The sequence below is a fragment of the Fusibacter sp. genome (genome assembly GCF_057447755.1).
In genome coordinates, this window is sequence record NZ_JBVBZF010000001.1 from 115,343 (window position 1) to 165,465 (window position 50,123).

Consider the following 50,123-nt stretch of genomic DNA (forward strand, 5'->3'; position numbering starts at 1 on the left):
ATGTTGCACGAGATTATGCCGTGTCCTCAGCAGTCATTTACTTTAAAGATCTTGGAGATAGAATAATTTACGAGCCTGACGTTTGGGCGGTAAAAATTTCCAAGACGTTTGGTTGGGTAACTTTTGATTGGGAAAAATAAATGGAAGATAAAATTGTAGCAATTGCGAATATGGTAATGATTATTTTCTTACTCATTGCATTATATCCTGCTGGGCAAACATTTAAAGGAATTGGTTTGGTATTATTTTCAATTAGTATGGGAATGATTATACAAAAATTTCTTATTTGGAGGAAGAACAATGGGTGAATTTAATTTTGATTATTGGAAAGAATTGTACGAAAAAGATCCAGAAGAGTTTAACAAGCAACGTTTAGCGATGTTACGTCAAGTTGCTGAACAATCAGGACGATCTGAAGATGAAATTAATCAGATGATGGCTCGTATTAATGGTCAAGATATGAGACTTGATCGAATAAAAAACCCGCTTGCAAGATTGGCAAAATTAGAGGAGAATTTTTACAATCAGTTTTTTCAATTTAATGAAGTATTAAAGGGTTTCAGGAGCACTATTAAATGAGTTTTGACTTGGATTACGTTAAACAACGTGAACAGGATTTATTATTTGCTGCAAGTACACTAAAAGGTGAGTTCTATGGATTAGACTCAATTATTGATCGTGTAATTGCATCAGTAACAGCTTGGTACACATTTCCACAATTAATAACACGACCTGTTATTGTAAATCTTTGGGGACTAACAGGTGTTGGTAAAACAGCATTGGTTCGTCGTTTAGTTGAATTACTAAACTTTAAAGATAAATTTGTTGAAATACAAATGGATGGTGTTTCAAGTTCATCCTCTTATTATAGTGTAGGTTCTATTTCAGGGGTTCTATTAGATTCAGGTATTCAACAAGGTGAACCAGGAATTATTCTTCTTGATGAATATCAAAGATATCGTACTATTGCTCAAGATGGTTCAGATGTTAAAGTTGAACGTTTTGCTGATGTTTGGATGTTATTAAGTGATGGTCACTTTGCAGCCAATTCTTCTGTTTATCAAGAAATTGAAATGATGATTGCAATGTCTGCTTATGACGATGATTATCGTACTTCAAGAGAAAGTGATTCTGACGATAAAAATCAGAAAAAACGAAAATTTAAAATTTATCCTTACGAAGCAAAAAGTATCAAGAAAAGATTAAACCTTCCAAATTCTTTAAAAGAAATCATGGAATGGTCACCAGAAGAATTAGCAGAAAATATTGAAGTTGCTCTTGAAAATTCAGTTGGTAATCAAATTGATTATACGAAGTGTTTAATTTTCGTATCGGGTAACTTAGATGAAGTTTTTCGGGCTGCATCCAATATTAATGATTGTGATACAGATGCAAATGTCTTTCATGAACGGACTAAAAAAATTAGTGTCATGAATGTTAAGGCAGCATTAAAACAACGTTTCAAACCAGAGCAAATTGCACGATTGGGTAACACCCATATCATCTATCCTTCTATAAGCAAAGAAGCCTATCAACAAATTATCCACAATGCTGTTACATCTTATGTAGATATTATGGCAGAAGTATCTGGATTGGAGTTTAAGTGGGATTCTCATACAGAAGAAGTCATTTACAAAAACGGTGTATATCCAACACAAGGCACACGTCCTGTATTTTCGTCAATTCATTCCATACTAGGAACTGGGTTGGTTCAAATGGCTGCTTGGGCTATTAAGAAAAATGTTAATCAGATTGATCTAACTATTGATACTGACAAATCAGTATTGATTGGTAAATCAGCATCTGGTTTAGAAGAAATGGAATTTCCAGTGGTACTTGATGTACATGCAGAGAAGAAAAAAGCATCTGAAGACTTTCTTTTGACTGTTGCAGTTCATGAAGCAGGTCATGCAATTTTACATGCTGTATTAACTCATACAGCACCTCAAGAAGTTAAAATCAATACTGCTTCATTTGCAGGTGGATATATGCTTCCTGAAGAAGAAGGTCAGATTGTGAGTAAAGAAGATTTTCGAAATAAACTTACTACTTTGTATGGTGGAAGAATGGCTGAGGAAATTGTGTTCGGAGCCGATTTTATTTCGACAGGTGCATCATCAGATATTGATAAAGCGACCAGACTTGCATCTCATTATGTTCGTTGTTATGCATTTGATTTACTTCCTGGTGTTGAATTTCAACCCTCAGGACGGGAAACACCAGATGGTTTGAATCCTTCGGACGAAGCATCAAAAGCAGTTGAACAATTGTTGACTGATGAACGTGAAAGAGCTAAAGTACTGCTTCTTGAAAATAAACACTATTTGATTCGGTTGGTGGAACATCTAATTGAAAAAATTGAGATGAATCAAGCAGAATTTACTGCTCTATTCCCCGAATTAGTGTATAGTGTTGAATCTGAACGAATAAAAGCTTGGGATTCCTTTAAAGGTTAATAAATAATCTCCAAGTTAGGAGATTATTGTGAAAGTCAAAATCAACAATTGGGTTGCTAAACATGCTCAACAATCAGGAGCAGGACAACATCGAGATAAAAGAGGTCAACGGGCGTCTCGAATTCGTCAAAAAAGACGATGGAAAAACCAAGTCAGAAAAGAGTTGGGTTTCGACGTTCGTGAGCGCCATATCTGAAGGATTCTCGTCTATTGGACGAGGTCTTGCTTCGTTCTTTGATTCTGAACCCTACCATCCACCTGGAACTCGAGCCCGTAATGAAGCAATGTATCTCCGATACTGTGAAGAACATAAAGATGCTTTAAATGCAATTCGTCGCCGAATTAAACATAACCAACAAGTAAAAACATTCAACAATAATGCTCGAGCTTTACAGATACGAGCAAAACAGATTGAACGTGATCTTGAACGTGATATAAGAGAAGTAGAAGAAGATGTTCGTAAAGTCATGAGAGGCGTGGATAATATTTTTACAGATATTGATCCTTTTTAGTGTTGACCTTTCACGCAAAGGTTGTATAATATTATTAGGTTATTATTAGGAGAGAAAAATGGGATGGTGGAGTAAAACAGTAATGGGTGGAGACACTCCAATGGATTACGAATGTGATTTTTTGATTGATCATTGTGGTTATTCAGATTTTTATGATGAAGATCCAGAAACAATACGTACTGCTTTGAACCAAAATTTTTGGCCATGTTACCACCATGCTTTACACTGTGTAAATCAGGATGGTGATGGAATTGCACTTCAGGTACTTGGAGCAATCGTATTACGATATGGAGCTAATTTACCTATAGAAGTACGTAAAGTCATCATTGATGCTGCCTTAAATGATGAATGGGGAGCAGAAGACGAGGAACGTGCAAACCACATGAAAATCTTTGCCTACCAAGTAGAGAATTACACAAATGGAGAACCAGTGGAAATTGCAACCGAAGGTTTGTTTGATGTAATTGCTTCTGCATTGGAAGAAGGTAAGAAAGGACTCGTTAATGTAGTTCCTACAACCAAACATGAAATGGAAGAATGGCTTCCTGAACATGAAGATGAAGAGAATGAGTAAGTAAGGGTTGACTTTGCTTAACGTTTATAGTAATATAGAATATAGTATTTATACACAAGAGGTGAAATGAAATGAGTGATCAAGAAACAATTGTAAATCCAAAATCTGAAAAACCAGCATCAGCTACGAAACCTGCGAAGGTTGCAAAACCTCGTGGTCGTAAAGGTGATAAAGTTATTACTGCGTTCAAGAACGTTCCTACCGACAAAGTAAAGTTAGCTGACTTTGCAAATCAACATGGTGTATCTCAACATGTTCTTCGTCAAGCAAAACGTTTCGATGATTCAGGTATTACTGGTAAGGTCCATTGCAAAAAGGACAAAGAAACTGGTGAATTGATGATTTGGCGTGACACTGCAACTACTGCAACCACCACTACTGCTACAACTACTACCACCAAAAAGTAAGTAGCAATATCACTCATTTTTAATCAAGGGGTGATTAAGGCTTGGATGTTTTCATCCAAGCCTTTTTTTATTATAATAAGAAAAAGGAGTTCTAAATGAAAAAATATAACTACTCAGAAATTTTCCACTCATTTCAAGGTGAGGGTACATATACTGGAGTCCAAACAGCTTGGATTCGTTTCTTCTTGTGTAACTTACAATGTGATGGGTTTGGTCAAAAAGATCCAACAGATCCTTCTACATACATTCTTCCATATACAGATTTTGATGTTAATTCAGTTGAAAAGATTGAAGACCTTCCTGTTTGGGAGTATGGGTGTGATAGTTCCTACACATGGGCAAAGAAATTTAAACACTTAGCAAAATCAGGAGATGCAATTGAGATCTGTGATACAATTACAGATATTTGTCTTCGTAATGAGTTTAATCCTGAAGGTTTGTTTGAACATCCACAAACACAACAGTGGACACACATGGCATTTACGGGTGGAGAACCAATGCTCAACCAAGATGCTATGGTTGCTATTATGGAAGAGTTTCGTAATAGAAACAATGAACCAAAGTTTGTAACTGTTGAAACAAATGGAACTAAAAAATTAAAACAGGACTTAAAAGAATTTTTGTATAAGTACCAGATGTCACATTATAAACAATGGTTTTGGTCAATAAGTCCTAAACTATTTTCAACATCAGGAGAGAAACCAAAGAAAGCAATCTGTCCTGATATTGTTGGTGAATATGCTCAGTACTCACAAAGTGGTCATTTAAAATATGTTGTAAATGGAACACAGCAAAGTTGGGATGAAGTTGAACAATATACACAACAATTCAGAGATGCTGGTTGTAAATTTCCTGTTTATATTATGGCCGTTGGTGCAACCAAAGAAGAGCAAGAAACAAACCAAATTGCCGACATAGCAATGGAAGCAATGAGAAGAGGATATGCTTTTTCAGGTCGCTTACACTGTCACATCTTTGGTAATAAAATTGGTACGTAATATGTGGTTTTGGAAAAAAGCTGTTGTAATAAAAGATTGTGAGGATTGTGTTCATTACTGGCCTCCAATGCATTTTATGTCAGGTTTTATTGAACCTGGATGTTTATGTAACTTAAATCCAGATAAAAAACGTGATCCTGATGAGATTCGATTAAATGAATCTCAGTGTGGACCAACTGCAAAATGGTTTGAGAAAAATGAGTAAAGAAAAATGCTACTACAATCTCATTGCTGAGAAAGAAGGTCAAAAAGTTTATTTTAATTTCGATATTGATCTGGGAATGGATTGGTCACAAAATCCTATGGACTATGGTGATGAAGAGCAGGTTCGTCAAATTCTTGATGATATTTTATATAAAGAACATTACGAGAAATTTCGAGATCAAGTAACAAACATTCAAATTGAAAAATGTATACTCACAATAACATTAGAAATTTTAAAGTGAGAAATTTATGGCTAAAAAGAAAATATATCGAGCAGGAGTAGTACCTTACTTTATAACTGAAGAAGGAGAGATAATGATGCTCTTCATGAAACCATCTAATCCAAAATATGGTGGTAAACGTTTTCAGTTGGCTAAAGGTAAATTTGAAGAAGGTGAAACAGCTGAAGAGGCAGGTTTCAGAGAAGCAAGTGAAGAGTTGGGTTTAGCCGATATTAATATTCTTGACTCGTTTAAGGTTGGAGAATTTTTAGGTCGTACTACTGTATTTGCTGCTAGAATAAGGGATAAAAATGCTTTCACGGAAACAACAGATGAAACTGAAGCTGTTAAGTGGATGACATTAGATGAATTTGTAGAAGAGGGAAGGGAATTGCACAAACCTGTGGTCAAAGCTGTTCATCGACAAGCTACAAAGAAAGAAACAAAGAGGAAAGATGACGATGAAGTTTCTTAAAGGATTTCTCGATCCATCTATGTTACACATAATTATTATTTTAATGATATTCGGTGCAATTAGTTGGGAGTTGTTAACACTTGGCGTTTCAAGTATAATTAACTTGATAAGCTATTTGTGGGGATTAATATGAGTTGGACAATTGATAAACAATTTGATTTTTGTTATGGACATCAAGTATGGGTACAAAAACTTGAAGGTGAGTTTTGTGAAAGTGGTGATGCTAGTTGCAAATGCCGCCACGCTCATGGCCATCAAGGTCATGTACATGTATTCTTGGAAGCTGATCAATTAAATCCTCAATCAATGGTAACTGATTTCAAACATTTGGGTTGGTTAAAAAACTTTCTTGATGATACAATCGATCATAAATTTATTATCGACTTAAATGATCCTGGTTTTCATAATGTAACGAATGGAGTAATTCTACCACTTCAACAACGATTACCAAATGGACTTGCATTGTCATATGAACATCAAATATATGATATGGATTTAGTTCAAGTAAAAGTTCCTGGAACTGATTATATTGCTGGACTTGTATTGGATACATCAAAAGTTGATGAAGAAGATAAAGATTTTTATGATAGTTTCTTTATGGTAAATTTCGTACCAACTTCAGAAAATTTAAGTTATTGGTTATATGAAATTACAACTGCAAAGATGAAGAAACTTGGCATTACTGTTAGTCGCATTGATTGGTTTGAGACTCCTAAGAGTCGTTCAACTTTTATTCCATCAGGTGATGCTTGGACAGTTGACTTTACAGACTAACAGCTGGAAATCTATATAACTTTTTTAACATACAACAGTTTATTTATGCTCGTAACCGAAATTTTATCTTTGGTAAAATTTCGGTTACTTTTTCAATTTTGACCATAAATAATTTTAAATTGATATGGAGATAATATGAAAATTAGAGATTTATTTGAGGCTCAGGTATTAACAAGAAATGAGGTTGATCGTCTTGTTGATATGATCCATGATCATTTAGATCCTGCTGAACATGATAACGTTGATGCCATAATGGATATGGCAGGTCAATATGTGGAAGATATTCCAGGGTTAGAAGATCCAATGCATGCAGAAAAAGCTGTTAGTCTAATCGTGAATGCCTACCAGTCTAAGTATGGTTTTTAAGTTATGATGAAGGAATGGAGTGATGAAACGTTCAAAAATTTCAGTTAATGAAATACAGTTTTATCTTTCGAAGGGTGCCCACTTACATCCTTTACTTTATCGTACATTTTTATCTGACCTTTATGAACTCCAAAACAAACACAAAGTTTGTTTAATACCCATATCAATATTGCAACATTACCACATTAAAAAGCATAAAGTTGCATAACCTGTTGACAACTACCCAATTTATAGTATAATAAATATTATGACTGATTATACCTTACTAAATGATTGCAGTACTGAGGATTATGGTGACTTTGTTAAAGAAGCATCATACAAATTATGTTACTTAGCCAATATGCATATGTCTGAATTGGATCTTGATGATGAATCATCGGACATATCTGATCAAGAAATGGAACAAATTCAGAATAGAGCTGAACAAGTGAATAATCTTGTTCGTGCAACTTTTCAAGAAATTAGTGACCATTTTGAAAAACCATTAGATGATGTTGAAGAAGATATGATGAAAGCCATGTCTGAAGTAGATATGGAAGAGATCTTTGAGATCATCTATATGAGAAACCATGATTTATTACATTAAGTCATGTTTGCTCTTCCACCTGGTTTTGTAACGACAAAATATCCCCAGTATTATTGGGACAATATTAACTTTCGTTTATATTCGACAAAGAAAGGAAATACACTTCGACCATTAAAACGTCAAACTCCAAACAAATGGAATGAATATAAAGAAGGATATACGATATCTGTTGATGGGTGTCGTAAATTTTTATCTATAGATTATTTAAAATCTCTCCCCACAGTTACGGTGGGTAAGTAAAATGGCAAGACCAAGAGTTGATTGGATACCATACGAACAAGTCAAACCATGGGTACACAAACTACGATTAGGAAATTATAAAGAGTGGTTAGAATATGCTACTACACATAAACTTCCCGAAGGTGTTCCTCAAAATCCTCAAATGACTTATCCTGATTATGTTTCAGATGCTGATTTTCTGGGACATACTTCTTATTGGCCCTACCCTGATGCTAAACGTTATGCTCAAAGTCTTAAACTTTCAGCCTATAGTGAATGGTTAACTTGGTATAATAAAAACAAACCAAAATTCATTCCTAAGTATCCTGATCAAGTATCTGGTTATAGAGATGAGTGGGAAGGATGGGGAGAATTCTTGGGAACAGGAACGATAGCCCACGAAGATAGAGAATATCGTTCGTTTGATGAACATGTCAAATATGCACATTCATTGCTAATTAAAACTCAAGATGAATGGCGTTCAATAGATCATCCAGAAGATATTCATCACTTACCACCAAAGTATTTTAAAGAGTGGACAAACTGGGATCATTTTCTTGGTCGTAATATTGCTGAAAGAGCTGCAGTTAAACAGGTTAATACCAGTGTGTTGTATGTTATTCATGAAAGTGGAAATCCTGCTAATGTCTTGACTATTGACATTGAGACGAATGGCAAGGGATCATTACAAATGAGACAACAGCAAGAAAATTTTCGTATTTTAAGAGTGTTTAAATACGAACCAGAATTAGAACAACAGATACAAAATATCATTGCTGCAAATGGTCAGAAGTGGTGGGCTGCTGATAATCAATATTTGATTAATGTTCAACAGGCATTACTTAGTGATTTTTTTCAGTTATTGGAGATTGTGTAGTGAAATGGTGGAATAAAGAGAGTTTTGGTGATCCCGCAAATGGTTGGATAACTGCGATTTTTGATGCTCCAATCTATCAACACAAAACTAACATACATCGTTTCTTGGTACATCCCGAAAAGACATGGCAAGGTGGTTTTAATGTTGTTATGCTTAATTTTGAAAATCTAACTTGGTGTCGAAGACACAGCAACGATGGTAAAATATTTCAACATTATAATAAACTAGAAGGTGATACCTATCGAAATGTTCAGCGTCTAATAAACCTGGCATATTTTGTATGAGCGAAAAAAGAACTTACGATTACGATTCCTCCGAATTGTTAGATCAACACAGTGATCCCCAACCACCTAAAACTTGGTGGTATTCTGGAAGTACATTAAAAGAGTTACGAACAGATATTAAGTTACTTCTAGTTGAGTTTGCAACTAGATTTGAAGATCGAGAAGGTCAGGCAATTTTACAATTAGCCGAACATGGTACTGCAGGTTGTGCTTGGGAGTTTATTATTAAAGAAATTTTAACAAAGTACCCTGACATTGCAAAACGATTAATTATCAAATATGAAATTCCTCCACATATTTTAGAGGAAGTTGATAATGAAACCGTGTTAAGATTACACAACATTAAGTGGAAAGTATAGGAGAGAATATGAACAAAACTTTCAACCGATTTAAACGAAATGGTAGAACATTTCAAGCCCTTGCCTTACCAGGCACAAACTTATTTCAATTTGAAATCGTAAATTTATATGGTTCAAATATTGAACGTGTTGTTAATTCTGTTACAGGTAAAAATTTATACGGAATTGCACATTTCATAGAACACTTAGGTTTTCGTGCTTGTAAAGATTTCACCACAGATGAATTAATGAGACTCCTTAAAACTGAAGGAACGTATAATGCATCTACAGACCACGATCGAATCAATTACTGGTTTAAAACCACAATGCAAAAACTTGACATTGCAATTCGGTTAGTCTGCAATTATGCTTTGAATGATCTTCGGACTATTCCTCAAGAAGAATTTGCAATTGAAAACCAAGTTGTTTTTAATGAAGCAAAACGTTATGCCGATGATGACCAGACAATGTTTTGGTTTAATTCTACAGGTGCTTTGTGTGGGTATGATAATGAGGATAATGTGATTGGTGTTCCTGACACCATTGCAAAGTTTACACATGAAGATGTTGTTCTTGTAAAAGATATTTTCTTAAATGCTGGTACACATGTATTCAACATTACTTATGATCCTGAAGTATTAGATCTAGAACAGATCTTGAATAAGATCAATATTCAATTAGCTCGTTTTTCATTTGGTAACGAGCATAGTTATCAACTAGAAGCCCAAATGCACGATGAACTTTTAGGTGATCCACAAGTTGGTAAGTTTGTTTTACCAAATGAATCTGAACAAGCAATGACAGCTATTTGTGTTGATACGATTTATGATGAAAAAGTTAAATTACATAATACAACTTCAGCAAGAATAGGTAATGCTTGGTTGTCAAGTTTAGCTCCTGATACATCCTTAACTGATATCATTCGTGAAAAGCATGGATTAACGTATGGTATTCATATGTCCGATTCAAATATTTCCTATTCTCCTTATACGATTTTTGGTTGTGATGTTTCTGATGGTACACAACAACAAATGATGGAACTTTTTGTTGATTCTATAAACATAAGTTCAGATGCATTAACTCCTGATGCTTTTGAAAAACTACAAGATACATTGGAACTAAAACGTACAATGAGATTTGTCAACCAAGAAAACTTCAAATCCTTACATTGGTCAGCTCTATGGAATCCTGAATTAATTGGAAAAGCTGAAGTTGAATTTGGAAATAATGTCATAGATGGGTACAATAAATTGGATCAATTATATGGAAATTATGATTCTGTAAAAGAATATGTGGAGCGATTTCGTAATGCTGTGAATAATAAGGATTATGGAATTGTAACCAATTACTAAAAAATGTTGTCATGGTGTTTTCTAATAGGGTATAATATTTAAAATTTATTGGAGAACACTATGACGCACCCGCTTGAAATTACTGAATATGTTATTAAAAACATTAATCGCAAAGGGAACTCCTACAAAGGAGCAACCTTAAAAGTAACTGATTCACACGTCTTTGGTTCCAAAGAAGCTGATGACTGTATCAAACCTGTACAACTAAAGAAACTCCATAAACTAACAGAAACTCATGGTATTCAATGGAAGTACTTTCATGGTCATCAAATTCAACAAGGTAAAACTGCACAAGGACGACCACGTCTTGTATGGGTATATGTTGTTGAAGGTGTAGATGAAGAAGGTTTCATTTTTACCTATCACAAATACGAAGCAAATGCTCCAGGTTTTGGACAAAGCCATGTTTATGTAAACCATCACATTGATGGTATTAAATTATCAGCTTTATTGGATGGTGCTCCAAAAACTAGTATTAAATTCTATTCAGTATCCTTAGCAGATAAATCTGAAGAGAAAGCAATTGAATTAATCCGTGAACATGAATGGATTTATCCAATGATGCAAAACAAAACTTCTAAATTGAAACGTTTACATGACTTAAGGTGGAAATTATAATGAAAATTGAAACTAGTTTTTTGGGATTGCTTATATTAGGAATTTGTATTGGAAATACATATACTGCTATCCATGGATGGGGATTTATCGGATGTGGGTTCATTGCTTTAGGTTTAGTAAATGCAATGCTATCCTATTTGGCTGGAAATTCGAAGAAAAAAGTTGACCCAAACGAGTTCAAGTAGTATTATAACCCTCAACAACTGAGGAGTTTAACAATGATTTTTCAAATACCTGATGAAAATATGGAAGCACTTGAAAAAAGTATTTCCAAGTTGAACAAAAAAGCTGAAAAGTTAGGATGTGCACCTGTTAATTTAAAGGTGGTTCGTTCGTATGTTCAACAGGAAGGAACATTTAATGTTCTTTTTCATGAAGTTGATATTACAGGTCAAGCTCCTGTATTAAATGGTTGGCATTTAGCAGGTCAAATAACTCACGATAAAGGTGGAGTTGCACTTCTACGTACAATTCCTGGTGAGAATATTCCTTCTGAATACAATCATGCTGATCCAGCTAATTGTGATCACTGTCATCGTTATAGAAAACGAAACAACACATTCGTTGTTCGTCACAATGATGGAACTTATAAACAAGTTGGTAAAACTTGTCTACAGGACTTTACTGGTCACAAAAATCCTAATCTCTTAGCAAATTTCTATACAATGCTCCAAACATTTTTTAATACTGCAAAACAGTATAGTGTTATTGGAGCATATGGAAGAACAGCACCCCACTTCTTAATTGAAGATTTTCTTGGTCATACAATTCGTTACTTAAAGGATCATGAGTATGTCAGTAAAGGTCTTGCTTTTGAAGAAAACCTTACTCCTACTTCTGCCTATATACTTGACATTGTGATGCACCAGAATAATTCCATTCCTGACCTTACTCGTGAAGAATATGATGAAGCTGATGAAATAATTGCTTGGGTTAAAGGTTTAGATAAACCCAATAACGATTACTTGATTAATATTCAAAATATTGTTAATGTTGGATATGTAACACACAAAACTTCAGGTTTTGCAACTTCAATGGTTCGTACCTACAGAAAAGCAATGGAAAAACGCAAACCAAAAGTTGGTTTGAATTCTGTTTATTTGGGTAATCCAAAGGATCGTATTGAAGGAACTGTAACTCTTCTTAAAAAGACGATTACACAAGGATATTACGGTCGTATAGAAGTACATAGATTTGTTGATGATAAGGATAACATCTTGGTTTGGTTTGCTAATACTGCAACAGAATTTGCAGAAGGACAAACTTACTCAGTTAAAATGACTGTTAAGAAACATGAAGAATTCAATGGAATCAAACAAACAGTCGTAAATAGGGTAGCAGAAAAATGAGTGATGATTTTAAATCAGGGTGTATATTTATGTTAATCGTAGGAGCGATTGCAATATACACCATCCACCAATTTATATAGGAGGGTGGTATGCACGATCTGGAAACAGCAAAAGAACTACTTGATCGTAGTGTTAAAGATGGTATAAACGAATATTTTGAATTTATTCGTCATAGATTAGAAGATGCTGTAAATGCTCTTGATCATGCTGAAAATACTTTTGAGAAAAATGGTGATTATCATGTTGTTGGTGATCTCGTTCAGTATTTGTCGGTTTTAGATATGGGACATAGTCGTGCTATAAAACTTGTTCATAAAGTATCAATGTTGCATGAAGAAGTATTCATTCTTGAAGAACAAGAGAGGAATAATGATGAAGAAATTTAACCAATTCATGAAAAGCTTATCCTCCTCTCAGCAATTTGAGTTTGCTGGAATTATTGGGATTGTTGGTGTTATTATCTTACTCACCATTATAACGATAGTGGTAAGTGATAATAATTTAATTACCTATTTGATTCCCAAATCGTTTTTTAATCATGTTTAAACTTATTTTCTTTGGTATACTTGCTTTTGTTGTTCTTATCCTTGTACTGGGCGGTGGTAGTAGTCACAATTATCACGATGACACATTACCATGAAATTAGCATTAATACTTAGTTGCCTCCTTCATGCTTTATTGTTTGTTAATTACATTGCATTCAAACCTATATCACTAAAACCAGAATGTGATAGTGAATCAATTGCACAGTTGAATGTACAAGCAAAACCAAAATTTCCTTCGTTGCAAATTACGTTGAGATCTAGTAGTATAGGTCAAATAGACAGTGATCCAAATGAAGAAATGATGGATTTTATTGCTGAAGTGAATTTTGAACAGCTTGTTGAAGAAGCAGAACAGTGTTCTGACGTTCATTTAGAATAAATATATTACCCTTGTAGTTTAGTGGATAAAACGCCACCCTCCTAAGGTGGAGATGAAGGTCCGAATCCTTCCAGGGGTACCATTTTACAAGGAGTTGATTATGAAAATGGAATTCATCAAGAAAATTTTTCCTACTATTATCAAATACACAGAAAAGGTACCTAACAAATTTGCTGGTGTTGCTTTTATGTGTTTCATTAAAATACTTCCAAAGTATCGTTTTGATGTAGGATTGTTAAAGCATGAAATGACGCATGTTTTGCAGTGGTACTTCTGGTTACTAATTAGTATGTTAATTAGCTTAGGATTACATTTTTTCAATCCTGAAATGTTTGATGATACTGTGTTTGGATATGGATTAATTATTGGTGCTTGTTTGCATGGTGCAATGTACACATTAATTCCAAAGTATAAACTATTTGCTGAAGTGATGGCATATAGAGTACAATTACATTATTGCGATAAAGATCGAGTAGATCTATTTGCAAAATTCATTACTGAACGATATAATTTGGATGTTGATATCGAAGAAGTCAAAAAACTCCTTCGAAAATAACAAGTTATAAAACTGTTGACTTTTAATATAAATAGTTAGAAGATTAACTCAACTTATGAAACTTTTTGAGAGATTATTTAAAATGACTACAATCAAAACAAATATTAATAATATGGCGAATGCGACCGATAAAGGATTGCAGGCTGGGTTTTGATCTGAAGACATTAAGATAAGATTTAAAAACCCAGTTTCAAAACTGGGTTTTTTCGTTTCTGGAGCTATAGCTTAATTGGTAAAGCACTTCACTGTCAATGAAGAAGATGCGAGTTCAACTCTCGTTAGTTCCGCCAAATATGGCTCTATAGTTCAATGGTAGAACACTCGGCCGATAACCGGGATACGAAAGTTCGATTCTTTCTGGAGCCACCAAATTTGTTATAAGGGGCAGCCCCTAGACGCACCGTTGGACTCGGAGATGTAACAAATATGCCTTGTAAACATTGCTGGTGATGCCCTCTTTCGTAAAGAGGTTAAAGTTGGTTCGAATCCGACACAAGGCTCTAAGGTAACGCTATGATGTAATTCCTAGACTAAGCGATCATAGACATGCGTAAAGGAAACCTTAAAGAATTATGCTCTTATAGTATAATGGTTATTACACAACTGTGGTATAGTTGAAATCTCAGTTCGATTCTGAGTAGGAGCTCCAATTTGCCTCTGAAGCATTTAGGGATGATGTTCGCACTTGTAATGCGAGGAAGACAGTTCGATTCTGTCCTGAGGCTCCAATTATGTTGAGGAGGTATGTAATGAATCAGCATGAACAAAAATTACTGACGAAGTTAAACTTCTCAGGACAAAGAGTATTACAAATTGTAGGTGACAATGAATATCGTGCTGCAAAAGGACTAGAACAAAGAGGTCTAGTAAAAATGAAATGGAATAGTCGAGCTCAGAGAGGTGAAATAACTCGATTATAGTTTTGGTATTGTCCAATTCCATCTGAGATACAATAGAAAAGCGACTAACTTTTTGAGTATCGATAAAGAGACTATGGACTTAGTAGGATGTAGTGATCCTACTAATTTTGGTGCTAAATGCAAATTGGCGAGCAGATTGCCTCATAAGCAATTGACAGTGAGTTCGAATCTCTCTAGCACCACCAATACTCATGTACAGCCTTGTTTTAACGCGCGCAGGGCTAAGGTTGGATAAAGTAGGTTCGAGTCCTACCATGAGTGCCAATGGAAGTGTAACAAAAATTGGCTTTGTAGCGGTCTTTTAAACCGAAAAATGTGGGTTCGATTCCCACCGCTTCCACCAATGCCTCCTTGGTGTTTAATGGTTTTAGCACACTCGGCTTTTAACCGATGAGGTGAGGGTTCGAATCCTTCAGGGGGTACCAAATTATTTGGGGCTATAGTTCAGTTGAGAGAACGCCTGCCTTGCAAGCAGGAGGTCGAGGGTTTGAGTCCCTCTAGCTCCACTCGGGCCAGACACCCATGAGTTGCAACTCTATTTTCGGTCTGGCACAAGCGTAGGTTCGTGATGACTACGGTGGTAGTGGAATCACAAAAGTTTAATTCCGATGAGCCCATCCTGGTATTGGGGTCGGCCTGTTAAGCCGAACGTTTGGGGGTTCGAGTCCCTCCATCGGAGCCAATTCCAGTGTGGCAGAGTGGTAATGCAGCAGACTGTTAATCTGTGGTCGAAAGACAATCGTAGGTTCGAATCCTACCGCTGGAGCCAAATTTGGGGGTAGTCTAGGGATAGCAGGATGTGTCTTGCAAACACGACCGCTCGGTTCGACTCCGTGTACCTCCACCAAACATTTGGGAGTATCGTATAGTGGCTATTATACTCGGCTCTTAACCGATGAGACGAGGGTTCGAATCCTTCTACTCCTACCAATTCAATAGGTGCTATTATGCTCTGGATAATCCAAAACAACTTATATAATGAAGATGGATATGTTAAATTCATCAATGCATTAGATCGTCTAGGTAGTCAATACCTAACTGTAAAACCTGTTCCTTTTACAAATATCATTCTTCCTGCTGACTTTGATTCAATGACACAAAACGTTGATGATACTCCAGAGCCAGAAATCGATACAAGTCAAAAGATTGTTGTGATGGGAGCAACTTCACTAGTCCGAATTGCTAAGGCAAAAGGTTGGACACCTGGGTCGTTCTTGAATGAAAACTTCACCTATGAGAAATGGAAAGCTGGGTTTGGTCCAGAAAATATCTTAAATCCTGAATCTATTGTTTGTAAGTTTTCAGATGGTTTACCTGACCTATCTCAATTTGATGGGGATCTATTTGTTCGTCCTGTAGAAGACAACAAAGCATTTACAGGTGTTGTAATGTCCCAATATGATTTTCATGATTGGTTTCTTTCTATAGCTCATACAAAAGAAGTTGATTTTCAACCATTGCACGAAAATACAGAAATAGCAATTGCTTCATGTAAACAAATCTATGCTGAATACCGTTTCTTTGTTGTTAGAGGTATTCCAGTTACAGGTAGTATGTACAAACGTGGTAATCAAGTTCATTATGAAGAGTGCTTTGATGCAAACATCTTTCAGTTTGTAAATCATGTTATTGGATGTTTTCAAGGTCTACAGATGAATGTTAGATCACCGTCAGATGCATTTGTTGTTGATATTGCTGAAACACCAGATGGATATAAAGTTATTGAAATGAATAACTTAAATTCTGCAGGGTTTTATGCTTGTGATCCTCAAAAGATAATTTCTTCAATTGAGGAATTAGTCACGTATCACCTTTGATACTTTACAACTTCCATTAGATAATATCCTTTTTAATCGAAGGAGAAATTAATGAATACTTTAGTGGAAAGTGCGAATAATGTTTTACGTCAAACGTACATGTTGTTATCTGCAACCTTACTTTTCAGTGCAGCAATGACTGGGTTGGGTGTATTAATGGAGATTGGTCCAATCACATCAACTGTTGCTTGGTTGCTGGGTTTTGTGTTGATATTTGTTATTCCAAGATATCAAAATTCCCAAGCAGGAATTTACCTTGTCTTTCTCTTCACAGGTTTGATGGGATTTTCGTTAGGTCCTGTTATTCAAGCATATATTGATCTTCCAAACGGTTCAGCCATTATTGGAACTGCTACATTAGGTACAGGTTTAATTTTTGCTGGGTTGTCTGCATATGCCATCAAGACAGGAAAAGATTTTAGTTTTATGGGTGGATTTTTAATCTCTGCTTTGTTAGGTGTGATTATCATTTTGATTGCTAACTTGTTTATGCAAATTGCTTGGCTGCACCTATTAATGTCCTATGTGATCCTGTTGTTAATGAGCGGCTTTATTTTATATGATACTAGTGCAATTTTACATCGTGATGAGACCAATTACATATCTGCAACTGTTGGTTTGTATTTGGATATCATTAATATGTTCCTAGCTTTATTGAATATTGTTCGATCACTAATGGGAGAAAAATAATGTTACGAAATTCAGACATAAGTGTAACTGTCAAAAAAGAAAAGTTACTTGATGCATTACGTCACAATCGTGAAGTCCACGAAACTGACTATAACAAAGCAATTGTGATTTACTACCAAGATCTCACAAAACATTTAGAGGGTTTGCTTGAGTTTGCTAAACATAGTGAAAATCCAACGGATGGCTTTGTAGTTCCTTTTCAAGAGCCTCAGCTAAAGACTGATGAATATGACAAGTACATAACGATGTTGGAAATGTGTGAAGACACTGAATTTACACTATCCACAACAGAGTATGATCAAATTGTCAATGATAATTGGTCTTGGATCACACATGCAAAAATGTTGAATGCAACATATTCTGCGAGAATTTAACATGAATGCAAAAGTAAGCAAAATGTTACGTAAGATGCGCCGAGATTCAAAGGCACATAAAAAGATATGGAATGAACTTGACCATAAAACTCGAGGCAAAGTTCGTAGATTACACAACAGTGATACTAAATTAATGCATACTGATATGCTTAGTATTGTTGCTGGTAAGTAAAAGGAGTTGCCCCCAGAAATGGGGGCAACTTTTCAATGGCAAATGCACAACAAGTATTACAAATGATTCGAAAACGTTTTCAACCTGATGAAGAACAAAACTGGGCTGAAATGTGGGCTATTACTAAACGTAAAAGTGGTGAAGTTATTCGGGATAGTTTCCAAGTACGCATGGTTAAGGAACATCCAGCTGTTCATGATCTTCTATTAAAACCTTGTAAACAAGCTACAAAAATTCACAAATTGAAATGGAAGCTGTGAAAATTCAAGCATATATAAGTATATGTACGATGTATTACACAACATAACCAAACATACAATTAGTCGAGAAATTGACCAATTCATTCAATGTATTCTGAACATTGATGGTCGTTGGTGTCCTGAATTGCAAGAACTAATCCAAAGTCGGTATACTGAAGAAGGATTCAGGGACGCATTGAGGTGTTTTCAATTTACCGAAAAACATATTGAACAATTAGTAACACATTCGTCAGTTGCTTATGAGTACTTAGACAAGAAATATCTTACTCCAAAAATTGAAAGACTACATAAGCTGAAATGGAGCTTATAAAATGATGAATACATATGCTTTAGATTTACTACGAGAACTAAACCAACAACACATTGATAATTTTATTGATGTAATTCTAGTCGTTGATGGACAGTGGCGACCTGAATTAGAGAATCTACTCACAAGTAGATTTAAAGAAGATCAGCTTCGTGAAGCAGTAAAAGCATTTGACTTTTCAGAAGAAACAGTCCAACAGTTAGTTCTAAATTCAGCAATTGCTGTTGATCTATTAGAAGAAAAATATCTTACACCTGAAATTATTGAACTCCACAATACTACATGGGCTAAGTTAATTGCAGAAAATTCACAAACACTAGTTAAACTTAGTGACAAAGCAATTGATCTTATACCTGAAAAACGACAAACCTCTGCAATAAATCGTCTTCATAAACTTAAATGGAAACTGTAGACATCCCCAATTAACTTAATTTATAGTAATTTTTTATTTGGAGGTAAATATGAAAATTGCTATACCCACAGAAACAAAAGTTCATGAGGGTCGAATTGCCCTAACACCTGATGCCGTTGCATCATTAGTACAAGCTGGTCACCAAGTTGCTGTTCAACATAATGGTGGTTTAAAAGCTGGATACACCACAGAAGAATATCTTAATGCTGGAGCTCTGATTTTAGGTATGGCTCGTGAAATTTATCAGTTTGGTGAATTGATTGTTAAAGTTAAAGAACCAGTTGGTCAAGAACTCGATCTATTACAAGCCAATCATACTCTTTTTAGTTACCTCCATCTCGCACCTGAACCTGCTCTTACACAAAGATTGTGTGATATTGGTTTAACAGCAATTGCATTTGAAACCGTTGAAGATGAACAAGGTCGTTTGCCCTTACTTGCACCCATGAGTGATGTTGCAGGACGATTAGCGGTTCAGGCTGCGAGTAACTTATTATTCCACCAGAATGGTGGTCGTGGACTACTATTGGGTGGATTACCTTGTGCTGAAAGAGGTAATGTAGTTATTATTGGTGCAGGAGTTGCAGGTATTAATGCTGCAAGGGTTGCTGCTGGAATGGGTGCAAATGTGACTGTATTTGATATCAATCGTGATAAGTTAGAATTGGCTCGTTCGATTGGACCTAACGTAACTGCCTTATATTCAACACAACAGGCTATCAATCAAGCAGTAGTTTATGCTGATATTGTTATTGGTGCTGTATTAATTACAGGTAAACGAGCACCCCATGTCGTATCGGCTGATGTCGTTTCAATAATGAAACCAGGTAGTATAATTGTTGATATCTCAGTTGATCAGGGTGGTTGTATTGAAACTACTAGACCAACAACTCATGCAGAGCCTACTTATGTACATGATGGTGTTGTTCACTATGCAGTTACCAATATGCCAGGTGCTGTCCCAAGAAGTTCAACTCAAGCATTATCTGCTGCAATTCTTCCATATGTTCATACACTAGCTAATGAACCAGAAAATACGAGTCTAACTAGTACACCTCGTGGATTCCTACCTTATCACTGGGTTCGTAAAAATAACGAACTTGCAAGAGGTTGCAATATCTATAAAGGTGAGTTAAGAATTAATTTTTAAGTTGACATCTTAGTCCAATATTTGTATATTAGTTATAAAATTGTACTAAGGAGAATAATAATGAAACAAACCGTATGGGTTGCTACTTGGTCTACTGAATCGAGTGATCGTGGTGTTGCAGGATATTGGTTAGAAGAACCAACCGACGAACAATTATGTGCATATTTCTATGACTACATGCCTGATGAATTTCACATAGATGAAGAAAATCCTGATAATTCTTATCGTTATGTATTTTGGGAACTTGAAGAGTTAGAACTTGTTACTAGTAAGGAAGAAATGCCTTACGTAGAAAGTATCTAAGGAGTGTCTATGAAAAAAGTAGCTGTTTTAGGTGCAGGAAATATAGGCTCATTAATTGCAACAATGTTAGCCGAATCAGGTGATTATGATGTCAAATTGATTAGTGAACAATTTTTACTATTACACCATGCTTCAAAAGTTACAAAAGTTCAGTTGAATATATCTGATTGGATTAATTTTGAAAAATACTTACAAGATAGTGAAACAGAAATTGTCATTTCTGCATTGCCTTATTCGTTAAATATTAACGTTGCTACAATCGCTGGTAAAAATGGTATTCATTATTTTGACTTAACAGAAGATGTTCGTGTTAAACAAGAAGTATTTGGGCTTGCACAAGCTTATGGATCAACGATTTTTATGCCTCAGTGTGGGTTAGCTCCAGGTTTCATTAACATCTTAGGTGCTCATTTAATGAGAAAGTTTGATGAAGTTCATACTGCAAAACTACGTGTTGGAGCACTTCCTCAAAATATTTCAAATGAATTAAAATATAACCTAACATGGTCCACCAATGGATTAGTAAATGAATATGGTAATCCATGTGAAGCTATTGTTAATGGTGCTTACGTTGATACACTTCGACCTTTAGAGGGATTAGAAAATACTATTCTTGATGGAATTGAGTATGAAGCATTTAATACATCTGGTGGACTAGGAACATTAGCAGATACTTTTGGTTCTAAAGTTAAAAACTTAAATTATAAGACATTACGTTATCCAGGTCATGCCGATCGAATTAAATTTTTGATGTTCGATATGGGTTTAAATGAAAAACGTGATGTTATGGAATCAATTTTAGAAGATGCAATTCCTAAAACAAATCAAGATGTTATTGTTATCTATTCTTCTGTATCTGGTATGATTGATGGTCAATTCCGTGAAGAATCTTGGTTCAAGAAAGTATACCCTGTAGAAATAGCTGGTCAAGAATGGACAGGTATTCAAGTCACAACTGCTGCTGGTGTATGTGCTGCAATGGATATGGTTGTGAATACAGATGCTGCTGGGTTCATTAAACAAGAAGATATTTTATTCAATAGTTTTCTAACCAATCGTTTTGGTTCTTATTATCAATAATGATTATCATAAACATGCAGGGGTTGAATTGCTTTGATAAAGCATTTATTCGACTCCTGCTTGACCGTGCTGTTCAATATGATCAGAAAATTCAAGGGTTAGATGAAGCTCAACAATTATTGCTTGTCCGTATGTTCAGACATGGCTATCATTACTTATTTGAGCCTTGTGAAAAAGCTACCCGATTATTTAAGTTACGTTATGAACTATAATACAATTGATCAAATTTTAATGAGAAAAGTTCTCGAAGCTGTGGATGGAGATGGTGCCATTCATGGTTTAAGTGAAAAGATGCAATGTCGATTAGTTAGGATTGAAAAGGACGCTTTACATCTTATTCACAATCCTTGTGAAGCAGCCATTCGTTTAGATACTCTTCTTCGAAAGTTGTAATCCATTTTTAAAGTGGGTAAAATTGTTTGTATCTGATTATGAGGAATGAACAATGCAAAATGAGAAGTTATATGCGTTTCTTGACAAACTCGCTGATTTAAAAGATCGAATAAAGGAAAAACTTTCATCCTTTAAATTCCATCTTCCAAAATTCTCTCGCAAACCTAAACCCACTATTTCGAAAGCAGAAATGGATGACGTAGTGAATTCAAATACGAAAAAAAGTTCTCGTGTAAAACGATTATTGGTGTGGTGTACACGATCATTAATTGGTGGTGCAATTGTAATGCCATTTATACTCTTAACAATGTTAGGTTTATATTGGAGTCAAGAACCAGATATGTTTGATGTTTCTAAACAAAAACATGAAGTTCCTGGTCAGGTATTTACAGGTACACTAATTAAAGTAGCTGAAACATTACTTGATAAACCAGGTGGTTACATGAGCAATGATAAAATTCCACCTAGTAATTTATTTGGTTTTTATAAGATTTGTGACAACATCCCAAGTTGGGAGTTTGGTGCACTAACAATGGTTCGTGATACATCAAGAACATTACGAAATGATTTTAGTCGTTCACAGTCACAATCCGTTGAAAATCCTTTTATTGCTAAAGCTGAACCACTATTTCACTTTAATAACAATTCTTGGTTATTTCCAAGAACTGAAGGTGAATATAGAGATGGTATAAACTTGATGAAGAATTACTTGGAAGAACTTGGTGATCCACAGAAACGAGATTCTCAGTTCTATACAAGAGCAGACAATTTAGAGGAATTGTTGAAAGTTGTTGAAAAACGATTAGGTGGATTAATTCAACGATTAAATGCTAGTGTTAAAGAAGTACGTGTCAATACAGATTTATCTGGTGATCCTGAGGCTCAACAATCAACTCCAACTCATGAAGTCGTGATTGCAAAAACTCCTTGGTTAGAAATTGACAATGTGTTTTATGAATCGAGAGGATATGTTTGGGCATTGTTACACATCTTAAAAGCTGTTGAAATTGATTTTAACGATGTACTAATGAAGAAGAATGCAAAGGTAGAGTTACAACAAGTAATTCGTTTACTGGAAGAATCTTTGTCGGAAGTATCAAGTCCTATGATTCTGAATGGTTCTCCAATGGGTTGGGTGCCAAATTATTCACGTAGTATGGTGAGTTATATCTCTCCTGCTAACTCTGCAATTATTGATTTACGGAATTTGTTGAACAATGGCTAAGCGTTTTTTTGTAATAACAAAATGGTCGAGATATTCATCTTTTCATAATATTAAGCTAATAGGAGGAACTGGTTATTTCGCAGAACGTAGAATTTCTCTACGAACTTTTAGAGAAAGAATATGGAACCTTATTCAAGTTCATAAAGAAGAGGGAACTCCATTAGGAATTAAATTTAAAAGTTGGAGACGTGCAAACAATCGTTTATTCGAGAAAAAACGGTAGATTAATTGTTGACCTTAAATAGGTTTGCATATATAGTATATGAAACATCAGAGGAGAATTAATACGTTGTAAACAAGCTGTTCCGATATGGTAAGTTGAATCGCATTTATCAACACATAGAGGAGATTTGTTATGTTTTACGGTGATTTTAATTCAGCTGATGATGTTTTTAATAACTTCAATGTTTCTGTTCAGGAACAGCAAGGAGTAAACATATTATTTGCTTGGTATGGATATGGAGATTACGATGGTTCAGCATTCGTGTTGTTCACTCGTGATAACAAATTATATGAAGTAAATGGAGGTCACTGCTCTTGCATGGGATTGGAAGACCAATGGGAACCGGAGGAAACTTCGGTAGAGGCTTTACGTTTTCGAGTTGAAAAAGGACATTTGGGTAAGGAAACTTACTATCATGATGGAATATGGGACGAGGATTTGTTAAAGTGTTTGAAGTTATTTGAGTCTGGAAAATGGAAATTATGGATATTATAAGGCCGATCCGTCTTCGGACGGATCTTCTTGCCCCTATAGTTTAATGGTAAAACAGTAGATTTGTAATCTTCTGATCTTGGTTCGATTCCGAGTAGGGGCTCCAAAGTGAATAGACGAAGCACATAGTGAGGTTAAGCGTGGTAGAGGTTGGAGGGGCACGAAAGGCTGACGTGTGATAAGTGTAGGGTGGTACCTATATTCACTTTCTTCTTTAGAGGATTTTATGAAATATAATTTCACTAATCATCTTCGAGAACGTTTTCAAGAACGTTTTCCATATAAGATACAAGATAACAATGTAAACAAAGCAATTGCTATCGAATTTTATCAAAAGTCATCTCCCAATCGCTCCATATTTAATAACACAGCATTAATGGCTGAAATGTATAGGAAATATGGATATGATAGAAAAATGGAGTTCTTTACTTCTCCTGATGTTGTATTTGTTTGTATTGATGATACGATCGTTACTGTGTATGATCGTATGACAAGTGTATTCGCACAAAATTTATCTCGATTTCAAAAATAATGTTTGATAGAATAAAGCAATTTTTCAAAAAGGAACCAGAACCTGAAATTCAGCTTGAATTACCAGAGCAATCAATTCCTTCCGAACAGCCAAAACAAAGAGGTTATATGAACAGCAAAATTAATCACCATATTTTTTCAAGTATGGAGGAACTTAACACTTGGGTTGAAACAGCAGTTGAAACAAGCCAATTTTGTAGTATTATCAATATACAGTTTGTTCCAATTGGTGTTGGTGGTCATGAAGAATTCCACCTTTTCATAATTCACGATTAATGAATAAACGTTTTAATGTTATTTGGTGCTTACTTTTCCATCGTAAAAAATGGACTAAAGATGTCTATGGTTCTACTTGGACCAACATGACAATAGCAAAGTGTCCCAAATGTGATTGTAAACATGTTGTACATTGGGCATGGTGGCAAAGACCTTAGGAGGAAAAATATGTCTTGGAAAAACCAACCAATATCTGAAAAGCAAATTCATACTTTGCGAGAAACATTTGAATATACTGGTGAATTACCAAAAACAAAAGGTGAAGCTAGTCTATTAATTCAACAAATTTATCAAGCGAATGCTGAAGTTTGGGCACATAGTTTTGCTGGTAATTATAATAATGATTACGACTATGAAAACGAATGGGAATTAGATCAGTATTTTGAAATTGATGGGTGGTGAGTTGACATTTCTATAAAAATAATACATGCTTTAAGTTGATTAATTAACTGGAGCACCAACATGAAAAAATTACTTTTTCTTCTTCCCCTTCTTTTGGGCTTAGCAGGTCCTGTCCTTGCTGACACCACATTTGCAGAACATCTTGTTGTATTACAAGTTTCTGAAGTAAATGCCCAACCCAAAGTTCTCAATGTAGCAAACAATCTGTTGAAGCATTATGGTCAAGATAAAATTGACATTCAGGTTGTTGCCTTTGGTCCTGGTGGTCAACTTCTACTAAATAAAAGTAAACTCTCAAAACGAGTTTCAGGGTTAGCAGAGCGTGGAGTTACTTTCGCACTTTGCACAAACACGTTAAAGAAGATGACAAAAAAGGCTGGTCATGCACCTAAACTTAATCCACATGCAATAACCCCATCACCTGGAGTTGTTCGCATTTTGGACTTAGTCAGTAAGGGGTATGTCCTTGTAAAACCATAATGGTTGTAAAAATAATCAAATTAAAATCCAGCAAATATTCTGACAAAGGTATAATCGTTTGTCAGGATGATGCTGGATTTCTTTTTTTCCCACCTAAAAAAGCACAAGAGATTGGGCTAACCCCACAAGAAAACACATTTTGTTCTGTTGATGAATTGAATTTATTGTTTGATGATACCTTTATAGTAATTGAGGAATCAAACAATGGCACAGACCCAACATGAATCTGAAACCCGTATAGTGTTATACATCTGTATAACTGTATTGTTAATTGTTGTTGGTATGGTTAGTTGTACTATGCACAGCAACACATATGACCCCCAACGAGAAGCTCAAGAAACCCTTCAAACAAAAGCTGAATCAGAAGCTACAATACGTAAAACAGAAGCAGAATCAAAAGCTGCAATTGTTACTGCACAAGCAAATGCAGAACTGGAAAAGAATAAGGTTACCTTAATGGAAAATCTTATAGCAAAAGGGGCTTCACCGATTGAAGCAAGATGTGCAATTTTTGGGTGGGATCGTGATACCGATTCAGTATGTTTAGCTGTAGTTAAACCTGATGCAGTTGTAGAAACTGAAAAGAAAAAATCAGGTGCAACATTGTGTCTTGGGCAGGGGTGTGACTAATGAAATTTACTGCAACACACTATACAATTATTATTTGTACACTAATCGTTTCTTGGTTTGTATACTGCATATTCGATGCTCAATACGATCCTCAACGTGAAGTTCAAGAAACTACTCGATACATTAAACAAAAAGATATTGAACACGTTGATTATATTAAACGACTTGAAAAAGAGGAAAAAAATCGTCAGCTACAAGCAGAAGAAACCAAAATAAAATTAGAACAAATTAACCAACTAGTGGCAAAAGGATTTACCCCATTTGCTGCAAGATGCGCAGTATATGGATATACCACTAAGCACGATCTAACCTTTTGTATGAAGGCAAACAAGAAAGATGTTCAGCCCGAGTAAAAAAATAATTTGGTTATGTCCTCATTGTAGAAGTCCACACATAACCAAAAAGAAAATCGAAGATTTTATATTTGGTGATACCTGGGTAGCATGTGAATGTAATAGCTGTCACCACCGACATGATTGGACTTCTCGAATCAAAGTAAGTGTGCAAAAATACAATAAACACTCTGATCTTGCAGAGAAGTTGATTAAAACTGATAAGTGGGGTATTCACTACTTACATAACCCAACCGAACGACAAATGAAAATTCATAGACTGAGGTGGCAATTATGAGTCGTAATTTTAAACTGAATGTAGTATCTTCTATATTATCATTTACTGGATATAGTATTATATGGTACATATATGGAACTACAACATTATTGTGTATGTTAGCGCTTGGACTTTCCATGTTGCTACAAATAAAGAAATATACTGGTAAATGATAAATAGAATTGACAGATAGACTGTCAACACATCAAACATGAGGAGGAACTCATCATGCAAACACTAGAAACAATGCAAAATCTTATCAAAGATGTTACATTTAACGATTGGAATTACCACATTAAGTTAGATGGAACTCGTCCTTACCTACAAATCAAATTCATGGCTCCTTGCAATATGACAGGTGTTATGGAAGAACAATCGAGTCGTAAGTGGTTGTTAAGTTTTCATATGACTGATGATGAAATTATTTCAACAGCCTTGAAAGCTACGTTAACTGCAGTGGAGCATGAGACTCGCGAACAGTTTAAGTGGAGAAAACAACCAATTTATCGTCCTCATTATAGCATTTATGAATTACATGCTTTGAGTGAAAAAGGTGCAACAACAAAACGAGATCCACAAGAAAATAGTTCTTGGGAAGGTTGTGTTGATCGTCAATCAGGAGCATTTGAAGATTGGGAAATTCTTGAAAGTATTCAAGAAAAATACTATTGATCCAAATTATAATTTATAGTACCCTATAGCTGGAAATCTATAATTTGGAGAAACGTATCATGTCACAAAAATCCTACAAATTCAAAAATGTACACATCGTTGGTTGGACAGTTTATTGTTTATATGAAGTTTTCCAATTAAATGAGTATACAAATGAGTGGGAATCTATTGGAGTAAAATCTGAAGTAGTTTGTTTAAAAGATATCGTTCCAAAAATAGAACCAGCATATGTACCACCTCAAGAGGAGGACTAACAATGAAAACTCTAGTTCTTGCACACTACTATACTGTACCTGAAGTACAAAAGATGGCCGATTATGTAGGCGATAGTCTCGATCTAGCTATGCATGCTGCCAGGGAAAAACCAGATCGAATTGTTTTTGCAGGTGTTCGATTTATGGCTGAAACTGCAAAAATTCTTTTACCTAACACAGAAGTAATTCTTCCACACAAAGACTCGACTTGTTCGTTAGTAGAGCAAACCAATATTAAAGAATTAGCCTCGTGGTTAGATGATTGTTGGTGGATTGCTGGAAAACCAACAACACACATTATGTACATCAACTCAAGTGCAGAAATGAAAACACTGGCAGATGTTGTTGTGACATCTCGCAACGTAGAAGAAATTTGCCAGCACTACCACAACAAAGGTCACAAAATTTTATTCTCACCTGATCGTAACATGGGTGCTTATTTGAAACATGAGCATCCTGATTGGGACATTGAATATTGGACAGCTGTTTGTGAAGTTCATGATCAATTTAAGGAAGAAGAAATTCTTCGAGCAATGAGTAGTTGGACTGATGGCAAAAAGTACTTACTTGCTCATCCTGAAAGTCCTTTACCAGTTTTAAAACGAGCTGATATGATTGGTTCTACAAGTAAAATGTTACAGTGGGTAAAAGATCATCCTTACAAACATTCCACTATCTTTGTTGCAACTGAAGATGGGTTATTGTATAATATGAAAGAGGCACGACCTGAGTTAGATATACGTTTAGCTCCAACCTACACAGGTTGTCAATGTAATTCGTGTCCTTACATGAAAAAGAATACACCTGAACTTGTTGAACAGGCTATTCGTGGAGAGGCTGGTGTTTCAATTAACTATCTAACTCAAGATGTTATGAAACAAGCCCATTTTCCAATCGCTCGAATGATGGAGTTTAATTGATGGATGAAGTTAATTCAAAAACCAGCTTATTTTCCTGGGTTGAAATTTTTATAGGTGCTATATTTGTGGGTGTAATATTAGTGGGTGCAATATTTTATATGGGTACGACTAATATGCATTCCATAACAACACCACAACTAGAATTAGTTGAACAGATGTTAGATAAAAATTGTCCCACCCCTGAATTAAAACAATTCGTAAAGGACCAACTTCAACCAAATGAAGTTTTTTCTGCTACAGATTTTTTAACATTCGAGCGTAAGTGCAACGAAGCAAAAACTGATTTACTAATCGAAAGGTTGAAAAACAAATAAAACATTTAGGAGAATCAAATGAATAAAAAGTGGCAAAAACAATTTCAAGGTTGGCTAAAAGGTGTTGTGGAAAATGCCAAAACATACAAAGGTCTTCCACAACAATACTTAGCAACTGCTCCAAAGGAAGTTGCAATTACGTCTATTAATCCAACTACAGAACGTGTAATTGGTGATGCTACCATTCGTACAGCAAACGTACATGACTATGCAACAATGAGGGATGAAGCTGTTTTAGCCCAAAAAGAATGGCAGAAAATTCCTGCACCAGTTCGTGGTGATTTTGTTCGTGAATTAGGTAATCGTTTTCGAGACTATAAAGAATATTTGGGTATGTTAATCTCAGTAGAGATGGGTAAGATATATCAAGAAGGTCTTGGTGAAGTACAAGAAATGATTGATATATGTGACTTTGCTGTTGGTCAATCTCGTATGCTTTATGGTAAAACAATGCATTCGGAAAGACCTGAACACAGAATGTATGAACAATGGCATCCTCTTGGTGTTGTTGGTTGTATAACTGCTTTTAATTTTCCAATGGCTGTTTGGGCTTGGAATGCTGCTATTTCTTTTATTTGTGGTAATGCAGTTATTTGGAAACCTTCAACAAAAACACCACTTTGTGCAATTGCAGTAGATTGGATTGTTCGTGACTTATTAGTTGAAATGGATCTTCCAATGATTAGTCATTTGTTTTTAGCACAAAGTAGAGTTGTTGCTGAAGTAATGTTAGGAGATAAACAAATCAACCTACTATCATTCACTGGTTCTTCCAAAGTTGGAAAACATGTTTCAGAAACAGTTGGAAAACGTATGGGAAAATACTTACTTGAATGTAGTGGTAATAATGCTGTAATTGTTACCGAACATGCTAACTTGGATCTTGCAATTCCTGCTATTGGGTTTGGTGCTGTTGGTACAGCAGGTCAAAGATGTACAAGTACAAGAAGAGTCTTTGTACATAGAAGCAAAGTTGAAACTGTTAAAACTCGATTAGTTCGAATGTATGGGCATGTTAAGATTGGTGATCCAACTAATGAAGATACTTTAATGGGTCCGTTGATAGATAAAGATGCTGTTAGTACTTTTGAAAAGAAAATTGTTGAGATTCAACAAGCTCCAGATACAGAAATATTAATTGGTGGAAATACACGAAAGAGTGATGGAAACTTTGTTGAACCAACTATTGTATATGCATCACAACAAACAGACCTTATCAAAGATGAAGTCTTTGCTCCTATTGTTTACATTATACCTTTCAATCGTTTAGAAGAAGCAATTGAGATGCAAAATGACGTTAGTCAAGGTCTATCATCTTCTATCTTTACTGACAATGTTCAAGAAGCTGAACAGTTTTTGGCTGCTTGGGGAAGTGATTGTGGAATAGCAAATGTAAACATTGGTACTTCTGGTGCAGAAATTGGGGGTGCTTTTGGTGGTGAAAAAGAAACTGGTGGTGGTCGTGAGTCTGGATCAGATGCTTGGAAGCAATACGTGAGACGACAAACAAACACTATTAATTATGGTAAAGATTTACCATTAGCCCAAGGTATAAAATTTAAGATATGAAACCAACAGTTTACCCAATTTCACTTATTGAAGCAAATGGTGTACATCGAATTCTTCGAGCCAAGGGCTTGTGGAACGACGAATTTAATTGGGCAACATATGGTGATGAATATGATAAACATAAACGTCGAAAAGTTATTAAATTTTTAGAAAATCTTCAAGATGAAGAATTAATGGAAGAGTTGGTTTGTCTACATAAAGGTGTATATGACTGTCTTCCAAATCCTTCTGAACGTGTTACAAAGTATTATAAATTACGGTGGAAATTGTGAAAGTTTATACATTACCAAAACCAACACCTGTTGAAATGACAGTAAACGATGCAAAGGAAATTGCAATATTATTAGTTCAGCGAGGATATTGGACAAAGCAAGAACTGAAACAACAAGATCATCAACATTCTCGTGATGCAAAGAGGAACGTAATTCGTTGGCTTCAAAGATTAACTGATGAAGATATTCAAGAAGAATTAGTCCCTCTGCATAAAACCATTTATGAATGTTTCTTGTATCCAAGCCCAAGAGCAACTAAATGTTATAATTTACGTTGGAAATTATGAAAAGAAAACAACCATATTGGGTTTATGCTGAAAGAAATTTTGACCACACTCTTGGTGGACGATATATTTTTGAGACAAAATTATGTCCTAAATGCTGGGCTGTTAATGGTAGTGGAATTTGTGGCAACTGTGGATCAAAAATGGAAGGCATAAATGTTCGTGCAAGACCTCCTAAAAAATATGCTCCAAAAAAGAAATGGGAACAATTCTTTCAGTTATTCTATCCTAGTATTTTGAAAAACAAAAATTGGTGGAAAGATAGGTTGAACAAAAAACATAAATCCTAGATAATATATTGGTTATGTTTAAGAGTACTGGAAAAATTATCTACGACCCATATCGTGGAAACATGAACAAACGTACTGATTGGTGGTGTGTTGTTAATGTTGATCGTGAGATTACACGATATTATCGGTGGTGGGTTAAAAACCGTTATTGGATTGATTTGTGCCAACCTTCTTGGGATGCACACATCTCGGTTATACGTGGAGAAAAACCAAAACCAGAACTTATGCATTTGTGGAAGAAATACGACAAACAAATTGTAGAGTTTGAATACTCACATGAAGTCCGTCGTTCTGGTGATACAACTGGTTGGGATCGTCCAGATTGTTATTGGTTTGTAAATGTTTATTGTCCGCAACTGATTGAAATACGTAAGGAATTTGAACTTCCACACGATTGGAACCTTCACTTAACCATTGGAAGAACTTGGTCATAAATACCTCTAAACTGAGGTATTTTATGGCTTTTATTTTAGCAGTTCCAACATCATATTCACCAACCCCACCTGATGATACTTACTATCAGGCTGTACTAAATGACAGCCCAAATGCATACTATCGTTTCAGTGAAACATCAGGAACAGTTATGGCTGATTCGTCAGGTAATGGACAGGATGGAACTTACGTTAATTCTCCAAATCTAAATGTTTCGACTCTTCTACCAATAGATGCAGATTCGGCTATGGAGTTAACAACTGGGAATGATTATGCTACTTATCCAACTGCAGTAATTCCAGGTGGAGCAAATCCTTTTACGATAGAATGTTGGGTAAATTTGCCCACTAATATTACCACCGAAGCCTTCTCAGTTTTTATGGGATCTATTGGAACTGAACAAGCAGCCTTTATTGATTTTAGAAACAATGCTATACGGTTTGGTGGATATAGTAACGATATAGATTATGCTATAAGTTACGCAGGTCAAACATTACATGTTGTATACACTTATGATGGGTTTAATCGTAAAGGATATGTAAATGGTACTGAAGTTGTTGCAGATACTCTTAGTCTAAATGTAGGTACGTCAGGTATTATAGGTTATCATCCATACTACGGTCCAGGTAGTGGGAACGGTGATTTTAATGGCGTGATTGACGAAGTAGCAATTTATGATCATGTATTAGATCCAACACGAATTTCTTTACATTATACACTTGGAACTGCTGCTCCACCTATTTTTTGTTATACAGATACGATACTTCTATTAAGATCAAATACGTTTGATGGTGATACTACTTTTACAGATGATGGTATAGAAACTAACACATTAACCCCATCAGGAACAGTGCACCATTCAACTACCCAAGCAAAATTTGGGACATCATCTATACAGTGGACAGGTGGTGGATTTATTGCATTTACTAGTCCTTCTCTTGCTGTTGGAACTGGACCATTTACGATAGATTTCTGGATTTATCCTACAGGCTCGTTTGGAACTGGAGGAGTACTTTCTTCTGGTGTTATTAGTGGTCCTCTTGGATTTGAACTTCATACAAATGGATCAGCTATTAATTTTCATATTGGAAACAATACTGCTGGTGGAACTGGAGCTGGAGATCGTACTCCTCCATTGAATACTTGGACCCACTACGCATTTGTGCGAGATGATAGCCAACTGATTTATCTCTTTGAAAATGGTATTCAAGTGTTTGGTCCAACGACATATACAACTGGAGCATCGAGTACATCGATGTATGTGGGTTCAAGATATGCAGGTAATGCATCTTGGACACTAACAAATTGTTTTATTGACGAATTACGCATTAGTACTTTTGCACGTTGGACATCTGCTTTTACACCTCCAACAATAACTTGCACACCCTAGTTGACATTAATTTTATTTTAGGGTATCTTAAATGTAATATCTTTTTAGTGAGGTTTACATGAAAAAAGCAAATGGTTTTACACTTTTGGAGCTAATGACTATCGTTGCAGTTATTGGTATTTTAGCAACGATTGCATTGGCAACATATAGTCAATATCAGAATCGTGCAAAACTCGCTGAAGTTATTACAATTTCTTCAGTTGCAAAACAACACATTGTAGAATATTTTTCTTCAACAGGTGAACTTCCTGTCACCTTATCCGATATTAGTGTCGAGAATACTCCTACTACCTACATTGCTAATGTAGGTTTAGTTAATACACCTAACACAGTTAGTGTTGTTTATACGGTTCAGAAAATGGGTGTGGTAGGTGATTTCGCTTTAACAGGAACTATTCAAGGTTCAGAATTGTTGTGGAGTTGTGATTTATTTACTACAATACCACAACAAATGCTACCAAAGATTTGTAGATCGTAGGAGATATACATGGTCGATTTGCCAACAGAATTAGATATACGTTTACGAGAAATAGTTTGTTCAGGTTGCGAAATGCAACGTAGCATCGATAGACTATTGCTTGCAATTGAAATGGTGAAATTACACGAAGATATCGATGCAGTTCTTCCAACTCGAAAAGCCAAACGTTATGTGGAGCAATTTCGTGAATAAGTTCTTGATGATTTTTTGGATTGCTGTACTTTGTTTATTTTTTTATGAAATAGATAAAGCCACACAACACACTCCTAAAATGTCGGAACAAATTGAGTATATTCCTCTTGAAGAATATATCGAACAGAATGAACCACCCGAAAATAAGGTGATGGTCCTTCCACCTACCTTAATTGCACCAGCAGGATGTAATGCAAGGAGAATAGTAGACGTTAATGGTGTTACACCAGATCGTGTATTTTGTTACAATAAATGGATTGAAATACGACAACGAGAATTTAATGTCTTTTGTGAAGATGAAGATACTATGGTTCAAGCATATAAACACCCATCTTTAATTATGCAAATATTTGATCAATATGGTAATCCAATACAATGTCGTTCCGCTTGATTCTTTTCTATTTTCCATTGATAATAGCAAAATTGATTTTGAAAATTCGTCGTGATCGTTTTATACAGCAGTATAAAGCAAGTTCGGAATTGAATCGAAAAGTTTCACAAAGTACTCGTAATACTCTTCGTAGATTGGATTATGAATTGAAAAAGAAACTGTGGACAAAAAGGTAAAACTATGTTAACTCAACAAGAAATTGAATTATTGCATAAATTAGTTTCAGAAGAAATTGAAACCGAAAAAGCAGTTGCAAAAGACTTTCCTGAAGAAGTTGATTTGGACTATCAGGACGAATTAGTTGAATTACGAATTAAGTTAGCAGAACTTCACGTAGGAGTAATTCGTGGTTGAATTTATTACAGGAACTGTAACAAAAGAACGTCTAATACAATTTGTTAATGACGTGTATCATGCTGATTTATTTGAGTATGATGATAGCAAGTTAACACCCGAAATTTGTGAACAATTAGCCCTTATTATGGGCAGATGGAAAGATACGTTATTGAACATCTATGCTACTGATGGAGAGGAAGATGTTGATTCCATGGAAATTTTAATGGATGAAATCGATACTTTATTAAAACCAATCATTGAGGAAGACTAATGGGTTATTATACAGATTTTAAATTAGTGATCAATTCTGATGAAGATCAAGATATTGATCACCATGAAGCAATTTCAGAATTGTATAATGAAGGGTACTACATTTGGGATGAAGGACTTAAGTGGTATGATTGGGAAGAAAATATGCGTGAATATTCACAGAAGTATCCACACATCTTATTTTCATTGTATGGAAATGGTGAAGAAAATGGAGATATTTGGGTCGCATACATACTGAATGGTAAAGTACAATATGAGGAACTTCCAAAAACCTTTCCACCTTTTGATGAATCAAAGTTAAAATAACCGTTGACCCTCCACCCTTAATATCAGATAATAAACTCTGATATAAACATTCTATGGAGTTTCTTAAATGAAATTACACACCACAGAAACTAAACTTGAACGTGAAGGTGTTAATACTGAATCAACTTTCACAATTAAAACTACAGCAAAAGCATTTGATATTTTATCAAGTGGTCTTTATTCGGATAAAATACTTGCTGTAATTCGTGAGTTATCAGCAAATGCTAAAGATGCTCATGTACAGGCTGGAAGAGGTGATGTTCCTTTTGAAGTTCATATTCCTACAGTAATGGAGCCCTTCTTTTCTGTAAAGGATTATGGAGTCAGTATGACTGATGAACAAATCATGACGTTATACACCACTTATTTCGATTCCACCAAAACAGAATCCAATGACTTTATTGGAGCGTTGGGGTTAGGATCAAAGAGTCCTTTCAGTTATACAAAATCCTTCACGGTTACAGCTTGTAAGGATGGAGTAAAAAGAGTTTACACAATGTTCATCAACGAACATGGTGTTCCTTCTGTTGCAAAAACTTTCGAAAGTGATTTTGATGAAAGTATTCAAGATGGGTTGGAAGTTAAAATTGCTGTTTTAAGAGAGGACTTCCACCGTTTTTCAGATCGTGCTGAATCTGCACTTCAATATTATAATCCTTTACCACTTATGACAGGTGGTTCTATATATTTGAAGGAACCAAACTATAAAATGGAAGGTAATGGTTGGGCAATTCTTGACAAGAATTCTTGGCACAAAGAATATATTGCCATTCAAGGTAATGTACCTTATCCACTTGATATCTATCAGATTCGTGATAAAATGTCCGATAAAGCAAAACGTATAATTGAAGAAATGTCTTTGGTTATGCATTTTGAAATTGGTGAATTGGAAGTAGCAGCCAATCGTGAAGCATTGCAGTACGACGATCGCACAATTCGTAATATCGAAAAAAGATTCGAACAAATTGCTGATGATGTTCAGGCTTTGATTGAATCGAAAATAACCACACAAAAAACTCGTTGGGACTTTTATTTGATGATGAACAAACTTTCACTCGAAATGTTTCGTAGTGAAAGTAAAATTTCTGAACTGTTCCGTACATCATCTTGTTCTTCTGCTAGTAGTCAAAATAACATAGTACCTATTAGCACCAATAAACGTTTCAATGATTATGTAAATAATCGTAGATCATTTAATTTTCGGACTAGTGGAGGTCTAGAATTTCCAAATATTTCTTTGTATGTGTATGCTGATGACCGTAGTAAACGTGCTGAAATGCACATGTCAGTTTCTCCACATGCTCGATATATTGTATTAGAGAATGATATGAAAGTTGGTGGTGTTCGTCGTATTCAACACTACTTAAGCAAGAATGACAAACAAGCTTTGACTATTCGTTGCAAGAACTTGGATGGATCTGATCAAAAAGAAATGAAAAAGTTCATTCGTGCTATTGGTTCACCAAAGGTTGTTAAAGTCAGTACTTTACCGAAACCTCCTATGGAACCAAAGAAAGGTACACGTGTGGATAGCATTTATGTTCTTGAAGATAGATCATATGGATCATATGGTTACAAGAGACGTGCAGTGTGGAATCGACTAATATTGGATTCTGACAGATTAGCAAATGGTGGTGTTTATCTTGAAAAGGATGGTCGTACATTTCTTGGTAACGATGATAAACACTATGATCCACAAGCTCAATTAGTAGGTAATGAAAATTTACTATTCAGAGTTTTGGAACAACATTATCCAGACCTTGTTGACCTAGAACTACCACGTTTTATTTTTGGTGCAACAAAAAATGTAGTTAAGAAATTAAAGAATGAGCCTAATTGGTTTGATTTGATGGATATTGTTAAGCCACTTGTTGATGGATTACATAAACGATTTTTGGCTCAGGAAAATTATCATCATGTAATTGCTGAGTTTAGACCTTTACGTTTGATTGAAAAATCAGCAGTTCGTCAACGAATTCTTGATACATTAAACCCAGGACTACTACGTGATACGTTTGAATCTACTGGCAAAATGTACGATACAAATAACGTTGATGATGTGTGGAATCTCAAGTATACTCTAGAGGCTCTTGGGTTCAGATTTGATTTGGATCCAAAATCTCTTATTACTGAACAAGAGATTGAAGAACGTTATCCAATGTTGAAGTTTGTTGATTCATATCAATTTGAATGCAACTTCGACACAATTGCTACTTATATTAACCTAATCGATAAAGTTGAGGAGACTAACGATGCCAAGCATGATTAAGGCTGATGACTATATTACCATTACAATGGATGATGGTGATTCTTTTACTGTTACGAGAGACCAGAAGTGTTTTGTATCAGTTTTGGATGCTGTGAAACGACGTGATTTTGCGGCTGCAAGGGAACTCTCTGATCCACGTGCTCTTTTGAACAAGAGTGTAGAAGGTCAGTCAAATGTTGAAATCGTAAAGGGTGAAGTCCTTTACAAAGGTATTCCAATGCATAATACGTTGACAGAACGTATGGTTGAGATGTTGGAGCAAGGTTTGCAGGTTGAACCAATGATTATTTTCTTGGATAACCTAATGCAAAATCCAAGTCATCGTGCTGTGAATGAACTGTATGGTTTCTTGGAATATGGAAAACTTCCAATTACTGACGATGGTCATTTCTTAGCTTACAAACGTATTAAATCTGATTGGACAGATTGTTACACTGGTACAATCAACAATCGTGTTGGTCAAGAAGTTCATATGGAACGAAATGAAGTGGATGATAATTGTAATCATACTTGCTCTGCTGGTCTCCATTTTTGTTCTCGTGAATATGTGGATCAGTTTTGGGGTGAACGTGTAGTAATGATTAAGATCCATCCAAAAGATGTTGTCTCCATACCTACTGATTACAACAATACGAAAGGTCGTTGCTGTGCATACACAGTTTTGGCTGAAATCAAGCCCGAAACTGCAATCGAAGGTGCTTATCAAGACACTACTTCATTGAAGGATTTGTTGGGTGGCGTTAAGCAAGTATCTTTTGATACACGAGCAAAAGCCCGTCACTTCTGCAATGAACATGAAGAGTTCAAATTTGTAGATAATGGTATCAAGTCAGTGAATCGCTGGGGTGCTATTAAACGTGACGAGGAAGAATAATGGTTGTTCCATTACCTACCCCTTTACTCGAAGTTGGTCAGAAGGTCGTTGTGCTTAGCAAACGACCTTCTGATGAAGATGTTGAATATCATGGTGTTATCGATAAAATCGTTGGTACCTTGAAGGAAGGTGAACAATCTTGGTACAGAGTACAATGTTACTCTGTGTACACAGATGGAGTCTTGGAGGAAATTGACGCATTTGTTGTAGTTAGTTGTCAATTTGATCATGGTCCTGATTGTCAGATATTCACAGATGATGATTATTTTGTGGAAGGTGACGATTACCTGTTGTCTGAGACTAACGAAATGGTTGATAATTTTATTATGAACGTGAAAAACGTAGTAATGAGATTATTTGTATGAATGTTATTTGCAAACTAAAATCTGTAAATCCTTATCTACCAAATACACCTATTCGTGTAAATGCTCCTTCTATTGTGGAAGGAGCAACACTTCGTTTAGTGTATAAAGAAGGTGGAATGAAGGAATGTATTGTAGTTTGTGACAAAGAAGGTAACATTGTAAATAAGACATTAATCGAATTTGTTACTGGAAAAAGTAACCTAAAAACAGCTGATAATAATCCATTTAATGTGGACAATAATAATTTGGTGCTAAAATGAGTGTATGGGACGAATTGAGTAGTAAGGCGTTCATCAATTTAACTGAGGATGAACAATGGGATACATTCGAAAGAATGTTACAACAACACGATAAGAATTTTGCTTTGGATGAACCTGTAGAATGGGGTTGTGGACATCATCGTCAACAAATTATCCAATATGCTATAGAACTGTTGCAAGAAATTGATTCTAATCGTGTACAAGCATTATTGGATCAATATTAATGGCAAAAACCACTCCAATCAAAGATGTAGATAATGGTACTTTGTTTAAACGTCAAGTTAATGCAAAGACTACATTCTTGATGCTTGAAGGAATGGAGTGGGATGGTGGATATGCTGCTACAGGGTATCAAGCAGTTAACCTTACAACATTTACTGTAGCAAAAATTCCTTTAAATGCTCGTGTAATAGTAATAGGTAAATATGAATGAAATCAATCGTTTTATATCTAAAAGCAGTCCTTCCAAAAACACTTGACACAAAAGATCGTGCTCAAATCACTAATTTGTTGAATCATGCTCAAGTAAATTATGAAGGAGCTGATCAGGAACTCCAGTTCATATGTTCAGACATTTTCGAAGATAGTCCTTCAGAACATATGCAAATTGTTCTAAACTGGGTCGAATTGTTACTTCGTGACGAATCAGTAATTCATGATATGCATCGGTTGGGACTTGTATGACACGTACAGAATTGTGGATTATTTACACACAAAGAAATCCTCACTGGAAAGAAGATGGTGCAAACCTAACAGCAAATGGTCTCCAAAAACTTTTTGAACAAGTTTGGAAACATGCTTATGAGGAAGGACGCAAAGCTGGTGTAACTGAAGGTATGCATATGATGTCCGAACTCCAAAAGAATGGCTATGGTGAGAAAGATTATGGAGATTTTGCTGATGTCTTTAAAGACATTTTTAGAAAATGATAAAGAAGTCCAAGAGTTTTTTGGGGAGATTATTTTTCCATTTGCTTGGTTAATTATCTTAATTGGCTCAATCCTGTTGGCTTTCGTAGGAATTTAGGCTTTAATATTGCTCTAGAATAAATAAAATTATAACTACTAAGAGCAACTGAAATGTGTCGAATTTATTCAGACTTTATGTTAGCTTTCACGCCTGATGAAGCGTGGGGACATTGTACGAGCTGTGGAATTTGGTCGTACACTCTACGTGGAAATAAAGAATCCAAAATCCGTCTTTGTTCACATTGTTTTCAAGAACAAATGCATCCATACAACTTATCGTTAATTGAGAAAGAAAGAGAACGAGTTCGTCTTGCTTCCACTACTGTTACACAACGTTGGTATGGTTGGGTTGAAGATGTGAAAGGTAATACCTTTACAGCCCAAACAATTGATCCTTTACAACCAAACGATATTAAAATACAAGAAGTTTATACGTACATTGCTGTACCACAATCCCAACACGAATTAATACAAAAGGGTGTGTATTTTGTGTGGAATGTTTTTGCTGACAAACATAATTCGTTTAAGTTTGCTAATTTGGAACAAGAAAAGCCTGTTCCAAAGGAGGAACAGGCTCAACTGTTTTGTAGGGCTGTTGGATACTGTTAAACTTTCCACTTGATTTTGTGGAGTCTTTTCATCTTATCTGTTGGATGATGAAGTCTTTGTAGAACTTTATCGTGCTGTGCAATCAAAGAACAGATCAAAACATCGTCATGAATCAACATGTTTAGCAAACGTTCCACCCAACGAATATATTCATCAGTCTCTCCACCTTGAATTTTAGGTGGTTGAGGTGTGGTATCTTTTTGCACATTTCCACGTTTATTCATTTCAATCACCAACAGTTCATAAATTGCTTTAGCGTTTATGTAACGTGCTGAAAATATTGAAGCCATTTTTTGTTTCCTATGAATAAGTAGAGTTGTTATAATAACCTAATTACAGATCAAAATCAACAGGTTGACTTTCATTATAAAAGATAGGATCATACTTTTCATGAATATTGAATTAAAGAATGACATTTCAACTCGAAATTTGTGGCAAAAATTAACAAGTTACGAAGATCGAGGACATCAAGGTTCCATTAATGTAAAGATTGATGGAAAAACTTGTAAATTAGATTATTATCAATGGATGTCACTAAACCTTTCTTTATTTGAATTTTTTCTCTGTACAGACCTGAATTTAAGACAAAAAACTACTAACCACTAATAAATACACGTATGGACTTAATACGTGAAATCAATCAAAGACTACGTGACGAAATTGCAGTGTTCGAAGAACTTGAACGCTTGTACTCAGATATTACCATTCTTACAGAAGAACGCTATGAAGGTGGATTAGATTGGGAAGCTCCTGCTAATAAACCTGATTTGGGAGCAATTCGACAATCTGTTCAGTCGACTGGTGATGCTGAGAAACGACGTCGTCAACAGCAAGGTGCACCTGCTCAAGGTGATATTGTTCGTGCTGTTATTAATGGAAAACCAGCTCTTGGAAAAATTGTTTCCATGCAGAATGGTGAAATAATGATTGACTTCCCATCTATTGGAAAACGTCGTAAAGTTTCAGCAGAAGCATTAAAATTAACTGATGTTAATAGAGCAATGACAAAAATCAAATCAGCTGATTTGGAGCCTGCAAAACGTGATGCTTTGTTACAGCAATATCAAAAAATTGCTAAAATTGTTGGTTCTCGTGGAGCAAAATTGTTTGCCATGACAGAAACTCCAACACTTGGTTTATAAAAACTGTTGACCCTCCTTTTTTAATATCATATAATATTTCTTAAATCTTAGGAGGTATTATGAAACTTTTTCCTGTAATAACGATTGTCGTTGTATCCTTTGTTACAACAATTGCTATTCATACATTCAGTGATGTTTATCGAACTGAGCGTTCCAACAGAACAAGTCCTGCAACGGCCGAACAACTTGGTCACATTAAGGAAATGTTAAATCAAGAAGTATTTCTTGCTTCATTTGTACATCGTGTACGTACTGATGATGGAATGATATCAAAAAGCGATTATCGTGAAATTAAATTTGAAATGGCTCGTTTGTCAGTCATTCCTGCATCTGAAAAATTGGCTGCTTGGAATCACGACGAATTAAATCGAGGATAAATTATGTTTGCATTCTTTATGCTTTTCCTTACATTCTTTGGTCTTGGAATTATTGATTATTTCTTACATGACGTAATTGGAAAACTTGCCAAGAACATTCGAGAAGGTAGTGGTAATGAAGTTGAACGTTATGTTCATAAGCGTTTAGTTTGGCTTTTTCGTACAACAACTGTTGTTTATGTGCTTGTTGCATTTGCAATGTTAAATTTGAAGGTCTGTTAATGCAACCAATCGTTTATCTACAATCTGAAGTTGATCCTTACTATTCAGTTAAGATTATTCTTCACGAAAAAATTGGTCGTTATCAGTTTAGTGATTGGGCATATTTCTATCACGAAACTGGTAATGAACAAAATGCTTTCTCTGGATTGGAATTACCACCAACGGTATTTGCAGAAATGAAACCAAAAGTAACAAAAGTGTTACATGATCAAAGTGTTAAAATTGGAATGAACAAAATAAAGGATCGATAATGGTTAACATTTGTAAACAATGTGAATGTTCTTTTCTTGGAGCCAGTTTTATTCCAGTTCGTAAAGAAGGTTTTTGTAGTACTATCTGTAAAAGTGATTTCAATTCCACAAAAGAAATTACTCCAGAACAAACTCGTCAAAAATTATTGAGTTCATTCAACAAAAGAACATCAACATGTTAAAATTTATTTGGAATTTGAATACTAAATTTAATTCATGGTTTGATAAACAACCAGAACCAAACAGAATGCTTATTTTTGTAGGCATATTTGGTGTGTGGAGTTTGTTTAATGCAATATTTGCTGTAACCAATTGTGACATTTTATTTGGAATTTCCTTTCTTTGTCTGCTGTTAATGGGGATTGGAAGAATTCATTATGTGGAAAAAGCTGTTGACCCTGACGAATAATTGTTAGATAATATTTCTAACAATTGAGGAAAACATGAACAAAATTCAAATTTACACAAATATTTTATATAAAAAACTTATTGTGTATCCAATTATTGAAATAGTTCTAATTTATCTCAAAATCCAAATTTGGAGAGAACAGAATGAACTTTAATGAATACAGATACTTGTACCCACCACGTCCTGATAAGAAGATTGCACCACCAATGCTTTCATTTCAGGAAAAAAGAGGTTGGGTTGCACAGGTTAAAAAGAATGGAACCTGTACTGTTCTCTATGTAACTCCCGAAAAAGAAATTATTACCAAAACTCGTCACGATTCTGACCATAAAATGTGGAAAGATACTGAATCGAAAGCAGTTGAATACTTCAAAACTCTACCTGGAAATGGTTGGTATGTGTTTGCTTGTGAACTAATGCACAACAAAACCAAACACATTCAAGATACTTTGTATGTTTTTGATATTATGGTTGCTGATGGTGAGTCCTTGACTGGTATGACATTTGCTGAACGTCAAGAAATTATTATGAAATTGTTTGGTGTTGACGAAAACACTGAAGTAAACGATACTCATAGTCACTATGTAATTAATCCACGAGTTTGGGTAGCAAAGTTAATTCATGGCGATTTTAAAAAGGAAATGGCTATTATTCAGGAACGTTCTGAACATCTTACAGATGATATGAGTTTGGAAGATGAAGGTCTTGTCCTTAAGAATCCAAAAGCAAGTCTTAATTTTTGTAGTCAAAAAGGTAATAGTTCGTGGATGGTGAAGTGTCGAGTTGGACACAAAAACTATACTTTTTGAGGTAACCATATGGCCGAAGTAGGAACATTCACATTATCAGCAAGTCAGATTTGTCACGTTCTTAGAACGAACTTAGAACGTAAGGATTTAACTGCTGAGGAGTTTCGGACACTTGCAAAAGATGTTCTTGATAACTCATATTACAAATATCAATTTCGTCATGCAAGAAATCCAAACCCAGAAATGGTTCGATGTCAAATTCCGTTAAAAGACAAATAGGTGCAAATACATGTCTATGCCAAAAATGAATAAAGCAAAACTGCAACGTCTGATACCTGAAGCTACTCAAAAACTTCAGGCACGTCTTGAAAAGGACGCTGCAAATTCAATGAGTAATCCGAATCGTATTACTAAAAAGAAATACAGCTGGTCTGGGAAGGACTATAAAGTTGATCCTGTCGATGTTTTTATGATCACGAAATCAGGTTCGGTTCGTAAGGATGAAATTGATGTATACACTGTTCGTACACTTTTGTCCGATATGTACCAAGAAGAAGTCGTGTATGAACATCACGAACAATGTCATCAAATCATAGATTCTTTAGATATGGAGAAAATAAAAGACATTTTCACCACTGCTAATTCCAAAGAAATTGAGTCCTTACGTGCAACTGCAAAAGCAAATCGAAAAGCTCGTAAGACTGGTGGACAAAAACGTGAAGTCCCACCACCTCCACCAGATGGTGTTTCAGCTCAAATTCCAAAAGATTTGGCTGCTGAGTTAATTTACGAAGATCCAAAACGAATTATGCTTTTTGTTGATCAACCTGCATGGCTCCAACGTAAAGCAATCAATCGTTCCTCCAAAGCAATTGATTACATTCGTGATCCACTTCCTGAAGCGTATGAGGAACTGGTTCAGACAAAAATCACTGGTATTTCAATGATTAAGATGGGTCAGCATACTCCTGAACGTCAAAAGGAACTGAAGAAAATTTCTTTGGAAGCTCACAAAGGACAGTCGATTCAGTACATGAGAGCATTGGATGAAGAACTTAAGGAATTGGCTGTTAGTTTGTGGAATGGAGCAATTAAATATTGTGGAAAAAATCCTTCAGATAAACTTAAGAGAATCCATAAGTTAAAATGGAAATTATAAGGTTGTGAATGGATATAGTGAATTTATTAATCGTAGACGTATTAAATCTTTGAAACGTCTACGATTTTTATTGAAAAAGCGAAAAAAGGATATTCACTTACTTGACGATGGAAAAATCAAAAATCCTTTAGGGTACTTTGATTATGAGTTAAGACGTGTTGTAATGGATCTTCTTGAATTAAAACAAGTTCCTTTACGAAAACTACAACTTCATGATCAGATTTGTCTTGTAAAGGTAGCAAAGGGAAGTATTGATTTAATTCACAATCCAATGAAGAAAACAATTAAAGCATATAATTTGTGTTGGAAATTGTAACTTCAGGTTTTAATAGGGATTATATTTACATTTGGGTGTTGACATAATACCCACATCACAGTATTATATACTTGTTATCAACAAACAACGGAGACAAAAAATGTCAGATCAGTTAATGATCTCTATTAAAGAGGCAAAACGAGTAATGCAAAAAGTCATTGCTAGTGGTGATACAACACTTCCTTTGTTCCTCCACTCCTCTCCAGGAGTTGGAAAATCATCGATCGTACAACAAATTTGCGAAGATCAAGATTTGGAGCTAATCGATATTCGTTTAGCATCCATTGAAGCTTCTGATTTGTGTGGTATTCCATATGTTCGTGATGGTGAACAAGTATGGAGTATTCCTGAATGGTTCCCACGAGATCCAGATTCAAAAGGTATTTTGTTTTTGGATGAATTATCAAATGCTGGTATTAACGTACAGCAAGCAGCCTATCGTTTGATCTTGGATCGTGAAGTTAACAATAACGTTCGACTTCCAAAAGGTTGGTTCTGTATGGCTGCTGGTAACCTGAAAACTGACAGAACTGGTGTTAAAGGAATTGTTCCAGCTCTTGCCAATCGATTTGCAATTCACATGAATATTGAAGCAAATCAAAAAGATTTCATGGCTTATGCAATGGACAATAATTGGGACACTCGTGTAATGGGTTTTATCGATTTTAAACCTGATTATTTGCATAATTATGTCAATGACGCCCAAGCGTTTCCAACTCCTCGTTCTTGGGAATTTGTTAATCGAATTCTAAAGTTGAACTTGTCAGATGGTGAATTGGCTGTAGCATTGGCTGGTTGTGTTGGTGAAGGTGTTGCTACTGAATTTCAATCTTTTATGTTGTTCTACAAAGATTTACCTTCATTCACTCGAATCATGGAAGGTGAAATCGAGTACACAGTTCCAAAGAAAGATTTGGGTTTACTTTCAGCTATTACTTCATCTTTGATTTCTCTTTTCAAAGAAAATCATAAGAGTGAAAAACGTATGAAAAACTTGAATAAAATCTTTCGTCAGTTACCTGATGAATCGATCATTCTTGTGTACAAACTGATCCAGCAATCAGAAGATTATGATCTTTTGGTCAACGTGTCAGATTACACAGAAGAGTGTTACAATCGAGTTGAAAAACATATCACTTAATTTTAACTGTTGACATCTTAGGTTCATTATATGATAATGAACCTAATGTTAACTAATAAGGTGAAAACATGAGTACAAATGAAGAAGATGATTTAACACCTGTTAAAAATCGTGATGAAGAATTAACATCTGTTAAAACACAATTAATTCGTACATTTCCATTCCTAGCTTTTGTTGTAGTATCAGCACGTTATGTCTTCTTGGATGAAGAGGAACTGCAAGATTATATTCCAACAATGGCTGCTACGATTATTGGTGGAAAAGCTACTGTTCTTATCAATGAAACTTTCATGATGAAAACATTGAATAATTTGGAAGAACGTAGTTTTGTAATAGCACATGAGTTGTTACATCTATATTTCCAACATTTGGGACGTCAACACGATCGTGGTTATAATCCAAAAATCTGGAACATTGCAACTGATTATTTTATCAATTATTTGTTGTGTGATCTAGAATCTCCAAAACTTCAAATGCCAGAAGTTGGACTCTTTGATGAAAAGTATGCAAATCAAAGTTCAGATCAAATTTATGGTGCTCTATTGGAAGAGTACAATAATGATTTGGATAAATTGTTGGATGCTTTTGGAAGTCCTAATGATTTGGACGCTGGTTGTCAGTGTGGAGATGGAGATGATGAAGGAGATGATGGTCAAGGAGGTTCGGGAGGAGATGATGGAGATGATGGAGATGGAGACAAAGACGGAAAAGGAAAAGGTGGAAAGCAGAAGGAAGGACAAGGTGGTGATCAAGATGGACATGGAGAAGGAAATGGTAAAATGTGTCCAAAATGTGGTGCACCAAAAGATGGTAAAGGAAAGGATGGTAAAGGTGGAAAACGTGGAGTTCCATTTGATGAAGTTGGTTCAGTATCTTTGGACGCTGATCAAAAAGCACGTCTCAAAGCACAACTTGCAGCCTCTTTACAAGGTGGACAACTTGCTGGAAACATGCGTAATTCCGCACTTGTAAAACAACTTTACAAATTAGTCAAACCTGACGTAGATTGGAAAGCAGTATTAAGTGATTTCATTACAAAATCTCGTGATGAATTCAACACATACAAAAAGTACAATTCTCGTTCAAGAGGTGGAATTATTTTTCCATCAACAGATGGTGAGTTTATTGATTTGTTATTTGGAATTGATACATCAGGTTCAATGAGTGATCGTGATGTAACAGAAGGACTTACTGAATTGAAATCAATTGTTGATAATTACATGAATTGGAGAGTTAAGTTCATTACTTGTGAAATGGATGTTGAAGAAGTAGGTGATTATCGTAGTGAAAATGGTGATGACTTTACATGTTTCTCTCAAGATATGTGTAGAGGTGGTGGAACGGATATGAATCCAATGGTTCGACATGCTGAAGAAATGGATGAAACTCCTGCATGTGTAGTAATTTTCACAGATGGATATGTACCAGAAATTATGCCATCTCATGTTCCAGTCATTGTTGTTGTAACAAGACATGGAAACAAAAATTATGATGATCCAAATCATGTTGTATTACATATCGGTGGACGCGAAGAATCAGGACGTAATTCTCGCTGGTAAAACAATGGGTTAGGATGTAAAAGTCCTAACCCATCTTTATAGGTGAACTATGAAAAAAATATTAGGTAGTGTTGTTGTTATATGGGTACTTTTTATTGTAATTATTGGTGGAAGCTGGATTGGTAATTTGGTTGAGTTGCTTAACTGTGATGGTGAAGCTCCATATAAGTGCGAAATTGCACATGGAGCAGGACTTATTCCAGTTGTAAGTTTGGTAACCGTTTGGTTCGATTCTGACGAAACTGACAAGTAGTGGAGAGTGTATGAAAACCTTAACTTTTAAGTATGATTTGTATGGTTTGTACGAACGTGTATTGGAAGGTGTTGAAGTTAATATTACTGTTGAGTATGACCTTGATATGATTTTAGCTGCAAAGGACTTTACAAGCGAAGTCGTTAAAATCACTGATATTCAATTTGATTCTAGTGGTCTTCATTATGTTGATTCCTTACCTTTTGATAAGGATCAAATATTAAGTGAAGTGAAGGAGTACTTTGACGAAGATATCAATGGTCTTGTTGAGTACTTTGTTGAAGCTCTGCCACAAGATGAGTATGATTTGGTGGAAGCAATTTTCTAATGTATTACGTTATTGTACATGATGATACTGATGTCGGAGAGAAGTTTGCTGATCGTACACCTCTCCCTTATTCATACATGTACACATTAACGATTGATCATCTTAAAGAAAATTATTATCTATTAATGACTGATGCTCATGAGGACGATCCTTATTTTGATATCAACAATGTTGATGATCCTGTATACATTCGTGGTGCATGGATTGTCAGTGACGAAAATTATCAGAAATTTCAACAATTGAGTAAGGATGCTCAAGGAATGGATACAAAGGAAGATTATCAATTTGCATTGAATCTAATATTAGATGCTTTGTGTAAAGGTAAATTAAAATGAAAACGAAAACAAAAAAATTCACATTTGGAACTGAATTGCAAACTGCAATTGAAGAATTGCAAATGGCTGCTCCTTCGGAAGTACAGGGAATAGTTACTGGTATTGAATCTTTTGGTAAAAAAGCTGGATTCGTTACTGAAAAACAAATTTCCCTACTTGGTAAATTACACAAAGAACATGTTTGTGGTGGGAAATATATCGAACATAATTGGTGGTAATTGTTGACCCTACTATAATTTCATCGTATAATTTCTTTATATTCGATAGAGAGATAAACAAATGCAACGACTTCTTTGCCTACAACTTCACGAAGCAAAACGTGCAGGTACACATATTGATATTCGTTTTGAATCTTATGGTGAAACTGATACTTATGATGAAAAACGTCCTTCGACAAACGAACCTCGATCAACATTAGAGGAAGATCGTGTACTGAAAAGTTTTGCAATTCCAAAAGCTCGTCTTCCTGAATTAGACGAAAAATTACTCTGTATTCCTACAGAAGACCACCCTTGGGATTATAAAGATTTCGAAGGTGTTATTACTGGTGGTTATGGTGCAGGTCCTGTTAAATTGTTGTATAGTGATAATGTTGAAGTTTCAGCTTTCACCGAAAAGAAAATCACTTTCTTGTACGATGACAAACTGTACACCATGTTCGATTTTCCTAAATCGAAAGGTTGGTTAATTACACAAAAGAAACGAGATTTAGCACTTGAGAAATTTCAAAAAATGCGTAGAGAGAAAGACTCTAAGTAATCATCGATACCAAAAAATTATGGAATCGATTGAGAAGGAAGGACCTTTCGATCGAACACAAATACGACGAATACACCAATGCTTTGCTGTCACTGCAAAACGTGCACGAAGTTTTGGTGTAGATGTTCCTATGCGTAATATTTGGAAACATTATCCAATTGATTTCTTACTACAGGAACATGAAAGAATTCAGAAGGAAGCTGTGATGTTGAGTGAACGTGCTTTGGGTAGTTTTATGTGCAAAACTCCACCAGCAATTAAACTTCATAAACTTAAGTGGAAATTATAATGGTTCCTTCTGATAATGATATTAGAAAGATGATTGAACATGTTTGTCATGGATCTTGGATGAAACATAATCTAATTGTATTCGGTAAGTTAATTCAGCCTAGTTATGATATTCATTTTACTATTCTCAATCCTGACTACAAAGTAAATGTGTTCCTTCGATATCAAAAAATTCATTGGGATAGTGTTGATATTTTATCTTCCTCTTCTATCGATGGAATTATAGGTTCTGTTTTTCGTGAATGGATTATGAGAAAGACCATGATACAAAAAGCTAATACAGA

The 50,123-nt window shown here is 35.2% G+C and carries 87 protein-coding genes and 13 tRNA genes (2 of these 100 running past the window's edge); 99 read left to right on the forward strand and 1 reads right to left on the reverse strand.

All coding sequences use genetic code 11. The features are described 5' to 3' along the window. From AC220I_RS00580 to AC220I_RS00980, 81 genes are all read left to right on the forward strand, one after another. Positions 1-140: the 3' portion of a phosphoribosyltransferase gene (locus tag AC220I_RS00580; RefSeq protein WP_486721895.1), read on the forward strand. 349 nt of this gene lie to the left of the window's left edge; 140 of the gene's 489 nt are visible here — the last part of the coding sequence; its start codon lies beyond the left edge, outside the window; the stop codon is at positions 138-140. Beyond that, positions 141-308 (forward strand): hypothetical protein, encoded by a 168-nt coding sequence (locus AC220I_RS00585; protein WP_486721896.1) that lies wholly within the window; start codon positions 141-143, stop codon positions 306-308. After that, positions 301-579, forward strand: coding sequence for a DUF3135 domain-containing protein (locus AC220I_RS00590; protein WP_486721897.1), 279 nt, complete (start codon positions 301-303; stop codon positions 577-579). Before AC220I_RS00585 ends, AC220I_RS00590 begins: the two co-directional genes overlap by 8 nt. Then, the gene (locus AC220I_RS00595; RefSeq protein WP_486721898.1) at positions 576-2,456 is read left to right on the forward strand and encodes an AAA family ATPase; all 1,881 of its coding nucleotides are present in this window, start codon (positions 576-578) and stop codon (positions 2,454-2,456) included. Before AC220I_RS00590 ends, AC220I_RS00595 begins: the two co-directional genes overlap by 4 nt. Before the next feature lie 28 nt (positions 2,457-2,484). Further along, positions 2,485-2,652, forward strand: coding sequence for a hypothetical protein (locus AC220I_RS00600; RefSeq protein WP_486721899.1), 168 nt, complete (start codon positions 2,485-2,487; stop codon positions 2,650-2,652). Beyond that, positions 2,636-2,968 carry a hypothetical protein gene (locus tag AC220I_RS00605; RefSeq protein WP_486721900.1) on the forward strand — a complete coding sequence of 111 codons (333 nt, stop codon included), beginning with the start codon at positions 2,636-2,638 and terminating at the stop codon, positions 2,966-2,968. The genes AC220I_RS00600 and AC220I_RS00605 overlap by 17 nt, the downstream gene beginning before the upstream one ends. A 58-nt stretch (positions 2,969-3,026) precedes the next feature. Then, positions 3,027-3,542 carry a hypothetical protein gene (locus AC220I_RS00610; RefSeq protein WP_486721901.1) on the forward strand — a complete coding sequence of 172 codons (516 nt, stop codon included), beginning with the start codon at positions 3,027-3,029 and terminating at the stop codon, positions 3,540-3,542. Between the two features lie 71 nt (positions 3,543-3,613). Beyond that, the gene (locus tag AC220I_RS00615; protein WP_486721902.1) at positions 3,614-3,949 is read left to right on the forward strand and encodes a hypothetical protein; all 336 of its coding nucleotides are present in this window, start codon (positions 3,614-3,616) and stop codon (positions 3,947-3,949) included. 95 nt (positions 3,950-4,044) lie between these two features. Further along, complete coding sequence (locus AC220I_RS00620) at positions 4,045-4,947, forward strand: hypothetical protein (protein WP_486721903.1); 903 nt, start codon at positions 4,045-4,047, stop codon at positions 4,945-4,947. A gap of 76 nt (positions 4,948-5,023) precedes the next feature. After that, positions 5,024-5,152 (forward strand): hypothetical protein, encoded by a 129-nt coding sequence (locus AC220I_RS00625; protein WP_486721904.1) that lies wholly within the window; start codon positions 5,024-5,026, stop codon positions 5,150-5,152. Further along, the gene (locus AC220I_RS00630; protein WP_486721905.1) at positions 5,145-5,393 is read left to right on the forward strand and encodes a hypothetical protein; all 249 of its coding nucleotides are present in this window, start codon (positions 5,145-5,147) and stop codon (positions 5,391-5,393) included. The genes AC220I_RS00625 and AC220I_RS00630 overlap by 8 nt, the downstream gene beginning before the upstream one ends. Before the next feature lie 7 nt (positions 5,394-5,400). Continuing rightward, a complete protein-coding gene (locus tag AC220I_RS00635; RefSeq protein ID WP_486721906.1) occupies positions 5,401-5,847 on the forward strand; it encodes an NUDIX domain-containing protein in 447 nt (148 codons plus the stop codon). A gap of 129 nt (positions 5,848-5,976) precedes the next feature. Next, positions 5,977-6,621: a 6-carboxytetrahydropterin synthase gene (locus tag AC220I_RS00640; RefSeq protein WP_486721907.1), complete on the forward strand. Its 645-nt coding sequence runs from the start codon at positions 5,977-5,979 to the stop codon at positions 6,619-6,621. 135 nt (positions 6,622-6,756) lie between these two features. Further along, the gene (locus AC220I_RS00645; protein WP_486721908.1) at positions 6,757-6,987 is read left to right on the forward strand and encodes a hypothetical protein; all 231 of its coding nucleotides are present in this window, start codon (positions 6,757-6,759) and stop codon (positions 6,985-6,987) included. 247 nt (positions 6,988-7,234) lie between these two features. Then, a complete protein-coding gene (locus AC220I_RS00650) occupies positions 7,235-7,573 on the forward strand; it encodes a hypothetical protein (RefSeq protein WP_486721909.1) in 339 nt (112 codons plus the stop codon). 241 nt (positions 7,574-7,814) lie between these two features. Continuing rightward, positions 7,815-8,669 carry a hypothetical protein gene (locus AC220I_RS00655; protein WP_486721910.1) on the forward strand — a complete coding sequence of 285 codons (855 nt, stop codon included), beginning with the start codon at positions 7,815-7,817 and terminating at the stop codon, positions 8,667-8,669. Next, on the forward strand, positions 8,669-8,953 hold the full coding sequence (locus tag AC220I_RS00660; protein ID WP_486721911.1) for a hypothetical protein: 285 nt from the start codon (positions 8,669-8,671) through the stop codon (positions 8,951-8,953). The genes AC220I_RS00655 and AC220I_RS00660 overlap by 1 nt, the downstream gene beginning before the upstream one ends. Further along, positions 8,950-9,312, forward strand: coding sequence for a hypothetical protein (locus AC220I_RS00665; protein WP_486721912.1), 363 nt, complete (start codon positions 8,950-8,952; stop codon positions 9,310-9,312). Before AC220I_RS00660 ends, AC220I_RS00665 begins: the two co-directional genes overlap by 4 nt. An 8-nt stretch (positions 9,313-9,320) precedes the next feature. Beyond that, a complete protein-coding gene (locus tag AC220I_RS00670) occupies positions 9,321-10,643 on the forward strand; it encodes a M16 family metallopeptidase (protein WP_486721913.1) in 1,323 nt (440 codons plus the stop codon). Between the two features lie 60 nt (positions 10,644-10,703). Further along, positions 10,704-11,261 (forward strand): hypothetical protein, encoded by a 558-nt coding sequence (locus tag AC220I_RS00675; RefSeq protein WP_486721914.1) that lies wholly within the window; start codon positions 10,704-10,706, stop codon positions 11,259-11,261. Further along, positions 11,261-11,446 (forward strand): hypothetical protein, encoded by a 186-nt coding sequence (locus tag AC220I_RS00680; RefSeq protein WP_486721915.1) that lies wholly within the window; start codon positions 11,261-11,263, stop codon positions 11,444-11,446. Before AC220I_RS00675 ends, AC220I_RS00680 begins: the two co-directional genes overlap by 1 nt. 33 nt (positions 11,447-11,479) lie before the next feature. Then, entirely contained in the window at positions 11,480-12,610 is a 1,131-nt protein-coding gene (locus AC220I_RS00685; RefSeq protein WP_486721916.1) for a hypothetical protein, read from the forward strand. An 89-nt stretch (positions 12,611-12,699) separates the two neighbouring features. Next, complete coding sequence (locus tag AC220I_RS00690; RefSeq protein ID WP_486721917.1) at positions 12,700-12,996, forward strand: hypothetical protein; 297 nt, start codon at positions 12,700-12,702, stop codon at positions 12,994-12,996. A 250-nt stretch (positions 12,997-13,246) separates the two neighbouring features. Next, positions 13,247-13,534 (forward strand): hypothetical protein, encoded by a 288-nt coding sequence (locus AC220I_RS00695; protein ID WP_486721918.1) that lies wholly within the window; start codon positions 13,247-13,249, stop codon positions 13,532-13,534. 7 nt (positions 13,535-13,541) lie between these two features. After that, positions 13,542-13,616: transfer RNA gene (locus AC220I_RS00700), tRNA-Arg, on the forward strand. 18 nt (positions 13,617-13,634) lie between these two features. Next, positions 13,635-14,090 carry a hypothetical protein gene (locus AC220I_RS00705; protein ID WP_486721919.1) on the forward strand — a complete coding sequence of 152 codons (456 nt, stop codon included), beginning with the start codon at positions 13,635-13,637 and terminating at the stop codon, positions 14,088-14,090. Positions 14,091-14,304: 214 nt separating this feature from the next. Next, positions 14,305-14,380 (forward strand) — tRNA-Asp (locus tag AC220I_RS00710). 5 nt (positions 14,381-14,385) lie between these two features. Then, positions 14,386-14,459 (forward strand) — tRNA-Ile (locus tag AC220I_RS00715). A 284-nt stretch (positions 14,460-14,743) separates the two neighbouring features. After that, positions 14,744-14,818 (forward strand) — tRNA-Thr (locus AC220I_RS00720). Positions 14,819-14,839: 21 nt separating this feature from the next. Beyond that, the gene (locus tag AC220I_RS00725; RefSeq protein WP_486721920.1) at positions 14,840-15,010 is read left to right on the forward strand and encodes a hypothetical protein; all 171 of its coding nucleotides are present in this window, start codon (positions 14,840-14,842) and stop codon (positions 15,008-15,010) included. A gap of 109 nt (positions 15,011-15,119) precedes the next feature. Next, positions 15,120-15,195, forward strand: a tRNA-Ile gene (locus tag AC220I_RS00730). 81 nt (positions 15,196-15,276) lie between these two features. After that, positions 15,277-15,353: transfer RNA gene (locus tag AC220I_RS00735), tRNA-Lys, on the forward strand. 2 nt (positions 15,354-15,355) lie between these two features. Next, positions 15,356-15,435, forward strand: a tRNA-Lys gene (locus tag AC220I_RS00740). Between the two features lie 8 nt (positions 15,436-15,443). Beyond that, positions 15,444-15,516, forward strand: a tRNA-Ala gene (locus AC220I_RS00745). 98 nt (positions 15,517-15,614) lie between these two features. Beyond that, a tRNA-Asn gene (locus AC220I_RS00750) sits at positions 15,615-15,692 on the forward strand. 2 nt (positions 15,693-15,694) lie between these two features. Next, a tRNA-Asn gene (locus AC220I_RS00755) sits at positions 15,695-15,779 on the forward strand. Between the two features lie 5 nt (positions 15,780-15,784). After that, positions 15,785-15,857: transfer RNA gene (locus tag AC220I_RS00760), tRNA-Ala, on the forward strand. A 7-nt stretch (positions 15,858-15,864) separates the two neighbouring features. Next, positions 15,865-15,940 (forward strand) — tRNA-Lys (locus AC220I_RS00765). A 17-nt stretch (positions 15,941-15,957) separates the two neighbouring features. Continuing rightward, on the forward strand, positions 15,958-16,827 hold the full coding sequence (locus AC220I_RS00770; protein WP_486721921.1) for an ATP-grasp domain-containing protein: 870 nt from the start codon (positions 15,958-15,960) through the stop codon (positions 16,825-16,827). A 51-nt stretch (positions 16,828-16,878) separates the two neighbouring features. Then, a complete protein-coding gene (locus AC220I_RS00775; protein WP_486721922.1) occupies positions 16,879-17,517 on the forward strand; it encodes a Bax inhibitor-1 family protein in 639 nt (212 codons plus the stop codon). Beyond that, the gene (locus AC220I_RS00780; protein WP_486721923.1) at positions 17,517-17,891 is read left to right on the forward strand and encodes a hypothetical protein; all 375 of its coding nucleotides are present in this window, start codon (positions 17,517-17,519) and stop codon (positions 17,889-17,891) included. Before AC220I_RS00775 ends, AC220I_RS00780 begins: the two co-directional genes overlap by 1 nt. 207 nt (positions 17,892-18,098) lie before the next feature. Beyond that, a complete protein-coding gene (locus AC220I_RS00785) occupies positions 18,099-18,323 on the forward strand; it encodes a hypothetical protein (protein WP_486721924.1) in 225 nt (74 codons plus the stop codon). Positions 18,324-18,634: 311 nt separating this feature from the next. Then, positions 18,635-19,042 (forward strand): hypothetical protein, encoded by a 408-nt coding sequence (locus AC220I_RS00790; RefSeq protein WP_486721925.1) that lies wholly within the window; start codon positions 18,635-18,637, stop codon positions 19,040-19,042. 49 nt (positions 19,043-19,091) lie between these two features. Next, a complete protein-coding gene (ald, locus tag AC220I_RS00795) occupies positions 19,092-20,192 on the forward strand; it encodes an alanine dehydrogenase (RefSeq protein ID WP_486721926.1) in 1,101 nt (366 codons plus the stop codon). Between the two features lie 60 nt (positions 20,193-20,252). Then, entirely contained in the window at positions 20,253-20,495 is a 243-nt protein-coding gene (locus tag AC220I_RS00800) for a hypothetical protein (protein WP_486721927.1), read from the forward strand. A gap of 9 nt (positions 20,496-20,504) precedes the next feature. Further along, positions 20,505-21,575, forward strand: a complete 1,071-nt coding sequence (locus AC220I_RS00805; RefSeq protein ID WP_486721928.1) for a saccharopine dehydrogenase family protein — start codon at positions 20,505-20,507, stop codon at positions 21,573-21,575. Between the two features lie 141 nt (positions 21,576-21,716). Beyond that, positions 21,717-21,968 carry a hypothetical protein gene (locus tag AC220I_RS00810; protein ID WP_486721929.1) on the forward strand — a complete coding sequence of 84 codons (252 nt, stop codon included), beginning with the start codon at positions 21,717-21,719 and terminating at the stop codon, positions 21,966-21,968. A gap of 52 nt (positions 21,969-22,020) precedes the next feature. Continuing rightward, the gene (locus AC220I_RS00815) at positions 22,021-23,193 is read left to right on the forward strand and encodes a DUF2333 family protein (protein ID WP_486721930.1); all 1,173 of its coding nucleotides are present in this window, start codon (positions 22,021-22,023) and stop codon (positions 23,191-23,193) included. Positions 23,194-23,548: 355 nt separating this feature from the next. Then, on the forward strand, positions 23,549-23,911 hold the full coding sequence (locus tag AC220I_RS00820) for a hypothetical protein (protein WP_486721931.1): 363 nt from the start codon (positions 23,549-23,551) through the stop codon (positions 23,909-23,911). Between the two features lie 29 nt (positions 23,912-23,940). Then, positions 23,941-24,014 (forward strand) — tRNA-Thr (locus AC220I_RS00825). A 120-nt stretch (positions 24,015-24,134) separates the two neighbouring features. Continuing rightward, entirely contained in the window at positions 24,135-24,440 is a 306-nt protein-coding gene (locus AC220I_RS00830) for a hypothetical protein (protein WP_486721932.1), read from the forward strand. Further along, the gene (locus tag AC220I_RS00835) at positions 24,440-24,715 is read left to right on the forward strand and encodes a hypothetical protein (protein ID WP_486721933.1); all 276 of its coding nucleotides are present in this window, start codon (positions 24,440-24,442) and stop codon (positions 24,713-24,715) included. The genes AC220I_RS00830 and AC220I_RS00835 overlap by 1 nt, the downstream gene beginning before the upstream one ends. A 168-nt stretch (positions 24,716-24,883) precedes the next feature. Next, entirely contained in the window at positions 24,884-25,117 is a 234-nt protein-coding gene (locus AC220I_RS00840) for a hypothetical protein (protein WP_486721934.1), read from the forward strand. Between the two features lie 60 nt (positions 25,118-25,177). Continuing rightward, positions 25,178-25,597, forward strand: a complete 420-nt coding sequence (locus AC220I_RS00845; RefSeq protein ID WP_486721935.1) for a DsrE family protein — start codon at positions 25,178-25,180, stop codon at positions 25,595-25,597. Beyond that, positions 25,597-25,821: a hypothetical protein gene (locus AC220I_RS00850; RefSeq protein WP_486721936.1), complete on the forward strand. Its 225-nt coding sequence runs from the start codon at positions 25,597-25,599 to the stop codon at positions 25,819-25,821. The genes AC220I_RS00845 and AC220I_RS00850 overlap by 1 nt, the downstream gene beginning before the upstream one ends. After that, on the forward strand, positions 25,802-26,227 hold the full coding sequence (locus tag AC220I_RS00855) for a hypothetical protein (RefSeq protein WP_486721937.1): 426 nt from the start codon (positions 25,802-25,804) through the stop codon (positions 26,225-26,227). Before AC220I_RS00850 ends, AC220I_RS00855 begins: the two co-directional genes overlap by 20 nt. Then, on the forward strand, positions 26,227-26,580 hold the full coding sequence (locus AC220I_RS00860; protein ID WP_486721938.1) for a hypothetical protein: 354 nt from the start codon (positions 26,227-26,229) through the stop codon (positions 26,578-26,580). The genes AC220I_RS00855 and AC220I_RS00860 overlap by 1 nt, the downstream gene beginning before the upstream one ends. A gap of 484 nt (positions 26,581-27,064) precedes the next feature. Next, a complete protein-coding gene (locus AC220I_RS00865) occupies positions 27,065-27,508 on the forward strand; it encodes a hypothetical protein (protein ID WP_486721939.1) in 444 nt (147 codons plus the stop codon). A 59-nt stretch (positions 27,509-27,567) separates the two neighbouring features. Beyond that, complete coding sequence (locus tag AC220I_RS00870; protein ID WP_486721940.1) at positions 27,568-27,762, forward strand: hypothetical protein; 195 nt, start codon at positions 27,568-27,570, stop codon at positions 27,760-27,762. Between the two features lie 2 nt (positions 27,763-27,764). Then, the gene (locus AC220I_RS00875) at positions 27,765-28,682 is read left to right on the forward strand and encodes a quinolinate synthase (RefSeq protein WP_486721941.1); all 918 of its coding nucleotides are present in this window, start codon (positions 27,765-27,767) and stop codon (positions 28,680-28,682) included. Beyond that, positions 28,682-28,996: a hypothetical protein gene (locus AC220I_RS00880; protein ID WP_486721942.1), complete on the forward strand. Its 315-nt coding sequence runs from the start codon at positions 28,682-28,684 to the stop codon at positions 28,994-28,996. The genes AC220I_RS00875 and AC220I_RS00880 overlap by 1 nt, the downstream gene beginning before the upstream one ends. Positions 28,997-29,014: 18 nt before the next feature. Then, positions 29,015-30,565 carry an aldehyde dehydrogenase family protein gene (locus AC220I_RS00885; protein WP_486721943.1) on the forward strand — a complete coding sequence of 517 codons (1,551 nt, stop codon included), beginning with the start codon at positions 29,015-29,017 and terminating at the stop codon, positions 30,563-30,565. Next, positions 30,562-30,837 (forward strand): hypothetical protein, encoded by a 276-nt coding sequence (locus AC220I_RS00890; protein WP_486721944.1) that lies wholly within the window; start codon positions 30,562-30,564, stop codon positions 30,835-30,837. Before AC220I_RS00885 ends, AC220I_RS00890 begins: the two co-directional genes overlap by 4 nt. Next, complete coding sequence (locus AC220I_RS00895; protein WP_486721945.1) at positions 30,834-31,124, forward strand: hypothetical protein; 291 nt, start codon at positions 30,834-30,836, stop codon at positions 31,122-31,124. The genes AC220I_RS00890 and AC220I_RS00895 overlap by 4 nt, the downstream gene beginning before the upstream one ends. Further along, on the forward strand, positions 31,121-31,411 hold the full coding sequence (locus AC220I_RS00900; RefSeq protein ID WP_486721946.1) for a hypothetical protein: 291 nt from the start codon (positions 31,121-31,123) through the stop codon (positions 31,409-31,411). The genes AC220I_RS00895 and AC220I_RS00900 overlap by 4 nt, the downstream gene beginning before the upstream one ends. A 14-nt stretch (positions 31,412-31,425) precedes the next feature. Next, positions 31,426-31,845: a hypothetical protein gene (locus tag AC220I_RS00905; protein WP_486721947.1), complete on the forward strand. Its 420-nt coding sequence runs from the start codon at positions 31,426-31,428 to the stop codon at positions 31,843-31,845. A gap of 23 nt (positions 31,846-31,868) precedes the next feature. Continuing rightward, on the forward strand, positions 31,869-33,233 hold the full coding sequence (locus AC220I_RS00910; protein WP_486721948.1) for a LamG domain-containing protein: 1,365 nt from the start codon (positions 31,869-31,871) through the stop codon (positions 33,231-33,233). Positions 33,234-33,291: 58 nt separating this feature from the next. Next, positions 33,292-33,711, forward strand: coding sequence for a pilin (locus AC220I_RS00915; RefSeq protein WP_486721949.1), 420 nt, complete (start codon positions 33,292-33,294; stop codon positions 33,709-33,711). 184 nt (positions 33,712-33,895) lie between these two features. After that, positions 33,896-34,294 (forward strand): hypothetical protein, encoded by a 399-nt coding sequence (locus AC220I_RS00920; RefSeq protein WP_486721950.1) that lies wholly within the window; start codon positions 33,896-33,898, stop codon positions 34,292-34,294. A gap of 180 nt (positions 34,295-34,474) precedes the next feature. Continuing rightward, positions 34,475-34,648 carry a hypothetical protein gene (locus AC220I_RS00925; RefSeq protein WP_486721951.1) on the forward strand — a complete coding sequence of 58 codons (174 nt, stop codon included), beginning with the start codon at positions 34,475-34,477 and terminating at the stop codon, positions 34,646-34,648. After that, on the forward strand, positions 34,641-34,901 hold the full coding sequence (locus AC220I_RS00930) for a hypothetical protein (protein ID WP_486721952.1): 261 nt from the start codon (positions 34,641-34,643) through the stop codon (positions 34,899-34,901). Before AC220I_RS00925 ends, AC220I_RS00930 begins: the two co-directional genes overlap by 8 nt. Next, positions 34,901-35,206 (forward strand): hypothetical protein, encoded by a 306-nt coding sequence (locus tag AC220I_RS00935; RefSeq protein WP_486721953.1) that lies wholly within the window; start codon positions 34,901-34,903, stop codon positions 35,204-35,206. The genes AC220I_RS00930 and AC220I_RS00935 overlap by 1 nt, the downstream gene beginning before the upstream one ends. 67 nt (positions 35,207-35,273) lie before the next feature. Beyond that, positions 35,274-37,475, forward strand: coding sequence for a hypothetical protein (locus tag AC220I_RS00940; protein ID WP_486721954.1), 2,202 nt, complete (start codon positions 35,274-35,276; stop codon positions 37,473-37,475). Beyond that, complete coding sequence (locus AC220I_RS00945; RefSeq protein WP_486721955.1) at positions 37,459-38,349, forward strand: hypothetical protein; 891 nt, start codon at positions 37,459-37,461, stop codon at positions 38,347-38,349. Before AC220I_RS00940 ends, AC220I_RS00945 begins: the two co-directional genes overlap by 17 nt. After that, positions 38,349-38,714: a hypothetical protein gene (locus AC220I_RS00950; RefSeq protein WP_486721956.1), complete on the forward strand. Its 366-nt coding sequence runs from the start codon at positions 38,349-38,351 to the stop codon at positions 38,712-38,714. The genes AC220I_RS00945 and AC220I_RS00950 overlap by 1 nt, the downstream gene beginning before the upstream one ends. Beyond that, entirely contained in the window at positions 38,711-38,974 is a 264-nt protein-coding gene (locus AC220I_RS00955; RefSeq protein ID WP_486721957.1) for a hypothetical protein, read from the forward strand. Before AC220I_RS00950 ends, AC220I_RS00955 begins: the two co-directional genes overlap by 4 nt. After that, positions 38,971-39,198 carry a hypothetical protein gene (locus AC220I_RS00960; RefSeq protein WP_486721958.1) on the forward strand — a complete coding sequence of 76 codons (228 nt, stop codon included), beginning with the start codon at positions 38,971-38,973 and terminating at the stop codon, positions 39,196-39,198. The genes AC220I_RS00955 and AC220I_RS00960 overlap by 4 nt, the downstream gene beginning before the upstream one ends. Next, the gene (locus tag AC220I_RS00965; protein WP_486721959.1) at positions 39,198-39,407 is read left to right on the forward strand and encodes a hypothetical protein; all 210 of its coding nucleotides are present in this window, start codon (positions 39,198-39,200) and stop codon (positions 39,405-39,407) included. The genes AC220I_RS00960 and AC220I_RS00965 overlap by 1 nt, the downstream gene beginning before the upstream one ends. Beyond that, the gene (locus AC220I_RS00970; RefSeq protein ID WP_486721960.1) at positions 39,404-39,658 is read left to right on the forward strand and encodes a hypothetical protein; all 255 of its coding nucleotides are present in this window, start codon (positions 39,404-39,406) and stop codon (positions 39,656-39,658) included. The genes AC220I_RS00965 and AC220I_RS00970 overlap by 4 nt, the downstream gene beginning before the upstream one ends. Next, positions 39,655-39,903, forward strand: a complete 249-nt coding sequence (locus AC220I_RS00975; RefSeq protein ID WP_486721961.1) for a hypothetical protein — start codon at positions 39,655-39,657, stop codon at positions 39,901-39,903. Before AC220I_RS00970 ends, AC220I_RS00975 begins: the two co-directional genes overlap by 4 nt. Before the next feature lie 174 nt (positions 39,904-40,077). Then, positions 40,078-40,551: a hypothetical protein gene (locus AC220I_RS00980; RefSeq protein WP_486721962.1), complete on the forward strand. Its 474-nt coding sequence runs from the start codon at positions 40,078-40,080 to the stop codon at positions 40,549-40,551. Here the strand turns inward: AC220I_RS00980 and AC220I_RS00985 are convergent. Continuing rightward, a complete protein-coding gene (locus AC220I_RS00985; protein WP_486721963.1) occupies positions 40,548-40,841 on the reverse strand; it encodes a hypothetical protein in 294 nt (97 codons plus the stop codon). The genes AC220I_RS00980 and AC220I_RS00985 overlap by 4 nt on opposite strands. Positions 40,842-41,168: 327 nt before the next feature. Between AC220I_RS00985 and AC220I_RS00990 the strand changes: the two genes are divergently transcribed. The 18 genes from AC220I_RS00990 to AC220I_RS01075 form a co-directional block, all read left to right on the forward strand. Next, the gene (locus AC220I_RS00990) at positions 41,169-41,693 is read left to right on the forward strand and encodes a hypothetical protein (protein WP_486721964.1); all 525 of its coding nucleotides are present in this window, start codon (positions 41,169-41,171) and stop codon (positions 41,691-41,693) included. Positions 41,694-41,752: 59 nt separating this feature from the next. Next, positions 41,753-42,070 carry a hypothetical protein gene (locus AC220I_RS00995; protein WP_486721965.1) on the forward strand — a complete coding sequence of 106 codons (318 nt, stop codon included), beginning with the start codon at positions 41,753-41,755 and terminating at the stop codon, positions 42,068-42,070. Between the two features lie 3 nt (positions 42,071-42,073). Continuing rightward, positions 42,074-42,292, forward strand: coding sequence for a hypothetical protein (locus AC220I_RS01000; protein ID WP_486721966.1), 219 nt, complete (start codon positions 42,074-42,076; stop codon positions 42,290-42,292). Beyond that, positions 42,292-42,543 carry a hypothetical protein gene (locus AC220I_RS01005; protein WP_486721967.1) on the forward strand — a complete coding sequence of 84 codons (252 nt, stop codon included), beginning with the start codon at positions 42,292-42,294 and terminating at the stop codon, positions 42,541-42,543. The genes AC220I_RS01000 and AC220I_RS01005 overlap by 1 nt, the downstream gene beginning before the upstream one ends. Before the next feature lie 175 nt (positions 42,544-42,718). Further along, the gene (locus tag AC220I_RS01010) at positions 42,719-42,952 is read left to right on the forward strand and encodes a hypothetical protein (protein ID WP_486721968.1); all 234 of its coding nucleotides are present in this window, start codon (positions 42,719-42,721) and stop codon (positions 42,950-42,952) included. Between the two features lie 143 nt (positions 42,953-43,095). Then, positions 43,096-43,761 carry an RNA ligase family protein gene (locus tag AC220I_RS01015; protein WP_486721969.1) on the forward strand — a complete coding sequence of 222 codons (666 nt, stop codon included), beginning with the start codon at positions 43,096-43,098 and terminating at the stop codon, positions 43,759-43,761. A 9-nt stretch (positions 43,762-43,770) separates the two neighbouring features. Next, positions 43,771-43,980 (forward strand): hypothetical protein, encoded by a 210-nt coding sequence (locus AC220I_RS01020; RefSeq protein WP_486721970.1) that lies wholly within the window; start codon positions 43,771-43,773, stop codon positions 43,978-43,980. Between the two features lie 10 nt (positions 43,981-43,990). Next, a complete protein-coding gene (locus AC220I_RS01025) occupies positions 43,991-44,860 on the forward strand; it encodes a hypothetical protein (protein WP_486721971.1) in 870 nt (289 codons plus the stop codon). Positions 44,861-44,930: 70 nt separating this feature from the next. Continuing rightward, a complete protein-coding gene (locus tag AC220I_RS01030; protein WP_486721972.1) occupies positions 44,931-45,176 on the forward strand; it encodes a hypothetical protein in 246 nt (81 codons plus the stop codon). A gap of 100 nt (positions 45,177-45,276) precedes the next feature. Next, complete coding sequence (locus AC220I_RS01035; protein ID WP_486721973.1) at positions 45,277-46,317, forward strand: ATP-binding protein; 1,041 nt, start codon at positions 45,277-45,279, stop codon at positions 46,315-46,317. Positions 46,318-46,385: 68 nt separating this feature from the next. Then, positions 46,386-47,876, forward strand: coding sequence for a DUF2201 family putative metallopeptidase (locus tag AC220I_RS01040; protein ID WP_486721974.1), 1,491 nt, complete (start codon positions 46,386-46,388; stop codon positions 47,874-47,876). A gap of 49 nt (positions 47,877-47,925) precedes the next feature. Beyond that, on the forward strand, positions 47,926-48,129 hold the full coding sequence (locus AC220I_RS01045; RefSeq protein ID WP_486721975.1) for a hypothetical protein: 204 nt from the start codon (positions 47,926-47,928) through the stop codon (positions 48,127-48,129). A gap of 10 nt (positions 48,130-48,139) precedes the next feature. Further along, a complete protein-coding gene (locus AC220I_RS01050) occupies positions 48,140-48,457 on the forward strand; it encodes a hypothetical protein (RefSeq protein WP_486721976.1) in 318 nt (105 codons plus the stop codon). Next, positions 48,457-48,792, forward strand: coding sequence for a hypothetical protein (locus tag AC220I_RS01055; protein WP_486721977.1), 336 nt, complete (start codon positions 48,457-48,459; stop codon positions 48,790-48,792). The genes AC220I_RS01050 and AC220I_RS01055 overlap by 1 nt, the downstream gene beginning before the upstream one ends. After that, entirely contained in the window at positions 48,789-49,010 is a 222-nt protein-coding gene (locus tag AC220I_RS01060) for a hypothetical protein (RefSeq protein WP_486721978.1), read from the forward strand. Before AC220I_RS01055 ends, AC220I_RS01060 begins: the two co-directional genes overlap by 4 nt. A 61-nt stretch (positions 49,011-49,071) precedes the next feature. After that, entirely contained in the window at positions 49,072-49,551 is a 480-nt protein-coding gene (locus tag AC220I_RS01065) for a DNA polymerase ligase N-terminal domain-containing protein (protein ID WP_486721979.1), read from the forward strand. 130 nt (positions 49,552-49,681) lie between these two features. After that, positions 49,682-49,840 carry a hypothetical protein gene (locus AC220I_RS01070; protein WP_486721980.1) on the forward strand — a complete coding sequence of 53 codons (159 nt, stop codon included), beginning with the start codon at positions 49,682-49,684 and terminating at the stop codon, positions 49,838-49,840. Continuing rightward, positions 49,840-50,123 carry the 5' portion of a hypothetical protein gene (locus tag AC220I_RS01075; RefSeq protein WP_486721981.1) on the forward strand. The gene runs 109 nt beyond the window's last position, so the window shows 284 of its 393 coding nt (coding positions 1-284); the start codon lies at positions 49,840-49,842; its stop codon lies off the right edge, out of view. Before AC220I_RS01070 ends, AC220I_RS01075 begins: the two co-directional genes overlap by 1 nt.

Bases quoted from the DNA above. Each gene is read 5' to 3' on its own strand.
- AC220I_RS00585 (WP_486721896.1), top strand. From the start codon at position 141: ATGGAAGATAAAATTGTAGCAATTGCGAATATGGTAATGATTATTTTC.
- AC220I_RS00590 (WP_486721897.1), top strand. From the start codon at position 301: ATGGGTGAATTTAATTTTGATTATTGGAAAGAATTGTACGAAAAAGAT.
- AC220I_RS00595 (WP_486721898.1), top strand. From the start codon at position 576: ATGAGTTTTGACTTGGATTACGTTAAACAACGTGAACAGGATTTATTA.
- AC220I_RS00610 (WP_486721901.1), top strand. From the start codon at position 3,027: ATGGGATGGTGGAGTAAAACAGTAATGGGTGGAGACACTCCAATGGAT.
- AC220I_RS00615 (WP_486721902.1), top strand. From the start codon at position 3,614: ATGAGTGATCAAGAAACAATTGTAAATCCAAAATCTGAAAAACCAGCA.
- AC220I_RS00620 (WP_486721903.1), top strand. From the start codon at position 4,045: ATGAAAAAATATAACTACTCAGAAATTTTCCACTCATTTCAAGGTGAG.
- AC220I_RS00625 (WP_486721904.1), top strand. From the start codon at position 5,024: ATGTCAGGTTTTATTGAACCTGGATGTTTATGTAACTTAAATCCAGAT.
- AC220I_RS00630 (WP_486721905.1), top strand. From the start codon at position 5,145: ATGAGTAAAGAAAAATGCTACTACAATCTCATTGCTGAGAAAGAAGGT.
- AC220I_RS00635 (WP_486721906.1), top strand. From the start codon at position 5,401: ATGGCTAAAAAGAAAATATATCGAGCAGGAGTAGTACCTTACTTTATA.
- AC220I_RS00640 (WP_486721907.1), top strand. From the start codon at position 5,977: ATGAGTTGGACAATTGATAAACAATTTGATTTTTGTTATGGACATCAA.
- AC220I_RS00645 (WP_486721908.1), top strand. From the start codon at position 6,757: ATGAAAATTAGAGATTTATTTGAGGCTCAGGTATTAACAAGAAATGAG.
- AC220I_RS00650 (WP_486721909.1), top strand. From the start codon at position 7,235: ATGACTGATTATACCTTACTAAATGATTGCAGTACTGAGGATTATGGT.
- AC220I_RS00655 (WP_486721910.1), top strand. From the start codon at position 7,815: ATGGCAAGACCAAGAGTTGATTGGATACCATACGAACAAGTCAAACCA.
- AC220I_RS00665 (WP_486721912.1), top strand. From the start codon at position 8,950: ATGAGCGAAAAAAGAACTTACGATTACGATTCCTCCGAATTGTTAGAT.
- AC220I_RS00670 (WP_486721913.1), top strand. From the start codon at position 9,321: ATGAACAAAACTTTCAACCGATTTAAACGAAATGGTAGAACATTTCAA.
- AC220I_RS00675 (WP_486721914.1), top strand. From the start codon at position 10,704: ATGACGCACCCGCTTGAAATTACTGAATATGTTATTAAAAACATTAAT.
- AC220I_RS00680 (WP_486721915.1), top strand. From the start codon at position 11,261: ATGAAAATTGAAACTAGTTTTTTGGGATTGCTTATATTAGGAATTTGT.
- AC220I_RS00685 (WP_486721916.1), top strand. From the start codon at position 11,480: ATGATTTTTCAAATACCTGATGAAAATATGGAAGCACTTGAAAAAAGT.
- AC220I_RS00690 (WP_486721917.1), top strand. From the start codon at position 12,700: ATGCACGATCTGGAAACAGCAAAAGAACTACTTGATCGTAGTGTTAAA.
- AC220I_RS00695 (WP_486721918.1), top strand. From the start codon at position 13,247: ATGAAATTAGCATTAATACTTAGTTGCCTCCTTCATGCTTTATTGTTT.
- AC220I_RS00705 (WP_486721919.1), top strand. From the start codon at position 13,635: ATGAAAATGGAATTCATCAAGAAAATTTTTCCTACTATTATCAAATAC.
- AC220I_RS00725 (WP_486721920.1), top strand. From the start codon at position 14,840: ATGAATCAGCATGAACAAAAATTACTGACGAAGTTAAACTTCTCAGGA.
- AC220I_RS00770 (WP_486721921.1), top strand. From the start codon at position 15,958: ATGCTCTGGATAATCCAAAACAACTTATATAATGAAGATGGATATGTT.
- AC220I_RS00775 (WP_486721922.1), top strand. From the start codon at position 16,879: ATGAATACTTTAGTGGAAAGTGCGAATAATGTTTTACGTCAAACGTAC.
- AC220I_RS00780 (WP_486721923.1), top strand. From the start codon at position 17,517: ATGTTACGAAATTCAGACATAAGTGTAACTGTCAAAAAAGAAAAGTTA.
- AC220I_RS00785 (WP_486721924.1), top strand. From the start codon at position 18,099: ATGGCAAATGCACAACAAGTATTACAAATGATTCGAAAACGTTTTCAA.
- AC220I_RS00790 (WP_486721925.1), top strand. From the start codon at position 18,635: ATGATGAATACATATGCTTTAGATTTACTACGAGAACTAAACCAACAA.
- ald (WP_486721926.1), top strand. From the start codon at position 19,092: ATGAAAATTGCTATACCCACAGAAACAAAAGTTCATGAGGGTCGAATT.
- AC220I_RS00800 (WP_486721927.1), top strand. From the start codon at position 20,253: ATGAAACAAACCGTATGGGTTGCTACTTGGTCTACTGAATCGAGTGAT.
- AC220I_RS00805 (WP_486721928.1), top strand. From the start codon at position 20,505: ATGAAAAAAGTAGCTGTTTTAGGTGCAGGAAATATAGGCTCATTAATT.
- AC220I_RS00810 (WP_486721929.1), top strand. From the start codon at position 21,717: ATGGCTATCATTACTTATTTGAGCCTTGTGAAAAAGCTACCCGATTAT.
- AC220I_RS00815 (WP_486721930.1), top strand. From the start codon at position 22,021: ATGCAAAATGAGAAGTTATATGCGTTTCTTGACAAACTCGCTGATTTA.
- AC220I_RS00820 (WP_486721931.1), top strand. From the start codon at position 23,549: ATGTTTTACGGTGATTTTAATTCAGCTGATGATGTTTTTAATAACTTC.
- AC220I_RS00830 (WP_486721932.1), top strand. From the start codon at position 24,135: ATGAAATATAATTTCACTAATCATCTTCGAGAACGTTTTCAAGAACGT.
- AC220I_RS00835 (WP_486721933.1), top strand. From the start codon at position 24,440: ATGTTTGATAGAATAAAGCAATTTTTCAAAAAGGAACCAGAACCTGAA.
- AC220I_RS00840 (WP_486721934.1), top strand. From the start codon at position 24,884: ATGTCTTGGAAAAACCAACCAATATCTGAAAAGCAAATTCATACTTTG.
- AC220I_RS00845 (WP_486721935.1), top strand. From the start codon at position 25,178: ATGAAAAAATTACTTTTTCTTCTTCCCCTTCTTTTGGGCTTAGCAGGT.
- AC220I_RS00850 (WP_486721936.1), top strand. From the start codon at position 25,597: ATGGTTGTAAAAATAATCAAATTAAAATCCAGCAAATATTCTGACAAA.
- AC220I_RS00855 (WP_486721937.1), top strand. From the start codon at position 25,802: ATGGCACAGACCCAACATGAATCTGAAACCCGTATAGTGTTATACATC.
- AC220I_RS00860 (WP_486721938.1), top strand. From the start codon at position 26,227: ATGAAATTTACTGCAACACACTATACAATTATTATTTGTACACTAATC.
- AC220I_RS00865 (WP_486721939.1), top strand. From the start codon at position 27,065: ATGCAAACACTAGAAACAATGCAAAATCTTATCAAAGATGTTACATTT.
- AC220I_RS00870 (WP_486721940.1), top strand. From the start codon at position 27,568: ATGTCACAAAAATCCTACAAATTCAAAAATGTACACATCGTTGGTTGG.
- AC220I_RS00875 (WP_486721941.1), top strand. From the start codon at position 27,765: ATGAAAACTCTAGTTCTTGCACACTACTATACTGTACCTGAAGTACAA.
- AC220I_RS00880 (WP_486721942.1), top strand. From the start codon at position 28,682: ATGGATGAAGTTAATTCAAAAACCAGCTTATTTTCCTGGGTTGAAATT.
- AC220I_RS00885 (WP_486721943.1), top strand. From the start codon at position 29,015: ATGAATAAAAAGTGGCAAAAACAATTTCAAGGTTGGCTAAAAGGTGTT.
- AC220I_RS00890 (WP_486721944.1), top strand. From the start codon at position 30,562: ATGAAACCAACAGTTTACCCAATTTCACTTATTGAAGCAAATGGTGTA.
- AC220I_RS00900 (WP_486721946.1), top strand. From the start codon at position 31,121: ATGAAAAGAAAACAACCATATTGGGTTTATGCTGAAAGAAATTTTGAC.
- AC220I_RS00905 (WP_486721947.1), top strand. From the start codon at position 31,426: ATGTTTAAGAGTACTGGAAAAATTATCTACGACCCATATCGTGGAAAC.
- AC220I_RS00910 (WP_486721948.1), top strand. From the start codon at position 31,869: ATGGCTTTTATTTTAGCAGTTCCAACATCATATTCACCAACCCCACCT.
- AC220I_RS00915 (WP_486721949.1), top strand. From the start codon at position 33,292: ATGAAAAAAGCAAATGGTTTTACACTTTTGGAGCTAATGACTATCGTT.
- AC220I_RS00925 (WP_486721951.1), top strand. From the start codon at position 34,475: ATGTTAACTCAACAAGAAATTGAATTATTGCATAAATTAGTTTCAGAA.
- AC220I_RS00935 (WP_486721953.1), top strand. From the start codon at position 34,901: ATGGGTTATTATACAGATTTTAAATTAGTGATCAATTCTGATGAAGAT.
- AC220I_RS00940 (WP_486721954.1), top strand. From the start codon at position 35,274: ATGAAATTACACACCACAGAAACTAAACTTGAACGTGAAGGTGTTAAT.
- AC220I_RS00945 (WP_486721955.1), top strand. From the start codon at position 37,459: ATGCCAAGCATGATTAAGGCTGATGACTATATTACCATTACAATGGAT.
- AC220I_RS00950 (WP_486721956.1), top strand. From the start codon at position 38,349: ATGGTTGTTCCATTACCTACCCCTTTACTCGAAGTTGGTCAGAAGGTC.
- AC220I_RS00955 (WP_486721957.1), top strand. From the start codon at position 38,711: ATGAATGTTATTTGCAAACTAAAATCTGTAAATCCTTATCTACCAAAT.
- AC220I_RS00960 (WP_486721958.1), top strand. From the start codon at position 38,971: ATGAGTGTATGGGACGAATTGAGTAGTAAGGCGTTCATCAATTTAACT.
- AC220I_RS00965 (WP_486721959.1), top strand. From the start codon at position 39,198: ATGGCAAAAACCACTCCAATCAAAGATGTAGATAATGGTACTTTGTTT.
- AC220I_RS00970 (WP_486721960.1), top strand. From the start codon at position 39,404: ATGAAATCAATCGTTTTATATCTAAAAGCAGTCCTTCCAAAAACACTT.
- AC220I_RS00975 (WP_486721961.1), top strand. From the start codon at position 39,655: ATGACACGTACAGAATTGTGGATTATTTACACACAAAGAAATCCTCAC.
- AC220I_RS00980 (WP_486721962.1), top strand. From the start codon at position 40,078: ATGTTAGCTTTCACGCCTGATGAAGCGTGGGGACATTGTACGAGCTGT.
- AC220I_RS00985 (WP_486721963.1), bottom strand. From the start codon at position 40,841: ATGGCTTCAATATTTTCAGCACGTTACATAAACGCTAAAGCAATTTAT.
- AC220I_RS00990 (WP_486721964.1), top strand. From the start codon at position 41,169: ATGGACTTAATACGTGAAATCAATCAAAGACTACGTGACGAAATTGCA.
- AC220I_RS00995 (WP_486721965.1), top strand. From the start codon at position 41,753: ATGAAACTTTTTCCTGTAATAACGATTGTCGTTGTATCCTTTGTTACA.
- AC220I_RS01000 (WP_486721966.1), top strand. From the start codon at position 42,074: ATGTTTGCATTCTTTATGCTTTTCCTTACATTCTTTGGTCTTGGAATT.
- AC220I_RS01005 (WP_486721967.1), top strand. From the start codon at position 42,292: ATGCAACCAATCGTTTATCTACAATCTGAAGTTGATCCTTACTATTCA.
- AC220I_RS01010 (WP_486721968.1), top strand. From the start codon at position 42,719: ATGTTAAAATTTATTTGGAATTTGAATACTAAATTTAATTCATGGTTT.
- AC220I_RS01015 (WP_486721969.1), top strand. From the start codon at position 43,096: ATGAACTTTAATGAATACAGATACTTGTACCCACCACGTCCTGATAAG.
- AC220I_RS01020 (WP_486721970.1), top strand. From the start codon at position 43,771: ATGGCCGAAGTAGGAACATTCACATTATCAGCAAGTCAGATTTGTCAC.
- AC220I_RS01025 (WP_486721971.1), top strand. From the start codon at position 43,991: ATGTCTATGCCAAAAATGAATAAAGCAAAACTGCAACGTCTGATACCT.
- AC220I_RS01035 (WP_486721973.1), top strand. From the start codon at position 45,277: ATGTCAGATCAGTTAATGATCTCTATTAAAGAGGCAAAACGAGTAATG.
- AC220I_RS01040 (WP_486721974.1), top strand. From the start codon at position 46,386: ATGAGTACAAATGAAGAAGATGATTTAACACCTGTTAAAAATCGTGAT.
- AC220I_RS01045 (WP_486721975.1), top strand. From the start codon at position 47,926: ATGAAAAAAATATTAGGTAGTGTTGTTGTTATATGGGTACTTTTTATT.
- AC220I_RS01050 (WP_486721976.1), top strand. From the start codon at position 48,140: ATGAAAACCTTAACTTTTAAGTATGATTTGTATGGTTTGTACGAACGT.
- AC220I_RS01055 (WP_486721977.1), top strand. From the start codon at position 48,457: ATGTATTACGTTATTGTACATGATGATACTGATGTCGGAGAGAAGTTT.
- AC220I_RS01060 (WP_486721978.1), top strand. From the start codon at position 48,789: ATGAAAACGAAAACAAAAAAATTCACATTTGGAACTGAATTGCAAACT.
- AC220I_RS01065 (WP_486721979.1), top strand. From the start codon at position 49,072: ATGCAACGACTTCTTTGCCTACAACTTCACGAAGCAAAACGTGCAGGT.
- AC220I_RS01070 (WP_486721980.1), top strand. From the start codon at position 49,682: ATGCGTAATATTTGGAAACATTATCCAATTGATTTCTTACTACAGGAA.